Raw genomic sequence first — 57,671 nt, 5'->3', positions numbered from 1 at the left:
ATTCAATGGCACAAAGACGACCCAGTTGATGATTTTGAGCGTCGTCGTAACGATGCTATTTTCCAATATCAAGGCAACCGTAACCCATTTATCGATCACCCTGAATTAGCAGCGTGTATCTTCGAAAGTGATTGTTCTGGTACAGGCACCGGTGGTACTGGCGGTGGCGATACTGGTGGTGGAGATACAGGTAGTAGCGATACAACACCTTGGATAAACGAACTTCATTATGATAACAATGGTTCGGATGTGAACGAAGGGGTTGAAATTGCAGGTGCTGCTGGAACAGATCTAAGTGGCTGGCAACTTGTTGCTTATAATGGAAACGGCGGTGCTGCTTATAAAACCATTTCACTATCAGGCACGTTAGCAGATCAGCAATCTGGTTTTGGTACTAAATTCTTTGCCATAAGTGGCCTACAAAATGGTGGCCCTGACGGTATCGCATTAGTCGATAATTCTGGCAAGCTGGTTCAATTCTTAAGTTATGAAGGTACCTTTACTGCAACTGATGGCGCAGCGCAGGGCACAGCTTCAACAGCAATTCCTGTGTCTGAAACATCGTCTACTGCAATAGGTCATGCGCTACAACTTACAGGTTCAGGTTCAAAGTATAGTGACTTCACTTGGCAAGTAGCAGCTTCAACGTACAGCCAAGTAAATACAGGTCAAAGCTTTAATGGCGGCGCACCTGTTACTGAACCTGTAGTTGAAGAAACATTCTTTGAAATGAATAGCGTTTCAGCTATTCCTGATAACAGCGCAATGACCTCAACGCTTGATGTTGATAACTCAACAACTTCTGGCACTGCAACCGTAAACGTTAATATCAGCCACACTTACCGTGGTGATATTAGTCTCGTGTTGACGTCGCCGACGGGTACTCAATACCAGCTTAAAAACTATAACGGCAGTGACAGTGCTGACAATGTTATCGAGTCTTATACGGTGAATTTGTCGGGTAGTGTAAAAGGCACTTGGCAATTAAGAGTGCAAGATCACTATAACCAAGACGTGGGCACATTAAACGCTTGGTCTATTAAGATTAACTAAGGTAATTTTTAAGATGAGAAGCCCGCTTTGTTAAGCGGGCTTTTTTTGTTTCAACTTCATAGTTGAATTAAATAATACCAATTGCATTAGATTTATGAGCAATTATTGCGATAGATAAATAGTCAAATAACAAGGATAAAATTATGACATATAGTTGTTCTATATGAGTAATTTTAGACGACGTTAGTGGGCTATTTAGCTCGCTAGAATGATCATGTGACTAATAAAATTGGTATAAATATTAAGGTAACCTGATCTATGGATAATAAATCTATCTCCAGCGGCTACTTTCAACGCTAACTGCGTTGAATTTACTTGCAATAGGCAAGCTATTGACGCGTAAATTCGCCTTGCCTACATGGATGTAGGTACCTTGGCGATAGCAGGACGCGTGAGCGGTGTTATCGCTAAAAGTTTCCGGCTGCAGAATTGAAAAAAACTTTTAACAAATATATCAATGTTTTAGTAAATCTCTTAACCAAAGCTCAGGTTAAATAGAAAAATAATAGAAGATTAATAAGACGAATAAACCGCTGCGCTTTACAGTGAAAACCATGCAATGACAAAAAGCCTAGTTAAGCAGGTGAGGAGAATACAATGAAGCGCAGAGAATTTATTAAAAGTGCAGCCTTAGGCTCGATGGGCGGTTTACTTATAAGCCAAACGTTTAGTGCACAGGCTGGCGCTAACATGTTAACCCCAAGAGAAGTCGAAGGGCCGTTTTACCCTATAACCCCGCAAAAAGACAAGGATGCAGATTTAACCCAAGTCGAAGGTAAAGTAGGGCGAGCCAAAGGCACTATTATAGATATTTTTGGGCAAGTGTTTGATCAAGATGGTAATGCCATCGAAGATGTCACCATAGATCTATGGCAGGCTAATAGTTATGGTAAGTATCATCACCCTCACGATAACAGTGAAGCGCCAATTGACCCGCATTTTCAAGGTTGGGCGATTTTGCAAAGTGGTAAACAAGGGCGTTTTAAATTTAAAACTGTAATGCCGGGAGCATATCCGTTAAATGCACCGCAGCAGCGTACACCTCATATTCATATAAAAATCAGTAAGTACGGATATGAATCTTTACTGACGCAGCTGTATTTTCCCGATCAGCCTTTAAACGACAAAGATGGCTTGTTTAAACGTAAATCTAAGCAAGAACAGAAAATGATGACGGCTAAAAAAACCAGTAAATCGAACGAGTATCGATACGATATTTTTCTGCAAAAGACATTTTAGTCTGCCGTTGGCGTTTTTTTATAATTAACCCAAGACAGTTGAGCAGAAAAAGCGGATAATTAGCGGTATTTTTAGAAAAGCGCTTACAAAGCATAGTAAGCGCGCGACCGTGGAAACCGCTCTATGGAAATCAAAGTTAATTTTCTTGATAATCTTCGAATTGAAGCGAAATTCGATGATTTCTCAATTATTGCCGATCAACCAATTCGTTATAAAGGTGATGGCTCAGCACCAAGCCCATTCGATTACTTCTTAGCTTCATCAGCAATGTGTGCGGCTTACTTTATTAAGGTGTACTGTAACGCCCGTGATATTCCGACTGATGGCATTCGTGTAGCGCAAAACAACATTGTTGATCCTGAAAATCGCTATAACCAGATTTTTAAAATTCAGGTAGAGATCCCTGAGCATATCTCTGAGAGAGATCGCGAAGGCATGTTGCGTGCGGTTGACCGCTGTACAGTGAAAAAGGTGATCCAAACTGGGCCTGACTTCCAGCTTGAAACCGTTGAAAACCTAGACGCTGATGCGCAAGCGATGTTGATGACAACGCCAGAAGGCGGCACAGAGACATATATTTTAGGTAAAGACCTACCGCTTGAGCAGACCATTGCCAATATGACATCGGTAATGGAAGACTTAGGCATGAAGATCGAAATTTCTTCATGGCGTAATATCGTACCGAATGTTTGGTCTTTGCATATCCGTGATGCAGCTTCTGAAATGTGCTTTACCAATGGTAAAGGTGCAACCAAAGAGAGCGCTTTATGCTCGGCACTAGGTGAATTCATCGAGCGTTTAAGCTGTAACTTCTTCTATAACGATCAGTTCTTTGGTACTGAAATCGCCAATGCTGAGTTCGTGCATTATCCAAATGAAAAATGGTTCAAGCCAAATGAAGAAGATGAATTACCAACAGAGATCTTAGACGAATATACACGTGAAATTTACGACCCAGAGAGTGAGTTATGTGGTTCGCACCTAATCGATACTAACTCAGGCAATGTTGAACGTGGTATTTGTTCTATTCCTTATACGCGTCACTCAGACGGCGAAACGGTTTACTTCCCAACCAACTTAATCGAAAACTTATTCTTAAGTAACGGTATGAGTGCCGGTAATAACCTAGCTGAAGCGAAAGTTCAGTGTTTGTCTGAAATATTTGAGCGTGCGGTTAAACGTCAGATCATCGAGCAAGAAATTGTATTACCAGATGTACCACAAGCAGTATTAGATACGTTCCCAGGTATTGTTGAAGGTATTCAAGGTCTTGAAGAGCAGGGCTTCCCGGTTGTTGTAAAAGACGCATCACTTGGCGGTCAATTCCCTGTTATGTGTGTGACGCTAATGAACCCAAAAACGGGTGGTGTATTTGCGTCATTCGGTGCACACCCAAGCTTTGAAGTGGCCCTTGAGAGAAGCTTAACTGAACTACTGCAAGGTCGTAGCTTCGAAGGCTTAAACGACGTACCTAAGCCAACTTTTAACAGCATGGCAGTGCAAGAGCCGGAGAACTTTGTTGAACACTTTATTGATTCAACAGGTAAAATTTCTTGGCGTTTCTTCAGTGCGAAGCATGACTATGAGTTTGTTGAGTGGGACTTCTCAGGCACAACAGAAGAAGAGTCAGACAAGTTATTTGGTATTTTAGAGTCGATAGGTAAAGAAGCTTATATTGCTGAATTTACACACATTGGCAACGCATGTCGTATTCTTGTACCAGACTACTCAGAAGTGTATCCGGTTGAAGACTTAATTTGGGATAACACCAATAAAGCCCTGCAATATCGTGAAGACATCTTAAATCTACATCGTTTGAGTGAAGATGAACTGGCTGATTTAGTTGAGCGTTTAGAAGAGTCTGAACTAGACAACTACATCGACATTATCACCCTTATTGGTATTGAGTTTGACGAAAACACAGTGTGGGGTCAGCTGACAATTCTTGAGCTTAAGCTATTAATTTATTTAGCATTAGGCGATTTAGAAGCAACTAAAGAGCTGGTTGAAGCCTTCTTACAATACAACGACAACACCATTGTTGAACGCGGCTTATTCTATCAAGCGATGGATGCAACCTTAGAAGTAGCACTTGATGAAGAGCTTGAAATTGAAGATTACATTCACAGCTTCACACGTATGTTCGGTCAAGAAGTGATGGATGCCGTTGTCGGTTCAATCAATGGCGATGTGACTTTCTATGGCTTAACTGAAACCAGCATGAACCTTGAAGGCTTAGATAAGCATTTACGCTTAATCGAAAGCTATAAGAAACTACACGCTGCACGAGCACGTTTAACACAAAGCTAATTTTGGCTTCATGAATAAAACGTATTGAAAGGCGCTTATTGATATAAGCGCCTTTTTTGTATTCGATTTATTCTAGAGTATGTCATGAGACATAACCGCTTACATTTAAGAGCAAAATTGACATCAATTAGTGCAAATAAAGTAATACACTGTGAACTCATTCAGGTTAGTTAAGTTAAACGCTTTTCTCCCATCCAAGCTTGAGCTACTTTCGCCCCAATATTGATTGGGGCTTTTTTCTTTTTAAACGTTGTTGAAGTGTTTGAAAGTATTTATTATTCACAGCCATTCTGATGACGAGAGCAATTCAATGTTGCAAAGAACGAAAACTCTAATTTTCATCGTTTTAATTACCGCTTTGGCAGCAATATTGAGTATTGGAGTCAATGTCTATAGCTTGATCGCTTTTGATGTTTTTGAACCGTTATCTGCTGTGTTATGTTTTGGCGCTGTGATAGCGAGTGTTTTGTTGTTTAGAGAAAAACGAATGGGAAAGCAATTGGTTACGGTGTTTTGGTTATGCCAAACTTTCGTTGTTGGTTGGAGTGGCACTAAGCTCGGCTTTTCTTTTGCTTTGGCAATTAGTTTACATTTTAATATTACGCCTGAGAGTTACGTGGTAATTAATCTTATCGGCGTGGTAATGGTTGTTTTGTGTTTCTTAAAGTTGAACAAGTCTGAAGTGAAAACTCAAGCTGTTAGGGCTTGAATCACAAACTTGAGCGTGGCATAAAGCCACGCCTACATTCAGTAAAAGAGGAACAGGTGAGTAATTAAGGTTGATCATTAACTGTCTAACTAACTGCTCCCACTATTAAAAACTAATATCCAAATAACTCAGCGTATCCAACACCTTTAAAGCCGCCGCTGGCTCTGACTCTGCCTTCCCAATATCGGATTGAGAGCTTATTAACAGAATCTTTGGTGATGGTTTCAATCACAATAGGCTCGACATTCGGCAAAGTAACACGCCATTTGCTCGGGTAGCGTTTGTTATCAATACTAATGTGTTCGAGCTTCTCTAGCTGAATATCCTGTTTGTGAATTTGCTGTGTTTGGCCTTGTTCGTTAATACGCGTGCCGCTGCAGTAATCATAGTTTTGCTGAGCATCACGAATGCAGAATAACATCAGGCCTGTTTTATGATTTTTATCAGTGTCACTCACTAGGCTAAACCAATCCCAGCCCGTTTGACTTTTGTCGATTAAACTTGCCGACCACTCTCGGTCGTACCATGCGTTACCTGTGACTTTATACTCTTTTCCTTCGAAGGTGAGGGTGCCAGCGGTTTCAAGAAATGGGTAACTAAAATAATAAGAGGCATGGCCACTTTGTGTCTTTTGGCTGTAGCCATTTTTACCATGCAGCGTAAGCGGGCTATTAGCTAGCGAAACATCAATGGCATACTCGTCTTGTTTGGCTTTCATTTGCAAAGGTAGAAAGTTGTGCGCTGTACTTTTAAGTGACCAATCATCTAAAGAAGCAGCAAAGGGTTGTGCTGTTATTTGCGCTTGGCCTGCGCGGGCATATCGCTCAAAAGCAGCATGCTTTTGTTCATGTTGTAGGGCGAAGTGCGCAAAGTAGAGCTGGTCGTCCCACCAGGTTGATTCAAAGGGTAGCGGTACTAGGGTTCTAAATAGCGTCCACTGTGCACCAAATGTTTCACCTGTCTCAGCCGTGAGGGTTGCAGTGATGTACCACCATTCAATGCCTTGTGATAAATGTGCGCCATGATCTTCTGGAAACTTTACACCACGTTTGGCATCGACAGGCTCACCGCGCATGGTATGTAAAAGCTGTTTTTCTTGCGGTTGTTGCGCTTTTTCACAACCCAGCAGTGTCAATAGAGTGAATAATAAGACATAAACAGATTTCACAATTAACCTTCCTTACGATGTAAGCTGGCAGTGAGTCTTTTCACTGGTAGATAAGCGCACATCACAGCAGATAAAAGCAAGAATAAACAGGTGCTGATCAATGCTGGTATATCGAGATAGAAATGTATGGTCCAGCCAAATGCAATGGGCATAACGTATTTCAGCAATGCTAAACCTAAAGCCAACCCTAGCGGAATGGCAAATAGACATGTAAAACCAACTAAAGCAATGGTTTGTATGAGTTTTAGCTTTTGTAATTGAGTTGGGTCGACCCCTAGGCTATTCAGTACAGCCAGTTGTTTTGCGTGTTGGGCACTGAGGCTTAATAAGCTAATACATAAACTGATCAGTGCAATAGCAAGAATAAATCCATTAAGTACTTTCGTGACTTTAAAGGTGTCATTAAACAGTTTATTTGCGATTTCTTTAAAGCGTTTATTTTCTGAAATAGCGGCGCTATCTATGCCATAGTCATTAATAAGCTTTTCAGTAATTTGAGATGTTGATACTTGTTCTTTTAAGGTCAGTGAAAGGCCATACACCTGCCAATGTAATGGGCTTTGCTTGATATTGTCTTCAAGGGTAATGAGGCCCAATGCGGTGTTGCCATAATCATAAGCAAAGGCAGAAATACGACATAAGAAGCTGTGCTGGTTTTGTTTGAACATCACAGTATCGCCAAGTTGAATACCATGTTTTATAAGTGCTTGCTCATTGGCTATGCAGCCATTATTAGTGAAGTGTGTAGCACTGACAGACTTGCCTGTAGTTAAGTTGATATGTGAGAAAGCATCAGCGCTATTACCAAAGCTGGCAAGTTTTGCAGGCATAGCGTCGATGTAACCGTTAGATGCCATGTAAATGCCAACACGTTGAATATCAACATCATTACTTAGGTTCGCTCTCAGTTTTGGTTGGTATTTATCAACATGAATATACATGTCGGCACTAAGTTGCTTTTCAAGGTGTGCATTGAGGGTGTTACTGAAACTTTTCACCATAATTTGCATACCGATTGCGCTACCAAGCGCAACTAAGATAGCCACAATGGCAATACGTAATTCAGTTAATTGAGATTTACTGTCGGCATATAACCATTGCCAAAGAGGTTGCTTAAATGGGTTGTTGAAACTCAGTAAACCTTGTAGGCAGGTTGGTGTGAGCAGCACAAACAAAGCTAAGATGAAAAAACACAATAACAGTGCTTCAAATTCAGTGCTGGCATTTAAATACAAGTAACTCAGTGCGGCAAGAATACCAAGTAACGATAGACCGAAAAGCATATTGCCTTGGTTTTTCAACGTATTTTTTTGAGTTACAACCATTAGTGCCAATGTCGCTAAGTTGACAATAAATCCCAGTGCCAAAGTCTGCCATTGCCAGCCTATGGTAAGCGCTTTATCTAACTGATATAGCCCCATTAAGGTACGGTTTATATCGAGCACCAGTGCATTGGCAATCAAAAAGCCTGCTACGCTACCAAGTAGTGCGGTGATAAAACTCATGAGGGTAAACTCTATGACAATGGCCGTCGTAATCGCCTGTTTTGAGCACCCCAACAGGTTAAATTGAGTGAGCAGTTTTTTGCGCCCAGCAATAGAAAGTTTAATGGCGTTGAAGCTTAAAAACGCAGCGACAATATAGCCTAGTAGCGCCAGCGCTGCGAGGTTAAAAAAGAAAGCCTCAGAAAGCGCATCAAAGTCTTGTTCTTGTGAGGCAATTAATCTTGCTTCATGGCCCAAAATGTCTTCAAGCTGCGAAACTTGCTCAGATGATAAGCCTGTAAATTCGATAAAACTGAGTTTACCTTGTGCGTTGAGTAGCATGTCTGCATAAGCAATATCGGTGAGCGACCAAACACCTATGTCATCAACTAAAACAAATTTTGGCGTATTCGGATTGTTTTGGAGCTTAAGCTTTTTGTCATCTTTATTTAGTTGATATCTTTGTGCTCGATTTCGGTCAATCATAATGGCGTCAAATGCAAAGCCAGTGTTCTCGTTCTCTCCAGTTTGTGTAGAAAATGCGGGAATAGGCTGAGTCATCCAGAGCAAAGTGTTTATGCCCTGAACGTACAGGGTTTTACCTGATTTGAGTGTTAGCTTACCCCGCAAAACAGGTTGCGCGTTGGTGAAACCATTTTCGCGTAGCTGCAACCATAACTTGCCATCGAGATAGTCTTGCCCTATGGGGGGCTTTACAATATGGCTCACCGCAGAGTCTATAAGAGCTGATGATTTACTGTGGCGATTTTTTGCTTCTTGGTTAAGTCCGGCAATGGCGGTGAGTAGGGCACTGCCTAAACTTAGCCCCACGATGAAGAGCAATAATAGCCAAGGGTGACGCCTAAAATAAACAATGTGCGTCGTTAATATCAGTTTAATTTCAGCCATGATCTACTCGTTGAATTGCCCATTAGCAAGCACTTTCACCGTATCAAAATACTGTGTGAGCTGCTGCGAGTGAGTGACCATAACTAAATTAATTTGTCTTTCTTTACATAGGCTTGTGAGCATTTCAACCACTTGGTGGGAGCGAGCTTGATCTAAGTTGCCGGTGGGTTCATCGGCAAGTATAAGCTTAGGCTGGTTTAATAAGGCTCTTGCAATGCCCACTCGTTGTTGCTCACCACCAGACAGTTGGCTTGGTAATTTATTTAGTTTGTCTTTTAAACCAAGTTGCTCAATCAAAAGGTCAAACTCTTGGGCATCTTGATTAGGATAGTTAAGCTGGTGCTGAAACAAGATATTTTGTTTAACAGTTAAGCAATCAAGTAATTGGTAATGCTGGAAAATAAGGCCTATTTTTCGACGGAAATGGGCAAGTTGCTTGTCGTTATACGCAGATATAACCTCGCCATTGATATCGATTTGGCCGCTATCGGGTGTGAGTAAACCAGCGAGTAGGTGTAAAAGGGTGGTTTTTCCTGAGCCACTGTCGCCAAGCAAAGCTACTTGCTCTTGTGCTCCGACTGCAAAACTAAAGCCATCAAATAGAGTTTGAACTTGGTCGCCATCAGCGCGAGAGAAGCATAGATCAGTTACGCTTATCACTGTAATTCCTTGTTGCTCAGTGGTTTTGCTTAGTTTACATAATAGATTTAAATAAGTGAAAGCATAAACTTGCAACAAAGTATTTTCATCAGCGAATATTCTCGAAGTAGCTACAATGAATTACTCCGAGAATGCCTTTAATCTAGTTTTACACAATGTCACCAAAGCGGCCCATTTGATAATCGCGAACTGCTTGATGAAGTTCTTCTTGAGTGTTCATTACAAAAGGCCCCATGTGGGCGATTTTCTCTCTAATAGGCTCACCGACTAACACTAAAACACCTAACCCTTTTTCACCTGCTTTTAAAGTCAGTGGTGCTTTGGGATCTACTTCAAACTGGTATGTTTCGACATATTCAGTACCAGCAATAGATCCAGAGTGAATATAAACAAGGGCTTTACTGTGAGCCGAAATGTCCAAGGTTGTTTCAGTGTTCGCTGGCAATATTACATCGGCAATCGCGCCATTACCGGCTAATTCATCAATTGATGATGTCGCGGTTTGTAGCTCTAGTTGCCAAGTACCAGCCAGTGCTCTGAGCTCTACACCAGTGTCATTTTGTAATACTGGGACTTTTTGCTCCGTGGTATCTTGATAACGAGGTGGGCGCATCTTGTCTTTCGCTGGCATATTTAACCAAATCTGAAAGCCGTGCATGCCATGTTCGGCATCAGCGAGTGGCATTTCAGAGTGTATTACGCCGCGGCCAGTGCTCATCCACTGTACGTCGCCTGCACGTATGGCCTTTTTATTCCCCATTTGATCTTGGTGCTCAAAACCGCCTTTACGAATATAAGTAAAGGTTTCAATTCCACGGTGAGGGTGAGCGGGGAAGCCTGCCATAAAATCACTTTTGTTGTCTGATTTTAGTTCATCGATCATCAAAAATGGGTCTAGGCTTCTACCGTCAAAACCCGCAATACGGCTAATGTTGACGCCAGCACCATCTTGGGTGGCGTGTGCTTTGTTGGTACGAATAATTTTCATGCTATTTAATCTCTAATGTTTTGATGAGGTAAATTTAGCAAGTTTTGTTGAGGTAAATAAGTGGAGGAAATTGATGGGTATGTTCAAATATTTTGAATAGTTTGTTTCAGAGTAGGTTACCTAGCTTGATAGGGTGTAATCAAGCTAGGAGATAAGCAATATTGTTAGTGAAATCAAAATATAGAAAATGACTAATCTAATTTACCTGAATGTTCAAATTGTAACTCACAAAGTCTTTGATATAGCTTTGATTCTTTGAGCAGTGTTTGATGGTTGCCTTGCGCAACAATATGCCCTTTATCCATCACTACTATAGTGTCAGCGTGCATCACTGTTGCTAGGCGGTGGGCAATAATTAACGTCGTTCTATCTTGCATAAGTTCGTTTAAAGCAGCTTGAACATGAAATTCACTTTCAGCGTCTAAGGCGCTAGTGGCTTCATCAAGCAATAAAATCGATGGGTCTTTTAAAATAGCTCGAGCAATCGCGATACGCTGCTTTTGTCCTCCTGATAAGCGAACGCCTTGCTCGCCTAAAAAGCTGGCATAGCCTTCGGGTAAACTGGTAATAAAGTCATGTGCATGGGCACGTTTTGCGGCTTCTATTACTTGCTCGTCAGTTGCGTCCGGGTTGCCATAGCGAATGTTGTGCCAGACATCGGAGCTAAATAGCACAGGGTTTTGCGGCACCATGCCCATTGTGTGTCTAAGAGAATCTAAAGTCAGAGAGTCAATTGATTGCTCGCCTATAAAAATGTTTCCGGTTTGCGGGTCGTAAAAGCGCTGTAATAACTCAAATAGGGTTGTTTTGCCTGCGCCTGAAGGGCCAACAATGGCAACAATTTTACCTTTTTCGATTGTCAAGCTCACTTTATCTAGCGCTGCAACTTCAGGTCTAGAAGGGTAATTAAAGGTGACATTGTCAAATTTTAAATGGGCATCCTGATGCCAAGTAAGCAAAGAGGCATTATCTTTGTTAGTAATATCACTTTTTACATTCAATAAATCTAATAATCGGGTTGCAGCACCAGCTGCACGTTGAAGCTCACCATATACTTCAGAGACAGTTGCGACACTTGAAGCGACAATCACGGCATAAAAAACGAAGGCAGCCAATTCACCGCCTGACATACGTCCAGCGATCACGTCCATGCCACCAACCCAGAGCATTACGGTAATGGCGCTAAAGGTTAAACCAATGACTGCTGCAATCAAGATTGCGCGCTGTGTAATACGGTGTTTTGCGACTGTGAAAGCTTTTTCTACTTCTTCGCCAAATGCGGCTTTTTCTTTTGTTTCATGGGTATAACTTTGTACTACCTTGATATTTTGAATGATTTCACCTGCATAGGTGCTTATATCCGCAATAGCACTTTGGCTGCTTTCTGAAAGCTTACGTACTTTTTTTCCAAAGAAGAAAAGAGGGAGCAGGGTCAAAGGCACGCAAAGCATTACCAGCAAAGTTAGTTTAAAGTTCAGAATGAATAGCATGATTAAACCGCCAATCATCATCAATACACTGCGCAGCGCCATTGAAAATGAAGAACCTACGATGGATTGTAATAGTGTTGTGTCCGTGGTTAAGCGTGACATCAGCTCGCCACTGCGATTTTCTTCAAAGTAACTCGGATGAAGGTGAATAATTTTATTAAACACCGCTTTACGGATGTCATTACAAACTCGTTCACCAATCCAGCTCATTAAATAAAATCGGGTAAATGTGCCGCCTGCAAATAAAACAATCAGTGCAATCATAACAAAGACGGCATTGGTGAGCTGTTCTACTGAGCCTGCTATAAACCCATGATCGATGACATATTTCACGCCTTGACCTAATAAAAGATTCAAACCAGAAGTAAATAACAGTACTAGTAAGGCCGAAAGCGCAACTAGCTTATAAGGTTTTACAAAACCAAAAATAGGTAGCAGACTTTTAAAAGCAGACTGCTGTTTTTTGTCGTTAGCGCTCAAAAGAGCCTCCTAGTTTTTAAATTGACTGAACATTTGTCGGAAGTACACAAAGTGTGCCTTTAATTTACTGAACTATAAAGATAATTAATTTTAGAGAATTGAGAATTTTGTAACAAATAGTCATTTGAGGTTAAGGCAATTTCGATTAGAATGCCGCCTCATTTGATTATGTTTTCAATGGAAATTAAAGGAATACCATGAAAAAACTTCTTACTGTTGCAGTAATCGCAGCTCTTTCTTCATTTTCTTCTGCAGCTGATGAGTCTAAACAATTATTCAACAATCTAAGCTATATGCATTTGGATGGTGGAGATTTTGGCAGGACAACTAATGCTTACCAATTGTCGAGCCATTATTTTTTCGAAAAGCAAGAGCATTCAGGCGTATGGGATGACTTTGGGTATCTAAATACAGATAGTAATATTGGCGTCGCCTACTTCAATTACGATAACACAAGAGATTTATCAATCGCAGGTGAGTGGTTTGCAACACCAAAGTGGTTTGTGTCTGCTGGAAGCGCTGATGTGGGACACATCAGTGATGATGCATTTGTTGGCTTCGGTTATTTATTTGAAGACAAATTAAAAGTAAGCGCGCGCTATGAAAAGCATAACGGCACAAATAATCGTACTATGCTAACTGCTGAATATAACCATCAAATTAATGAAACTGATTATTTAGGTGTAACATTCGAAACTAAATCTGACTTTGATACTTGGTCTTTATCGAGTCGTTACTTCATGCATATTGAAGGTGATAGTTTTTTAAGTGTTGATCTTCAGCATTCTGATTACGACGGTTTTGATGGAACGAACTTGATAGCAAATTATTATCTTAGCCGTAACTTGTCTTTTGGTGCAGGCTCTTATGATTCAGACTTAGGCATCCAAGCGAAATACTTCTTCAATGATAAGTTTCACTTAGGCGGCAGTATCATCGACTTTGATGGTGGTGAAGTTTACCAATTATCGTTTACAGCTCAGTATTAATAAATTGTTAAACAAACACTTAATTAGATGATTGCGTGTTGAAAATGAGACTAAAAGCCGCAGGTTTTAATCCGCGGCTTTTTTGTCAAAAAATCAAAAGTTTAGTATCTAATTTCAAATATCTGCTTATTTAACAAGGCGTCATACTGCCATTGATATCTAAGTGGCTCAGGGTTGCTATCATAAAGCCAGATTTCCGCGACAAGGGCGATGTCTTGGCGACTTAAAGTTACTTGCTGCGACAGCTCACCATTCTTAATCGGTTTTCTTAAAATACAGTTTTGATAATCAGCTTTGTTAGAGTCAACTTTACTTTGACAGACATTTAAATATGCCCTTACATTGCCTGTAGATATTTTGGCATCTATCAATAAATCAAAATCTGTTTTCAAGTCAAACGATTGATCAATTGTTAGGTTTGTCATAATGACTTCAGAGTTTGAGCTAGCATTGTCTTCATTATTTGTATCATCACTCGAACTATCAGAGTTATCAGTTTGTGATGAGTTATCTGAGTTCGAAGTGTTATTGGTTTGCTCTGAAGCAGACGAACTCGCCGATGTGTTTGATACGCTGCTATCACTTTCGCTGCCACCACCGCCACAGGCACTCAGGGCAAGTAAACTAGTTAATAAAATAAGATATTTGTTCATTGCTCTGCTCCAAATTTAATGGTGATGTTTGTGTTCACTGTGTTGTACCAAAGCGGTGCTGATTCACCGTTGCTGGTGGCAAAGTCTGCAAACTTGTCGTAAGCACGATTTATATCAATACGTTCATGAGGATGGCGCCAAGGCGCGCCAATAGCTAAAGCGAATGGAATGCCGTTCTCGGTTTGAAAATATAATGATTCACTTTGGCTACTCGCATCATCTGCTGCAACAGAAAAGAGAGCGGTGTTAAATGCTTCTGTGGGTACTTGGTTCTTTAAATGAACCTCTAAGCCTCTGTAATTACCGTCTGAGATTGCATCACCATGGTAGTGGCCGCTACTTGCAAAAATAAACGGGTCGAGCATACTACCCGGTGCATTTTCAGGCGAAAGCGCCGTTTTAAGTGGTAAGGTCATTGAGAAAGTGACTTTAGCGTTCACATCGCAATTGACCTCAGTTCTAAAATATTCGCAACCATTTTGCACATAAATATGATCCCAAATATCAGATGCGACAATGGCAATGGCTTCAGTTCTGTTAGGTTCAATAATCGTTTGTGAAACTGCTTGACCATTAATAAATAAATTTGAGTTTGAGCTGTCGATTTGCTCCGCAGAAAGTACTTTAACCAAGCCAGAATCAACATCTTTTTCGTAGAGTCTGACAGCAAAGCCATTATGGAAACTGGCCCCTACACCAAGAATTTCACCTTCAATGCGGTAGCTTGTTACCCCTTCAGATGAGAAATATTTATTGGTGCGATAATGAAGGACTAAATCATTAAAATCAGAATCACCAAGGTATGGCCAGCGATCCTCATAGGCCAGAGTTACCCAATCGTTTTGGCCTGGGTAACTTTCAGATCCATATGTTTCGAACTCGTAGTCTTCAACTTCTCCACCTTGTACCGCGCCATAGGCAGTTAAAGTTGCCTCTTGTCCGTCAGTGACTCTGAATCTAGCCCATGAGTTGCCATTAGCTGCGTCCTCAGGTACATCAATCAAAATACTGTTAGCGCCTTGAGCAAGATTAACTTTATCAATGGCTTTTTCGTCTTCTGAGAAAGTGCCATCTTGGTTCCAGTCAAACCAGGCATATAGGGTACTTGCTTGTGATGCCGTAGCGATGACTTGCGCGGTTAAACCTGCAGCGAAGTCTGTGGCTAAGATAACACCGTCATCAGAGCTGTCTGAATAATCAATGTTCATATCGCTACTGGTGTTGATGTTTTCTCCGTCTACAGAGTCACCTAAGAAAATAAGGTTTTGGCTATCTTGATTGGGGTCGAATACATGGCGTGCGCCATTGTTATCAAGTGCACTGCGATAGGGGAGTGGTGCGTCACCGAAATCCATAGATTCATCTGTTACTTCGACTTTTGCGATAGCGCAACGCGCGCCGTCGTTTTGCCCTGATTTAGGGCCAAGCGTGAAGATCTCTGTGGTTGGGTTATAGCCTGATTTATCGTCAGGTACATTGGTTAAGTCGACTTTAAAAATATTGCCAGAGTTATTATTGCTAACATAAAAGATAATGTTTTCAGTTGTTTCGCCAGTGGCTTCATCATAAACATCTTGCACGCCAAAATAAGCCGCACCAAAAGCACCGGTATCTGAACCAATATCTAGGCGCGTAACCAGCTCGGGGGTGCTGTTTGGTTCAAGAGAAATCTCAAACAGATCACCATCAGATTCCATCGCATAAAGTTTGTTAGTGATAGGGTGAAATGCGAAATCATAAATTGTTGTAGACCAACTCTCACTGCCCGGTTGTTTAGTCGCTGTGAGTGGCGCATTTAAGTCATCAGAAAGCGGGATTTCGAATAGACCTCTCCCTTTATTGTAAATAAAGTAGCTCGATGTACGGTTATCGGTTTCACCTTCAGCAGGGGCATTGCCACTGACTTTTACATCGCCAACAAAGAAATGAATACCCTCAGGTAAACCGCTAACATTCAGCGCTGTTGAATCGTAATGAATTGTCTCGCCTTCAACGGTTTGTTCAATTCGAACAACTTGTTTGCTCTCTTTTCTAAAACCATATAAATATTGGTCTTTAAAGTTAAAACCTATGGCATTAACACTAGCTGTATCTTCAGAACCATTTAATCTTAGGGTGCCAGCAATGAGATTTGCTCTCCCTGACGCTAAGTCAATGCCATACATTTTGGCATTATTGTCTTGCATTAAAAAAGCTTGGCTTGGGCAGTTTTCAAAAGGTGCGGCATTGGCCAGAAATGGCGTTAATGCAGCCGCGATTAAGCATCTTTTAATCATGTTAGCACCTAGGGTTTTAGAGTTTTACCAGTAGATGCATGATCAAGTCCAATGCTTAATCGCTTGTTTTAAATTGATATTAATAAATGCATGTGCGTTTATTTTTGTTCTGCGTGGCATTTTGCAAATTTATCTGGCAAGCACTATAGAGCGGGGGACTACTCTACTAAGTCTCAAAAAACGAGACTATTTTCCCTTCTAGCTCGCCTTGCCAAGGACGACCAAGCACGTCTTCGACCGATGACTGGCAATATGATAAAAACTTTAACGCTGTTTTTGGCATATAGCGGTCATTTCTTGCAATAAAATACCAATGATTAACTAAGGGCAGCCCCTCAACGGGTAATACGGTTAAATTTGCGTTGTGGAGATCTAAAACATGTTGAGAAAGCATACCAATCCCCATACCCGATGAAATCCCCACTTTGATTGCTTCATTACTTGAAAGTTGCTGCATATGGGCAGGCGCAAGACTGTTACTTTGTAAAAAGCCGTCAAACATCATTCGAGTGGCTGAGCCTTGTTCACGCATTAAAAAGCGATGCTCAACCAGCTCATTTGCCTTGATGCTGCTGCGTGAACTTAAAGGATGGCTTTTATCAGCAACTAAAACCAGAGGATTTGCTAAGAAAGGTTCAGCTATCGCATGTTCAAGAGAGGGCGGGTGACTAAATACATACAGGTCGTCTAGCCCGCGTTCGAAACGTTGTAACACTTGTTCACGGTTACCGATTTCAAGGGTAATGTCTATTTCAGGATATAGCGTCTGAAAAGGCCCAATTAACCTAGGCAAGATGTATTGCGCCGTATTCACCATAGCAATTTTTAAGTGCCCAGAATGCCCAGCCTTAATATCAGTAAGCTGTGCATTAAATTCATCTAAACAAGCAAAAATACGCTGACACGATAAATACAATGCGTTACCAGCTTCAGTTAAAACAAACTTTTGTTGTTTAAAAACATAAAGTGTTTGTCCCACTGATTCTTGCAGTTTTTTTAATTGTATCGAGACGGTTGGCTGAGTGAGGTGAAGGCGTCTTGCAGTTTCACTAATTGAACCTGTTTGTACTAAAGTCACATAGACTCTCAATAGCCGAAAAGTGAGATATCGCTCAATCATATTGATATTTATCTATAGGTGTATTCTTTAAGTTTAATTTTTATCAATATTAAGAGTCTTTTACAATGCCGCTCGTCGAAATTAAGGAGTGCTTATGCCAGATATCATCGTAATGTTTTTTATTCTTGGGCTCGTTGCGGGTTTATTAAGATCTGATCTTGCTATACCCAAAGCTACCTATGACACGTTAAGTCTGCTTCTCATGTTGACGATAGGTCTAAAAGGGGGGATAGCATTACATGGTAATGTGAGCTGGTCTTTATTACCGCAAATGTTGGCGGTTGTGTCGTTAGGGGCACTTATTCCACTGAGTTTATTCCCGATTTTAAGAAAGCTGATTGGCTTATCAATTGCCAATAGTGCAAGTATTGCAGCCCACTATGGCTCAGTAAGCGCCGGTACTTTTGCTGTAGCGCTGGCTTATGCCGAAACAAATCAATTAACAGTCGGTGCAGAAGTTACTCTGTACCTGGTATTGCTAGAGCTACCAGCAATTATTGTTGGTTTGTTGTTATTTAGAAGACTTTCTCAAGATACTAGCTCGCAAGTATCAATGAAGGCTTTGTGGCATGAAGCGTTAACGAACAAAAGTGTTATCTTGCTTGTTGGTGGTGTGTTTATCGGTTTAATGTATGGCGAACAGCAAGGGGCACAAGTAACAGGCTTATTGACCTCAAGCTTTAAAGTCGTGCTAGCGCTATTTTTATTAGAAATGGGTATTACAGCGGCGCAAACGTTAAGACCAATGCCATTTAAGTATTGGAAGTTGGCAATATTTGCCTTAACCGTACCATTTATCTTGGGCACTTTAGGTGTGTTTGTTGGGGCCGCACTAGGTTTAACTTTAGGCTCTATCGTTGTGCTTTCGAGTATTATGGCCAGTGCCTCGTATATTGCAGCACCAGCCGCAATAAAAGCATCCATTAAAGAGGCTGATATTGGTTTGGCAATGCTAAGTTCGTTGGGTTTGACCTTCCCGTTAAATGTGGTGATTGGTATTGGCGTGTACCATCAAATAGCATTGTGGCATCTTGCATAATCAATAAAGCTGGCATTGCCAGCTTTATTTCTAAAAAGTTAATTTTAATCAATATTATCCCGCAAAATTTAATATATCATCTATAGTTATAAAACTAGTCTTTTCATGGATATAAAATGCACAGGATGTGTTAATCACTGAGAGTCATTTTAATGTTTCAACGTCTAAAACTAAACGCCCAACTAAACCTAGCTTTTGGTTTAATGATTGCCCTGCTGAGTGTTGTGAGCATAGTGTCCTACTTTGCGTTAAGCTCTGGTCATGACAACTTTGTCGAATACCGAATGAACGCCAGAGATAGTAATTTATCTGGTCGAATACAAGCGAATTTATTGTCTGTTCGCCTTAATGCACTGAAGTTTTTAAAAGAACAAGACCAACAGAGTGTTAATCAACTTAACGAGCGATTTGTTTTGCTAAACGATCTTATTGCTCAGGGGAAATCTCAGTTTAAAGATCCAAATAAAATCCGTGTAATTAATGACATTCAATCTAAGGCAGAGCAATACAAAGATGCTTTTAATCAAGTGGTTCAATTGTTCGAACAAAGAAACCTTCTTGTGCAAAATGATTTAGATGGCAATGGCGCTGAGATGCGTAAAAGTATTACCAAGATAATTGATAGAAGTGCATCAATCAGAGATACTGACTTACTGCATAAGTCCTCAAAATTACAAGAAGCACTGCTACTTGGTCGGTTGTATGTCAGTAAATTCCTTATCAATAACTCTGTGGAAGAATATCAGCGCGCTTTAGATGAGTTCGATGAAGTGGCGCGAGAAGCAGATAAATTAAAAGCGGTATTAAGTAATAGCAGTGATATTGCTGCATTTAATGATTTTAAGCGTCGCTCAGAGGTATATGTTGAAGGCATTAAAAAAGTCCAAGATATCATTATTTCTCGCAACAACATCATAGAGAATTCATTGAATAAGATAGGGCCTGAAATTGCTGAGCAAATTGAGAGAATTAAGTTAGCTAGTAAAAGTCGACAAGATGAGATTGGTCCTGAATTACAAGCTGAGAGTGAATCTGCAATGGTGACAATTATTGTATTTTCACTGATTGTTATCGTGGTCGGTATCTTCTTGAGTTACTTCATTTCAAACCTCATTCGCACCCCCATTGGTGGTGAGCCAACAGAAATGGAGAAAATTGTCCAAGCTGTATCACAAGGTGACTTGACTTATCGTTTCCAAAATACCGGGAACGAGACGGGCATTTATTTAGCTATGCGCGAAATGGTCGACAGGTTAAATGCCATGATTGCGCAAGTGATGCAGTCAACGACTGAAGTGACCAACACATCAAAAGAATTGAATCAGATCACCACACAATCAAAAATAGGCGCAGAGCAACAGACTGATCAGTTAACACAAACAGCCACAGCGATGAATCAAATGGCTGCCACCGTAAATGAAATCACACAAAGTGCGCAAATGGCGGCTGACTCTGCAATGAATGCAGATAACGATGCGGTTTCGGGTAAAGAGGTTGTGCAAGAAACGCAACAAGCCATGGCTGAATTAGTAGAGACTATGCTCAATGTTAGCCAAACCATAGAAAACTTAGAAGCTGAAACGGAGTCAGTGGGGTCTATTCTTGATGTAATTAGAGGGATTGCAGATCAAACTAACTTACTTGCTTTGAATGCCGCGATTGAGGCTGCGCGTGCTGGTGAACAGGGCAGAGGGTTTGCAGTTGTAGCTGATGAAGTAAGGTCATTAGCAAGTCGGACTCAACAAAGTACTGAAGAAATACAGGTGATGATTTCTAAGCTACAAAATGAAGCAAAACGCTCAGTCGATTCTATGCGTGCAAATATGCAAGGTGTAGAGCAAACTGCTGAAAAAACGGCTAAAACAGAGCAAGTTTTAGAAACGATCTCTCACTCAGTTGGTACCATTAAAGATATGAATGTACAAATCGCCAGTGCATCAGAAGAGCAAAATGTGGTGAGCCAGCAAATCAGTGACAGTGTGCAAAACGTTAATGAGAAAGCGCATGATACGATGGAAGGGGCCGATCAAGCTTCTCAAATTGCAGATAACTTATCCAAACTTGCCAGTGAACTAGATGGGATTGTTAAACAATTTAGAGTGCGCTAGTTTAATAAAAAATTAACCATTTAAATGGTTTTTACTCAGCCTTAACGCAGTATCTCAACTATGCTTTTTTATATGCATACTTTGAGGTGCTGCTTATGATGTATGGTGTCGATAAAATTAATGCTTTTGCGCTAGCCATGTTGAACCAAGCTGAGTTAGATGATTTGCTTTGGTCAATTGCACAAGGTGTTGGCGAAATCATGGAGTTTGATGATTGCGTCATTTATTTGCGTAATGACGATAAACTTGTGCAAATGGCAGCTTTCGGTATCAAAAACCCCAAAGACAGAGAAATTTTTGAGCGAATAGAAATACCAGTGGGTGAGGGTATTGTTGGCACTGTTGCTTTAACGGGGGAATCTGAAATCGTCTGTGACACTCGTACTGATCCTCGCTACATAAATGATCAATATGATGGTTTGTCTGAACTTGCGGTACCTGTAGTCTATGAAGGAGAAACCATAGCTGTAATAGACTCTGAATCAAATAAGCCAAAAGACTATTCTGAATTTGAACAAGCCTTATTACAGGTGATAGCTAACATTGCCTCACCGCGTATTGCATCAGCGCAATACCAATTGAAATTGAAGCAAACACAAGTTCGTTTAGAAAGAAGTAACGATGAGTTAAAACATAGTTTAAATGAGTTGGCGAAGAATCAAGCTGCATTGATCCAATCTGAAAAAATGGCCTCTGTGGGTGTGTTATCAGCAGGGATTGCCCACGAGATTAATACTCCTTTGGGTTTTTCAATAAGCAATCTAAACACAGTCTTAGAAGACTTTTTGCCTGAACTAACCCAAGTAATTCAACGAGTAAAATCTGATCCAGACCTGCCTGCTTCGAGTAGGACCTTGCTTTATGACGAAGAGTTTAACTATGTGTTAAATGACTTATCAGCACTGACGCAAGAAACGTTAAATGGACTTAAATCAGCCAAACAGATAATGCTAGATTTAAAACGTTTTTCACGGGAAGACTCTGATGTTTTTATTCTCTCAGATATTAATAAAGGGATTGAGTCTACTTTAAATATTTTACGGAATGAGCTTAAAACAGATTGTGAAGTCACCCTTGATTTACAGCCTTTACCTGAGGTGCCGGTCAATATTGGTAAGCTCAACCAAGTGTTTATGAATCTCATCATGAATGCAAAGCAGGCGATTTCTGAGCGAGGAAAAATCGTAATTAGCACACTATTTATTGATGACTGGATAGAAATAAAAGTCAGTGATACAGGCTGTGGTATTCCAAGGTCACACCTAAAAGATATTTTCACACCTTTTTACACGACCAAGCCAGTAGGAGAGGGCACCGGACTGGGTTTAGCGATTTGCTATCGAATTATATGCCAAGAGCATAATGGTAAATTGAGCGTTGATTCTGACAATCAAGGTACTGTATTTACAATCCAGTTGCCAGTAAAAAATAAGGTTGAAAGAACGGCTTAAATTGCCCGTATTTAGAAGTAACACGTATGATAAATTTATGTTTTGCGCGGCATAAACCGCGCGATTGGCAATATGGCTTTATAAACCTTTAAACCAAAGTATATTCAATTAATTGAACAACTTGCTCAGTAGTGGTCGCCCATGCATGCGCAGAGCCATCGACTTCTTTGAGAGGATGAATTATAGATTCGTCGTGTAGAGTAATATACGGCTTTGATAGTGCAGCACAGAAACCGGCATCAAATGCGGCATTCCATTGTTTATATTTATCGCCAAAGCGGATCACCGCAAGGTCACAGCTTTTAATTGCATTTTGAATTCTGATGGCATTAACCTTTGCCGATTTGTGATCACGCCAAAACTGTTTTTCTTCTTCTCCCAAGCAATCGCCTGCGGCATCACTACTCTCATGGTCGGTATTTGCAGAAATAAATGTGACTGGTAAGTTTTTTGCTTTACACCCAGCAATAATTTGTTCGCGCCAATCAGTGTGAATTTCGCCAGATAAGTAAATTTTCATAATTGCTCCTCATGTGGTGTCGGCTGAATAATAACTAAGCTTACCAGTTTGTTGACGATGGGGGCGACAAGATTAATGGTTGGAAACGCCACAATAAACGCAAAAGCCCATGCTTTTAACCAAATAAACAGGACATTTTCAATAAAACCAACATTAAAAAGTGTAATGACAAAAGACATAATGCATGACATTAATAATGCCATAAAAAATGAAAAAACGAGTTTTTGGTACTTAGCAGAAATCATAAAAACGCTACCTTTGGCCAAAGAGACAGAAAGCCAAATTTGATTGGCTTTTTTTAATTTAGAATGGATTATTTAAACACCAGTCACCCATGAAGGTAAATAATTAAGTGCGATTGTTTCAAGCGTTTTATCAAACCCGGTTATGACCATGATAGCCAAAATAAGTAACAGTATTCCCAGCAACTTTTTTAGTTTCTCAACATTACTGAACACGTTTGGTCGGAATTTCTGTAAAACACTGGTCGAGATAATGCTGGTAATGATTAAAGCACTCGCAGTGCCTAAACCAAATAGAAATAGCACAGAACTCGCCATCAGTAAGTCTTGACCTAGTGATGCTAGAGCAATGGCTGCGCCGAGTGTTGGTCCAACGCAAGGCAACCACACTAGACCAAGCATCATGCCAATCATAAATTGATTGAAAGCACCGTCATGCTCACTGTGTTGTGTTTGTTGTTCTGGTGTCAACTTGGTTAATACTAAAGATAACCAATTCGCGACTTTAGGGATCAGTAAACTGATACCCATTAGTACGAGCATGACAGCACCAAACCAACGTAATACTTCTGGCGACAACCCAAGACTGAATAAAATAAAGGTTAACACACCACCTGCTAGTGCAAATGCGACACTCAAACCTAGTGCTAATGCAAATTGACCTTTTTTACCGCTATTTGATGATGAAGCCATCACGATTGGAACAAGGGGCCACACGCACGGTGAGAGTATGCTTAGCACACCAGCCATTAATGCTAATGGCAAAGAGACAAATTCAATACCCATGATTAAAACTTAAATGCGCTATTTAGTTTTTCTTCGATCACATCAAAACGTGTTTCGGCAACCGAATACCAAAACTGCTTGTCACCCTTGTATAAAAGCAACGTTGATTGTCTTGGAGCTCTAAATTTCTTTACCCACTGCTTATCGTTGTCATAATCAACAACAAGTACATGAAACGGTTTATCTGGGTTTTGCTCATGGTATTGTTGAAAAAGCTTTTGTTGTTTTTTACAAGTTGGGCACCAAGGGGCGTATACATCAATCATGATGACTGCATTTTGTGTTTGTAGTTCTGAAAACAGTGCTTCACTAAAAGGTTGTTTTTCAAACGCAGAGGCAGAAAATGCCATAAATAAGCTAATAAGACTGGTGAAAATATACTTCATGTTGCTCTCTCTAAAAGACTGATTAATTGCTCTAGTAGAGAGAGGAAGTGCGTTTTTTATTTCAAAAAAACATAAAAATATTTTTTAAACTAGGTTTGGTTATAAAAATCACTAAACAATTTATGAGAGATTAAAAGACAAACTTATTGTGACAACTCTGAAATATCATTAATTAAATCATCAATTTCACTTAAGAGGTGCTGTTTTTGTTTGTCAGTTAAACTTAGAAAAACCCCATATAAAAAATCGTGGTAGCTTTGACGGTTTTGGTTGTTCAATTTGTTTAGCTCGTCGCTTCGAAATGATTCAGGGTTTAGTAACAGTGATTTAAGTTTGCCTTGTTCTTTACTCTCAGACACAATATTTAATAACACTGTTTTGAGAGATGTTTGATAACGCGCTCGATAATCTGACCACAAATGAGATGTTGGCGATTGAGCAAGGTATAGTGATTTGACCATTTTGTGTTGAGACGAGGTGATGTTACCCAACCAATTTTCTAGTGAATTCTCTGTGCGAGTAAACCAACGTTTTTGGCGTTTTTCATCACTGAGTTTTGCTCGTTTCTCTTGTTTTTCCTTTTCTTGCTCTGCGAGTTCTTCGAACAGGTTGTTTACTTGTTTTTCAGTCAAATTAGGTACTAAAGAGACTAGGTCGGGTACAATTTCTGCACGAACAGAGTGCCAGTGCGCAATGATCTTATCGTTATGGTAGGCAATACGCGCTGGGGTGATATTACCTTGTTCGATGTCTTTTCTGATTTGTTTTAAATGGGCAATATAAGCAGGCAATTCGTTGCTTTTATGCCAATCAAGCCAAGTTTTAAGGTGCTCATCAAGTAGGTCTTCTTGGGCATCGTTTAATGATACATAATCGTCAACATACCAATAAGCTAACCAATCTGCGTTCTTATAAGCGAACTTAGTCGAGCAGCCTGTTAACAGTATGAGTAATAAGATTAAACAATGCTTTTTCATAAGTTTTCCTTTCGTGTCTACGTAGCTTTACGGTGTTAATTCCGTTTTAGATTACTTAAAGCTGTTGTTGCTTCTTTCCTAACTCGGATAACTCAATATTGATTTCATCAGTTAAAAATCGATTTTTAGTTTTTGATTTAATGTCTAGCAATGCTTTTTTATAGGCTATATCAAAGGCGCTGTCTGCAACTGTGTTTAAATCAGGTTGAACGCCTACACTTTCCCAATTTGTTTGCGTGATTGGGTTAATTGCCATTGAGGTTGGAACCGCTACCCGATGTGATGCACCTACCTCAAACCATTGCCAAGGGTTTGCACCGCCTTTGGTTTTTTCACCGATTAAGGTTGCACGCTTCAAGTGTTTAAAGTTATAGGCAAACTCTTCTGCAGCAGAAAATGTCTTTTTACTGGTTAGAATATAAACGGGAACGTCTTGTTTAAAAATGGCAGGTATATCTGTAAATGTCCAAAACTCAGTTCTAGAATCAGAAGGGCGCGAATAGAAGCTATTTAAATGTACTTTACCTTCAAGAAAGTAGCTACTTATTAGCTGCACCATTTCTGCGCTACCACCACCGTTATTTCTTAAATCTATGATGATTGCTTGGCTATCAGATACCAGTTGCATAACCGCAAAGACTCTTTTTCGTGATTTATCATTGACTGAATCGAACCCCCAAAAATCGATATAACCAACACCGCCTTTTAGATTTTTAACAGAGTTAAAACCAGAGTTACTCCTCGATAAACGGCTAAACCAGCTTTCTTTAGTAGGTTGTTTGTTCGTTTGGTCAGGCTTCTCTTGAAAAGAAAAATGCGCATCATGCTTCTCTAATGTCTCTGTTATTAGTGAGATAAATTTTTCATCTGAAAGAGGCGCGTACACCTCAGGGGAAAGCTTGGTTAAGCTGTTGTTGATACGCTCGACTTTATTTACATCGACATAGTTTTTAGCTATTTGTGCTTGTAGTGCAGCGATGAGCTCCGCTCTACTTGAGCCAATATTGCTGGCCGTTACCGACAAGCTTGTAAGTAATAGCGTTGATATTAACCAGTTTTTCATGTGTCTGCCTTTTTATTATTTAATGCTCAGACTTTGTGCAGAGATATTTGTTCATTTTTTTGCGCATAAATTGATAAAGTTCAACAATAGCACGGTTAGATTGGTTATAATGCCGCCAGTTCTTTCGGTTTTATTTCGTACTATGGCAATTACTTCTAAGCGTGGACATGGGCGTTTTTCAACAACGCTATTAGAAAATAATATTATCAGTGCAAAGTTATGTGGCAGCTTCAATGAAAGAGGGTGCTTTAACTATACAGAATCGGTCAAAAACATCGTTAAAGCACTAAATGGCGAGCCTTTTGCCATGCTGATTGATGATTTAGATCTTGAAGGTGGCACGCCTGAGGCGTATCAAACTTTGCAAGCCTACAATGTTTGGCTTAATACACAGCCGATTATTGCTAAAGCATTTATCGTCAATGACAGAATGACGAAACACATCATACTGCAGCGCTCCCCAGCTTTGCTTGAGCAAAACATTGCGTTTTTCGAAACCCATGAGCAAGCACAAACATGGCTAACACAGCAGTTATTACAGAAGTGTGGGTAATCGCATTAATTAAGTAGTTCGTTTATTGTACTTACCCAATTCTCTTGTTCTGCTAAAACAAATTCATACTGTTTGCCTGTGTTTAAAGTGACTCGCATCGCCTGCTCTGAAATCGGCAAAAATCCCGCCCCTTTGGCTAAACACTGCTCAACTTGACTTACTTCAGATAAGGCAATCTTTAGAGCCCCTAAAGATAAAGATTTGCTTGCAGGTTTGAAGCTCAAACCTTGATCATTTAAAGACAGTTGACCGTCAGAACGCATCGCGCCGATTTGAATAGTTGCAGGGCTTGTAAGTGGAGCAGTCATCTTATTCCTTTTCTAAAAATCATTTTTAAAATTTGGTAACTAGCTTAGCTGATCGTTTGAATACAAACCAGTACACTAAAACCAATTCTCGAAATAGAGTGTTGAATTAATAGTATTGGTATGAAATAACTAATTTAAGATATGGCTTACTTAATACCAATCCACAATAATACTTAATCAGTTTTAGTCCCTCAAAATAGATCACTTAATTAAGAGGATTTGTATAAAAAGTGAAAGCAGGTTTCTACATTATTCGAACACACGATTATTAATAAAGTGAGATGTTTAGATGGACTTCTTAATAGGGAAGGGGAATGACTTCTTTCAGGCACAAAAAAAGCAGACAATGTCTGCTTTCTTTCAGAGTATTTTAATTAAAAATTAAAGTACTACGATGTTCTCAGCTTGAGGACCTTTTTGACCTTGAGTTACAGTGAACTCAACTTTTTGGCCTTCAACTAGAGTTTTGAAACCGTCGCCAGAAATTGCACTGAAGTGTGCAAATACGTCTGCGCCAGACTCTTGAGCGATGAAACCAAAACCTTTAGATTCGTTGAACCACTTAACTGTACCAGTTACTTTAGACATAATCATATCCTAAAAAATATTGTAAAAATGTGCCCGAAGGCGGTATTGCTTGGAAAATAAAACTTGAACTTAAAGCTTCAGGACGAGTATTACGAGTAGTACAACGAAATGTAGATTTTAAATTTAGACTTTCTTTCTAGCTGATGAGTACTTTATAGGCAATGATTGAGTAAGTCCAGTTATTTCTTAAATTTTTTCTTGAGTGAACGTTAACTAGACAGTAACTGGACAGCTCAAAACATCTGAAATATGATAACTGTATTGATATACAGTTGTTGTTTGTTATGAAAGCCCTACCTGAAAAGTATTACTTGTCACATTTCAATGAATTAATGAATTTCTTGCGCTCGACAAGCATGCATCTATTCACTGATAATCAACGGCAGCAATTAGAAAAATTGTCTTTATTAAATGAATCAGCGCTGTGTTTGTTATTACGCATCGTAAATAGAAAAAGTGAGTTTGTTTTTAAAGAGCACTTAAACTATGACGAAATAACAGATGTTGAGCTTGCTCTCAGTGAGTTACTTGACGCTGAGCTAGTTAAGTTTGCAACTCATAAACCACCTCATGAGTTAGTTAAAGAACTTAAAAAACAAGACCTTCAGCAAGTATGTATTAATTCAAATCTCGAGAACACGCCGGTTAAATCAGCTAAGAAACAAGCTTGGGTAGAAGCGGTCTTGCAGCAAGTACAGCATATTAATGTGCAGCACTGCTCGGTGTTTAATCGTTATGTGTATTCTGATTTTAAGCCCATTTTTGAGCTTTGCTTATTTGTTTATTTTGGCAAATTGGGCGGCACACTTTCGCAGTTTTCCATGCGCGATCTAGGTGTTTTGAATGTACATGAAAAAGCAAATACACAAATAAACGCCCATTTTGACGAGCAAGAAGAAGCGCAAACCGCTTTTCATTTCTCTAAATTATTACAATCTTTAAAAACATTAAGTGACGATGAAAAACTGACATTGGCACACACCCTTGCAAGCTATGACTCTCCTAAACCAACGGGCTTTCAGGCCGAATCTAAATATAACACGCTGACCTATAAACTCGCCGTTTTTTGTCTGCCTGAGTATGCACAGCTTGCCACACAATTAATGATGCTTAGCGGTCATGTCAGTGCGCAAGAAAAGTTAGTGAGAACTTTATATGCTCAGGGCGATATAGAGGCATGTAAACAAAAGCTTGACGATATTATTGAACACTCAGCGGATGAAGGCTTATTAATTTTTGCCGAGGACTTTTCAAGAAGAAAGTTTGCTTCTGAACGTACTTCAATTTTAACAAATATGCTTAGAAGCGCTGGGGATGCCGTTGCATTAGATGAAGCATTTGTTGGCTCGCCGGAGCAGGGGCTGATAGATAACTTTGCTCGCCAAGGGATCACAGCGATCCACTGCGAGAATACTATCTGGCGTGCACTATTTTGTTTAACATTTTGGCCTGAACTTTATGAACATGAATTCAGTGGATTGAGTAATGAATTTTCTCGATTACCTAAACCTATAAAAGAAAATATCTTTTACGACATATTTGCAGCAAATATTGAAAAGCGTTTAGCTAGTTTTTCGAGCAATCATGATTTATACACTTGGTTGCTAAAACAAACCACGGCGCATTATGGCAAGCCTAATGGCTTTATTGCTTGGTATGAGAGCCTCTTTGATGAGCTCTCATTATTGGTAAAGCATGCACCCATTGAGGCGCTTTGTGCGCATCTTCGAGCCATGGCAAAAAACTACAAAGGGCTAAAAGACGGCTACCCAGATCTTATTTGTGTTAAAGACACAGAGTTGTTTTGTGTCGAAGTCAAAGCGCCGGGTGACAGTTTAAGGCGCAATCAACTGGTGACCATGAACCAGTTATTAAAAGCTGGTTTTGATGTCTCGATTAAAAAAGTCGAATGGCAAATTGACCCCGCCCAGCCTTATGTGATCATCGACGTAGAAACCACGGGGGGTAAAAAAGAATATGAACGAATTACCGAAGTGGCGATGGTTAAAGTTATTGGTGAAGAGATTGTTGAGCATTGGAGCTCATTAGTTAATCCGAACAAGCACATACCTAAATACATTACTGAATTAACAGGCATTGATAATCAGATGGTTCGCGATGCGCCAGAGTTTGTTGAGATTGCTGAGTACATAGCATCATTCACAAAGGGGTGTATTTTTGTTGCCCATAACGTGAATTTTGATATGGGTTTTATTCGCGCTGAGTTTGCGCGTTGCGGTATGTATTACAAGCGCGCTAAGTTATGTACCGTGTCACTCGGCCGTAAATTCATTCCGGGGCATAAATCATACTCTTTAGGCAATATCTGCAAAGATCTGGACATTAGCCTTGTCGGTCACCACCGCGCATTAAATGATGCGATGGCAACCGCTGAGTTGTTTATTATGATTAATCAAATACGCCAGAAAGAGTTTGATTTAAGTTAATAACGTTCAAAAAATGCAACTTGATCGGGCTTACTCAGCGCCTTAGGGCGCATTGCCTGTACTTTTTCTTTTGCTTCAGCTTTGCTGTAGCCCAACTCAACGAGCAATATGGCAATCATTAAGCCTGTGCGACCAGAGCCTCCCTTACAATGTACAGCGACAGTTGCCGGTGTATTCAGTAAAGTCAGCAGCGCTGATTTTTGCTTTTGCCAAGCATCAAAAAATCGTTCATCAGGCCCTTTATCATCAGAAATAGGTAATTGAAACCAAGTGATGTCTTGGTTAGCACAGACTTCACCAAGCGTAGAGGCATTATTTTCTTTAAGCTCTTCATTTGACATTAGCGTCACAATGGCACTGGCACCAGCCGCTTTCAATTGCGATACAGAGTCGGCTAAGTTCGCGTCTTTTATTCCTGGGCAAGGCGTAAACAAAAAACTAATGTCGTTTTTTACGGTTAATTTATCAAAAGGATGTAAAGACATAATTTTTCCTATCTAGAGTTATGGGCAACAAGCTGAAACACGGGTTGGTCTGTCACCCATTTCATTTAAGCGCGCCAAATCATTTGCTAAAAAGTCAGGGTTATTCTCTGTGGTACTGCTCAGCACTGTTTTAGCCCACTCAGGAAGTTCGCTATTAATGCTGTAAAAGACCCATTGACCCTGACGCTTGTCGGTAAGTAATCCGCACTTTCTGAGTTGCGCCAAGTGACGCGATATTTTGGGCTGGCTTTCTTCAAGCGCTGCCATTAATTCACAGACACACAGCTCTTGCTCTTTCTCTATGAGCAGCAAGCTTTTCAAGCGAGTTTCATCTGCAAGACATTTATAAAATTGTACAGGTTCCATAATTTTCCTAAGCCTTTGATAGCAAGCTTCAACTCGTTCGCTTAATTAAGAGGATTGGTATAAAAAGCTTTTAAAACAAAGTGCGCTTATATTTGAGCGAAAATTGAATATATGGAAAATCATATATTCAAATGTGTTTTCCAGCAAGATTTTGCAGTTAAATACAGTGAGTTTATGTCTGCATGGAATGAAATGGGCTTAACAAACTCAAAAGCAAACAGTTCCAATAGCGGTTAATTGATAAATAAGCAGATGAAAATAAATGACATCTCAACTATTGTATATTGAATTCGTTTTTTGAGGCGATATATGGAACCAGACTATACGCATTACTCTTACAGGGAGTTACTTGACGCTTTAGAATGCATTGATAAAGAAGCGTACCCAGAGCGAGTCAAAGCATTGGAGTTAAGACTTGACACTTGGCCTGAAGAAACGGTTCTTTCAGCAAAGCGGCCAAATAACAATTTGATAGGGAGCGTTGCTATATTCATTTCTATGGCATATTGCACATGGATACTGTTCACGGAAGGATTAGTTAAAGCTAAACTTTTTTTTGCGCCCTTTACCTTGGTAGCAACACCTTTTATTTATTTGCTGCAAAAGCGAAAGTATCAGCGACACAAAGACGATTATTTACGGCTTGATAAACAAGGTATCAGACTAACGCTTGCTGAAACTGACCAATTTTTACTTTGGTCAAATGTTCGCAGTGTAATTTGTTCTGTGAATAAGTCTCATCAGGCTTATTTCTTTGAAGCAGATAACAGTCAACATTCATGCTCTTTTGAAGCTCGCGAATTCGAGATAGATGAAGACGCAGTCTTTGACTTTATTTCTCAGCAAGCAAAAAAGCATAACTTTGTCATGAAATCCGATTAATGCAGGTGTCTCATGGCTTATTAAGACGCGAATAAAACATTGGTGCCAATATGGCACTAATGTTTTTAAGAATTGCGTGTTTTTCTGCACAGATATTCTCCGTACGATCACATTAATCACTTTTATCGGAGAATGTCATGAACAAACTTAGCTATACACTTAGTGCAGTCGCTTTAGCCTTAGTGCTGAGTGGCTGTGGTCAATCGAATGCACAACAAGGCCAACAACCGCCGCCAATAACCATTGATGTGGCTAACGTTCAATTAGAAGAAGTACAGTCTTGGCATACGTTCACGACTCGTTTGGAAGCCCCTGAACGTGTTGTTTTAAAACCACGCGTATCTGGTCAGCTCAAAAGCATGACATTCAAAGAAGGTGAGCGAGTAGAAAAAGGTCAATTACTTTTTAGCATTGACCCTCGTCCATTTGCAACTCAGGTTGAAAGCTTGAAAGCACAACTTGTAAGTGCTGAAGCTGCGTTAAGCCAAGCGCAAGGCGAAGCAGAGCGCGCACAGCGTTTGGTTGCTAAAAATGCCATGTCGACAGAGCAAGCAGATCAACGTGATGTGACTTTACGCCGCGCCATTGCTAATAAAAACGCTATTGCTGCACAGCTTGAAAAAGCGCAATTAGACCTAGAGTTTAGCCAAGTAACTGCGCCTATCAGCGGCGTTATTTCTCGTGCAGATGTTACTCAAGGTAACTATGTGAGTGCGGGTGATACAGCCCTCACAACCATTGTTTCTGATGACCTGGTTTATGCGTATTTTGACGTAGACGAACGCACTTGGAGCAAACAGTTCGCTGGCATGAATGCAGATACTGGCGTGATGGTGCAGTTACAACGTATCAATAGCCAACAGCCAATTGCAGGTAAAGTCGACTTTATTGATAACGAAATCAACCCAACAACTGGTACGTTGCGTGTTCGCGCAGTGTTTGACGCGCAAGCGCATAACTTAAAGCCGGGTGCCTTTGCTCGAATTTCAATGGCTGCACAAACGCCAAAAACCTTGGCAATTGTACCGGAGCGCGCAATTGGCACCGATCTTAAAAATCGCTTTGTTTTGACCGTCGATGAAAATAACACCTTGCAATATCGCTTGGTCGAACTCGGTGAGCGCTACGGTGCGTATCGTGCCATCAAAAGCGGTTTAGTCCGTGGCGACCGCATTGCAGTAAATGGCCCAGCGCGCGTTGGTCCGGGTATGCCAATTACACCGAATAAGGTGGCATTTAATTTTGAGAATACTCAGTTTGTTCTTAAGTCTACAAATACCTCAAGTGATTTATTAGTTAGCGCAGCGAAGTAGAGAGTATTATGAACTTTTCACACTTTTTTATCTCAAGGCCCATATTCGCGGCCATGCTCTCTTTGATCTTCGTGATCACCGGAGCAATTTCATTGTTTCAGCTACCAGTAAGTGAGTATCCAGAAGTGGTACCACCCACGGTTGTGGTAAACGCAACGTATCCGGGTGCTAACCCGAAAGTTATTTCACAAACGGTTGCAACGCCACTTGAGCAAGAGCTAAACGGCTTAGAGAACATGCTTTATCACTCGTCTCAAGCTACCAGTGATGGCCGTTTAACCTTAACGGTGACATTTGCACTGGGGACGGATCTTGACCAAGCGCAAGTACAAGTGCAAAACCGAGTTAATAACGCCTTGCCGCGTTTACCACAAGAAGTACAGCGCTTAGGTGTAACGGCACAAAAGTCGTCACCAAACTTGGCGATGGTGGTGCACTTGGTTTCACCTGATGGCGCACAAGATACCGCTTATATGGCGAACTATGCTGACATTTATATCAAAGATGAGCTTAAGCGTTTACCAGGTGTGGGTGACTTACAGCTATTCGGCGGTTCAAAATATTCAATGCGTGTGTGGTTAAACCCAGATGCATTAGCAGCACGTAACCTCACAGCGACAGATGTAATGGGCGCTTTGCGTACGCAAAACCAACAAGTGGCAGCAGGCTCTTTAGGTGCACAACCTTCGCCTGAAGAAAACCAATTTCAAATTCTGTTAAACGTAAAAGGGCGTTTAGAAAGCATCGAAGAATTTGAGCAAGTGATCATCAAAGTGGGTGAAAACGGTCAGCTTACGCGTCTTAAAGACATCGCAAAAATTGAACTGGGTCAAGAGAACTACGCACTGCGTGCCATGCTAGATAATCAACCAGCACTTGCTATGCCTGTGTTCCAGCGTCCTGGCTCAAATGCAATTCAGCTATCGGATGATGTGCGTGAAACTATGGCGCGTTTGCAGCAAGATTTCCCTGCAGGTATGACGTATGAAATTGCTTATGACCCAACGGTTTTCGTACGTGGCTCAATTGATGCCGTGATTGCAACCCTAGCAGAAGCGATCCTGCTGGTTGTTGTGGTCGTGGTGTTGTTCTTACAAACTTGGCGCGCCTCTATTATTCCTTTAATTGCTGTGCCAGTTTCACTGATTGGTACTTTTGCCATCATGCAATTACTAGGTGTGTCTATTAATACCTTGTCGCTGTTTGGTCTCGTGTTGGCAATCGGTATTGTTGTGGATGATGCCATTGTTGTGGTTGAAAATGTTGAGCGTAATATTGCCGATGGTCATAGCCCATTTGAAGCAACTAAAATCGCTATGAGCGAAGTAACTGGCCCAATTATTGCGATTGCGTTTGTACTGTGTGCGGTATTCATCCCTACGGCGTTTATTACCGGTCTTTCAGGACAATTTTATAAGCAGTTTGCATTAACCATTACTATCTCAACACTTATTTCTGCGTTTAACTCATTAACTTTATCACCTGCATTATCGGCAATTTTATTAAAGCCACATGATGCACCACAAGATAAGCTGACAAAACTACTAAACGCGTTATTCGGTACTTGGTTATTCAAACCATTCAATCGCTTATTTGATAAAGGCGCACAAGGCTACGAAAAAGTCGTGAAAAAGCTGATCCGTATGAGTGTGGTTGTCGGTGTGGTTTATCTTGCCTTAGTTGGCTCAACAATTGGCTTATTCAACTCTGTTCCGGGTGGCTTTATTCCTCAGCAAGACAAGCAATATTTAGTTGCAGTGGCACAACTACCAGATGCGGCAAGCCTTGATAGAACTGAAGAAGTAATTAAGCAAATGCAAGAGATTGCGCTTGAAGTACCGGGCGTTGCGCATACTGTTGCTTTCCCTGGTTTATCGGTAAATGGCTTCACCAATAGTACCAATAGCGGCATTGTGTTCACGCCACTGGATGATTTTAGCGAACGTAATGACCCTAGCTTGTCTGCCTTTGCCATAGCAATGCAATTAAACCAACGTTTTGCTGCAATTGATGAAGCGTTTGTGGCTGTATTCCCACCACCGCCAATTCTGGGTTTAGGCACAACGGGTGGCTTTAAGCTTCAAATTGAAGACAGAAGTAACCAAGGGTTTGAAGCACTGTTTGCTGCACTGCAAGCAACCATTGGCGCTGCACAAAAAGATCCAGCACTCATGGGCTTATATTCAAGCTTTAGAATTCAAGTACCGCAAATGGACATTAACATTGACCGTGAGCAATCGCTAATTCAAGGCATTCCGTTAGACGAAGTATTCAACGCACTGCAAGTCTATTTAGGTTCTGCATACGTGAATGACTTCAATATGTTTGGCCGTACTTATCAAGTAAAAGCGCAAGCTGAAGCGAAGTTTAGGTCGAAGAAAGAGCAGATCAACAACTTAAAAGTGCGCAATGCTGCTGGTCTCATGGTTCCTCTAGGTTCAGTAGTGACTGTAGAAGAAACCACAGGTCCAGATCGTGTGATGCACTATAACGGTTATGTTACCGCTGAATTGAACGGCAGCCCTGCACCGGGTTATAGCTCAGACCAAGCGCAACAAGCCATTGAAGCGGTACTGGCTAAAACATTGCCAGAAGGGATCACCTATGAGTGGACTGAGGTGACGTATCAACAGATCTTAGCGGGTAATACCATGGTGTATGTATTCCCACTGGTGGTTGTATTGGTCTTCATGGTATTGGCAGCGCAATATGAAAGCTTACGTTTACCACTGTCGATTATTTTAATTGTGCCAATGACGATTTTCTCAGCGCTGGCAGGTGTTTACATGCTCGGTGGCGATAATAATATCTTTACGCAAATTGCTTTGATTGTACTGGTTGCGCTGGCTTCTAAGAATGCAATCTTAATGGTCGAATTTGCCAGAGATAAGCACTTACAAGGTGCAACGCATCTAGAGGCGATTATTGAAGCGTGTCGTTTACGTCTTCGTCCAATACTGATGACATCAATTGCCTTCACCGCAGGCGTAGTCCCTCTGGTACTGGCGTCAGGCGCAGGGGCTGAGATGCGTCAAGCAATGGGTAATGCCGTATTCTTCGGCATGATTGGAGTAACGGTATTTGGCTTGTTATTCACGCCTGTATTCTATCGTCTAGTAACGGCTAAGGAGCAATAAAATGCGCGTATTTAAAATGACGTTATCGGGCATTGCTCTGGCTGTGTTGGCAGGATGTGCAAGTGCCCCAAATATTGACCAAGCACAGCAAACGTCGCAATCTTTCAGCAATGCGTTAAGCACACATGTGTTGTTATCTGAAGTGGCGAAACAAAGCGAACAAAACTGGTGGCAGCAACTGAACATCGCTGAGTTAGACCAACTTGTGGTTGATGTATTGGACAAAAACCAAAATTTAAAAGCTTCAATGGCGCGTTTGCGCGCCGCCCTTGCTGGATTATCAGTGCAGCAACGCGCAAACCTGCCGCAAGGTGGCTTAGCGGTATCTGGTAACCGCTCTAATTCGCCTAGTAGCACAAATCCAAATGCAGATGTTGTGAGTTCAGCAACCGCGGGTGGTAACGTAAATTGGCAACTGGACTTATCGGGTCGCATTGCAGCACTTACTTCAGCGGCAGAAGCGGTTGCAGTTGATAGCCAAGCGCAATATCAGCAGTTACTGACTGAGCTAGTTAGCACGTCTGTTCGTAGCTTTTTACAATGGCAGAATTTACAACAGCAACAGGCATTAACCCTTAACCAATTAAAAGCACTCGAAGACTCGATGGAGATCATTCAAGTGCGTATTGAAGAGGGCATAGCGACTGAGCTTGAGTTAAACAGAACACGTGTGCAGTACTTTGAGCTTAAGCAACGATTACCTCAAATTGGTGTTGAGCTTGCCCAAGTTGAGCAAATTCTAAGTGCACTAACCGATAAACGTGCCGATGAACTTAGTTTCACTGTGTTGAGTCAAACAGACTACGATGCGCTTAATTTAACAGTGAATGTGCAATCGGCAGATGACGCACTCATGCAGCGCGGTGATATTCGTTCAGCGATGGCCAAGGTACATCAACGAGGTTATTTGGCACAAAGTGCAGAGCGTGCGCTTTATCCTGATATTAGCCTATCGGCCTTTGCTGGCGTATTAAATATGCCGGGTATGAACTTCAATAATACCCAATCGAATTGGCAGGTTTCGCCAAGCATCAATTGGTCTTTATTCAGTTACCCGCAGTTATTAGCTCAACTTGACGCTCAAACTGCATTATCAGAAGCAAGCTATCACAGTTATAAGCAAACTTTGACCGATGTATTGTCGCAAACCGAATTGTCTTTGCGTGCGCTGCAACATGCTCAGCAGCAGTTTGCACTCTCTTCACAAACTGTAAAAGCCGCGCGTGCAGCCTATCAACAAGCTGAAGCGGGATATCAAGAAGGGCAATTAGCCTACCTTGATTTACTTGCAGCAAGACAAGATGTACTCAGTGCTGAGCGCAGCCAAGTGTTGATCCGCAACAAGTGGTTAAGTGCTTCTGTTGCAGCGTATAGCCAATTGAGCGGTGGCTGGTCATCACAATTAGTATCTAACCTTTAAAAGAGGAGGCCTCATGTACAAGGATAACAACAAAATGAATGCATTGGAGTTACGCCAACATGGGGCTGACTTCGATTTAAAAATGACCCAGCTCGATTTACCTATTCCTAGAGGCAATGAGCTATTGATAAAAGTAGAGTATGTCGCGTTAAACCACTTGGATGCCAGTTTTGCTGTAAAAGGTTTTAGCCAGTGGCAATATCCGCATATTTTGGGCTCAGATGCTGTGGGTACGGTTGTTGAAGCCCCAAAAGGGGTATTTCCGGCCAAAGGCGCACGGGTTTTATTTCATGCGAACCTTGCAGAGCAAGGCATGCTAAAGCAATTTACTGTTATGCCAAATCATGCGGTTTCTGAGTTACCAGAGCAAATCGAAAGCGAATTAGCTGTTGCATTGCCAAACTCGGGTATGGCGGCATTGCTTGCACTTGAAAAAATTAAGTTGCAAGAAGGGGACACACTCGCAATAAACAGCGCACAAGGTGCAGTGGCTCATTTTGCGATTCAGTATGCAAAAAAACAAGGAGCACAAGTATTTGCGTTTGCTCAAAAGCCACACCATAGACGTTTGAAAAAACTGGGTGCTGACTTTGTATTTGATTGTAGTAAAAAAGACGATGCAATCTGTGCACAAATAAAACATGAAATTGGGCCTGATGGCTTTGATTGTGTGATTAACACAATTGGCAAAGAAAGTGTTGTTCAAGATATTCAAAAACTGAGATTCTGTGGACGTATAGCTTGTTTAAATGGGTTTTCTGCGATCCCCGAAGAGTTACTATTCGAAAAAGCGCCTAATATTGGCGTGGTGTCGATTGCAGGAGCTTGGTTGGCAAATAGTTTATGCGCGCAGCAGCATTTATGTTTTATGGGCGAGACGCTTTTAAAAGACATTGAGAGTGGTGCGATACAAGCACCAGAAATAGAGTTGATTGAGTTTAACGTCGAAAGCGTTAAAGACACGTTACAATGCCTTTTGAATCAAACCTGCATCAAGCGACCGGTTGTTAAGCTTACTTAAAAAGCTTATTGAAAATAAGCTTTCACAAAATCGATAAATACTCTCAGTTTGTAAGGCGGGTAAATGAGCTGAGGGTAGAGCATATAAAGCCCGCCACTGTTTTTTATTTTCTCTTGTTGTAACACTTCAACGAGCTGACCTGAATCTAGTTCATCTTTAACGAAATAATTCGCGATCCTGAAAAGCCCACCGCCTTGTTGAGCTGAGCGCTTTAACATGTGATTGTCGTTACTAGATAGCCAACCATTGATGTTTACTTGCTGGGAAGCAAAAGGCCAGATGGTTTGCTCAGTCACTGTCAGGCAATGGTGGTTTTCTAAATCAACAAGCGAGTCTATTGGGCCACTTGATTTCAGATATCTCGGTGAGGCAACAATGACATGCTCATAGTCGAACAGTTTATTGGCAACCATGTTATCTGGCGGTGATGAGGTGGCACGAAAAGCCAAATCAAAATCTTGTTGGTTTAAATTAAACGTTCGGTAACTTGAGTTAATCATAAACTCAATATTCGGGTGCTGTTGTTTAAACTTATGGCAAATGTCGAAAAGAAAGGTGCTCGCAAACATTTTTGGCGCAGTGAGTCTTATAACCCCAGCAACTTGTTGCGAGTCAGTGGTTTTTTCTATATCAAACAACTGGGTTCTTATTCGCAATGCTTGTTCATAAACATGAACGCCTTGGGCGGTGAGTTTGACACTACGCGTTGTTCTTATAACTAAAGGCGTTTTTAAATGGGTTTCAAGCTGTTTTATTTTTTCAGAAAGATAACCTTTAGAGATCCCTAACTGCTCAGCGGCTTTTGTAAAGCTAAGTTGTTCTGCTAGTGTTAAAAATAGCATCAGCAACTCAACACGTTTATGTTCGTTCATAGATATTATTGTTTGCTATATAAAACAATGTTTTCTTAATTATACCCTTTTATTCATGGCACAGAACAATAAACTAAAGAGACTAAAAACAAATTAAGGTAACTTGATGACGAAACAGACTTTACCACTTCAAAAATATTACCCTCAATCTAGTCGCATTGCATACGGGTGCATGGGGTTAGGCGGTGAGTGGGATAATTCTTCGATTATGAATAAAGATATCTCACAAGCGCATTCTGTGATAGAAGCGGCTATGGCTTATGGTATTAATTTCTTCGACCATGCTGATATCTATCGAAATGGTAAAGCTGAGCAAGTTTTTGGTGAAGTGTTAAAGAAAAAGCCTGAACTGAGAGAAAACATGATACTGCAATCTAAATGCGGGATCCGTTTTAAAGAAGGGGTTTTACCTGGCCGGTATGACTTTTCTGAGAAGTGGATCAAACACTCAGTTGAAGGCAGTTTAAGACGTTTAAATACAGAGTACTTAGACATTTTAATGCTGCACAGACCAGACCCTTTAATGCAAGTTGAAGAGTTGGCTGAGACATTATTAGAATTAAAATCAGCAGGCAAGGTCAACCATTTTGCGGTTTCTAATATGAGTCATCATCAGATTTCATATATACAGAAACATCTAGAACTGCCGATAATCGCAAACCAAATCGAAATGAGTTTAGGGAAGCTGGATTGGCTCAATGACGGTGTCATGGTGGGCAGTGCGGGTAACCATCAGGTGGACTTTGTAAGTGGTACTTTAGAGTATTGCCAAAATGAGCGGATACAACTCCAAGCTTGGGGATGTTTAGCTAAAGGTCGGTTCTCAGAGCAAGGTTTGCAGTCAGAGTGTCATGTGACGAGACAAACTACTAAACTTATCTTTGAATTGGCAGAATCACACCATGCAACACCAGAAGCGATTTTACTGGCATTCCTATTAAAGCACCCGAGTAATATACAACCTGTTATTGGCACAACTAATTTAGATAGAATAAAAGGTGCGACCATGGCACTCGATTTTGAGCTGACCAGAGATGAATGGTATAGCCTCTTCGTTAGCGCGAGAGGACAAGCACTGCCTTAAAATGAAAGAAGAGAGATTAATAAGTGCTTTCGGGTGTTAAAAAGGGTGACATAATGTCACCCTTTTAGTTTGAAACTCTCTTATAAAGAGAATGTTCTTGCTACTGACAGCACGATACGTTCATCAGCTGTATCCCAATCTAGGTTGGTGTTTTCAGCTGCCACCTCAATATTAAAACCTTCGTAGCTTGTTTGATACGCTAAACGATAGTGATGGTAAGACTTATCAGTTGCTTGCCAACTATATTTATCACCATCTAAAGAGTTTGAGATATCAAAGCTGGCTCTTAAGTTGTGGTTTGGCGCAAGCTCAACGGTGTGTGCCACCATCGCAATCGTATGGCCCGCATCTGTTCCAAAATAATCCCAGCTATACCAGAAGTTAAACTCGGTATTACCTAGCTCATTGTTAAAACCGAACTTGGCGTATACTTCAGGGTAGTTACCGTCGCTAGAAGCGCTTTCACCATGATACGTGTAATACGCGATACCATAATCAATGCTCCATTGGCTGTTTAATTCAGCGTAGCGGCCTACATAGAAGTCCCACTCTAAGTTAGTGTCGGTACCAAAATCGACATTCGATGCCCAAGAGCCAGCATATACGCCATTATCGAATGCTTTATCAAGACTCGCTTGAATAGCAGGTCCGTTATCAGTTTGGCTAACACCATTGAAAGTATAATCAGATGCGCCAGTAACGGTTGTACTCCAATCTGCCATTGCCAAATTTGAGCATAGCGCGAGAGAAATAAGAGATGTTTTAATCATTGTTGTCATAATTAGCTTACTGTTTCTATTTTTGTATAGTCGATTTCATTTTCTTTTGGTGAACCTTCAATATTGGCTACGGCTTTGTATTTTTGCACCAAGATGTAACCAAAACAGGCGAAGAAAATGCCGATCACAATGGCGCCAACCCATTGGATCTGTAAAAAGTTTAGTTTGAATAGCAGGGTCAGCAGAGACAGCGCGGCGATGTTAAGCGCGATGTATTTTGCTTTACCAAGTTTTTGAACTGTGATCCCCAAATTATCTGTATATAAACGGACAAGCGAATCGAGAGAGTTGATCACAAATACAATACCAACAAACACCATGGCAAAATTCACTAGGCCATCTGTTGCAATGCCAGCTTCATGGTAGTGATAAAGCACTGCAAACCAAGCCGCAATTGGAATTGATGGGAATATCAACATCGCAGCGAGTACTTGATAGGTCTTTAGTCCACCCACGAAACGTGAAGTAAATTGACCGATCATGATGCTCCAAGCAAACCACCAGAATAAGTAAAACTCATGGTAATCATTAATTGGTAATACAAACTGATGCATGTTGGCAAAATAGTCGCCGATCAAAGCAAAGTTATTGAAGTAACCCGAAATCGCACTGTCACCAAATACGAAAGCATTGGCCCACATTAACCCAATTAAACCAATGAATACCCAAGTAGTAGTAATACTTAAAAAGCGCACATATTTAATGTCTGTGCTTGAGTAAACGGCAAATGCGATGGCTGCAAATACAATGAGATAGAAAGTCGGAATGATCGACTCACCATCACCCATGCTCGGTAAGTACCATGGCAGGTTTGAAAGTAATAGGTATGCGGTAAACGCACAGGTGCCTATGATCACAACATTATTAAGTAGTTTAACGATTGGGATCTCGAAGAACTTTACTTTAGGTTCAATTACACAGAAATAAAAGCAGGTAAGGAAGTAGAATCCCCAGATCAAAAAGCCCCAAAAACCAAACTCGATAGCAAGTGGGTTTGTGAAGCCATATTCTGGGCTTGCGTTTATGTCTGCATAACCTGCAAACTCAGTGAGAGGAAACATCACTAAGCCAACATCTAGGCCTGAAGTAAACAAGATAGCAATAAAGGTAAAGGTTTTGACCGGTGTAACACCGACCACTTCGACGTTGCCCCATTTGTAAATAATGAAAGCAATTGAAAGTAGGGTAAATAAAATGCCCGCACTAAGCCATAAGGTCATTGTCACCCTCCCAAAATAAGTAGAAATAACTCATATTTTCTCCCGTTATGATTGTTATATGTCGTTGCTCTCATTCAACCTAAACGGCACACCATGACAGCAAGGTGCAGCAATTAAGTGCACCTGTGTGATTCTTTTTATCTTTGCTTGTTACGCCAATCTTCATGTAAATGCACCTTGGCATTCATAGGTGCTAATGGCGCGTTACCTAAAATCATATCTGCGGCTTTTTCAGCGACCATGACAGTCGGTGCATTCAAATTGCCATTTGGAATAGTTGGAAAAATGGAAGAGTCCACCACTCGCAGGCCCTGAATACCGTGAACTTGAGTTTGTGAGTTCACAACGGCCATCTCATCTTCGCCCATCTTGCATGAACAAGAAGGGTGGTAGGCACTCTCAACGGCTTGTCGAACAAACTCATCAATCTGTTCATCAGTTTGAATATGTTCACCAGGTTGAATTTCGCCATCACGATACTCATCAAAGGCAGGTTGAGAGATGATCTCTCGCGTAAGGCGAACGCACGCTCTAAAGCCTTCAATGTCATCTTGGTGTTGCAAGTAATTAAATTGAATTTTTGGTGGTACCAGCGGGTCACTTGACTGAATTGTCACACTACCACGACTCTTAGGTTTGTTATGCCCAACGTGCACTTGGAAACCATGACCATCAAATGCAGACTTACCATCGTAACGGATCGCCGCTGGCAAAAAGTGATATTGAATATCAGGCCACTCAATACCGGCTTTTGAGCGTATAAAAGCACAAGATTCAAAGTGGTTTGTAATGCCAAGCCCTGACTTATTCAATACCCATTCAGTGCCGATCAAGCCCTTTGAAATCAAGCCAAGTTTACCGTTTAAAGTAATTGGCTTTTTACACTTGTATTGAAAGTAAAACTCAAGGTGATCTTGTAAGTTTTTACCGACTCCCGGCAACTCATGCTTAACTTCGATACCCGCATTTTCTAAGGCTTTGCGTTCACCGATACCAGATAATTGCAGAATATGAGGAGAGCCTATTGGGCCCGCGCTTAATATGACTTCTTTACTCGCATCCGCTTGGAATACTTTGTCATTAATACGATATTCAACGCCTGTGGCTTTTTTATTGAGCAAACACACCTTGCTGACAAGGGCACCTGTGACCACAGTTAAATTGCTGCGATGTTTAATTGGGTCTAAATACTCGCGAGAGGTTGAACTACGCACGCCGTCTTTTACCGTCATGTGCATAGGGCCAAAGCCTTCTTGCTGCTCACCGTTGTAGTCATTTGTCACTGGGTATCCGGCTTGAGCGCCCGCCTCTATAAAGGTGCTATAAAGCGGGTTTTTCATTTCATTACCGTTGTTGACGCCCAGTTCACCGGTGCCACCACGATAGGTATTCTCACCTTGATACCAGCTCTCAGCTTTTTTGAAATAGGGCAAGCAGGCTTGGTAATCCCAGCCTTGTGCGCCGTGCGCTTGCCACTCATCAAAGTCTTTGGCGTGACCTCTCACGTACACCATGCCATTAATTGAGGACGACCCACCTAACACTTTACCGCGTGGGCAGTGCATTTTTCGGTTGTCTAAATAAGGTTCTGCCTCAGTATGAAATTGCCATGCATACTTATCAGTATTCATCGGAATAGACAGCGCCGTCGGCATTTTGATAAAAATACTCTTATCAGAGCCACCGGTTTCTAGTAATAGCACCTTGTTTTTTGCATCCGCTGAAAGGCGATTTGCCAGCACACAGCCCGCAGAGCCTGCACCGACGATGATGTAATCGTACTGCATGTTAGTCTCCTAAAATGTGCTTTCGATTTGACTCATACCCACATAAACCGACTTGGTTTGTGTGTAGCTATTTAAAGTCTCGATGCCATTTTCGCGACCAATACCTGATTGTTTGTAACCGCCAACTGGCATTTCGGCAGGGGAGTTGCCATAGCTATTTATCCAACAAATACCGGCCTTAAGCTGGTGGATAACACGGTGTGCACGTTGAATATTTTGACTAAATACACCGGCGCCTAACCCTAGCTCTGTGTTGTTAGCGCGGTTGATCACATCAGCTTCATCTTCGAAAACTAACACGCTCATAACTGGACCAAAGATTTCTTCTTTGACAATGGTCATGTCGTCAGTACAGTCTGTGAAAATAGTCGGTGCAACGAAGTAACCGTTCGGGGCTGACTCAGGCGATAAGGCATGACCACCTGTTAATAAAGTGGCACCTTCGGCTTTGCCTTTTTCGATGTAATTCAGCACCAAATCTTGGTGCTTTTTAGAAATAAGCGCGCCCAGATTTACATTAGGATCAAGGGGATCTCCTGCGATAATATTTGCTTCAGTGCGCGCTTTAAGCTGGTCAACAAATTGCGTATAAACCGATTTGTGTACATACACACGAGTACAGTTAGTACAGATCTCGCCCTGGGTGTAAAAATTACCCAACATGGCCGCACTTACAGCTTCTGTGATATCGGCGTCATCAAATACGATTAAAGGTGATTTGCCGCCAAGTTCCATGGTCACATCTTTTAAGTTCGATGCTGCGCTCTGCATGACTTTTTTACCTGTGCCAACTTCGCCAGTGAACGATACTTTTTCGATCTCTGGATGTGTTGTCAGCCATTGTCCGACTTCTGCAGCACCTTGCACGACGTTGAATACACCTGCAGGCATACCCGCTTCAATGAAGATTTCAGCCAATTTAATTGCACCAAGAGGTGTTTCTTCTGATGGCTTAAAGATCAAAACGTTACCAGCAGCAAGAGCGGGGCCTGATTTCCAACAAGCAATTTGTAGTGGGTAGTTCCATGCGCCGATACCTGCACAAATACCTAAAGGCTCTTTGCGAGTATAGAAAAAGTCGTTACCAACGGGTTGTTGTGTACCGACTTGTGTTGGTGCAAGACCTGCGAAGTATTCAATTACATCAGCGCCAGTTTGAATGTCGACACAATCCGCTTCTTGAATTGGTTTACCTGTGTCTAATACTTCAATTTTAGCTAGCTCGTCGTTACGCTCACGTAATAAATAAACGGCTTTGTTTAGAATTCTAGTTCTTTCGATAGGGGCCATTGCTGACCAAACTGCAAAACCTTCGCGAGCACTGGCAATGGCTTTTTCTTGAATTGACTCATCTGCAATTTCGACATGATACATAACTTCGTCAGTTGCAGGGTTTTTCACAGCAAACGTTTCTTTGCTTTGGTTCGGCACAAATTGGCCATGGATAAAATTTTGATAAACAGGTGTGGTCATTTTTAAGCTCCACAAGATGAAATGAGGGAAGACACATAATGTTTTGCAAGCTGCTCAGCTTGCTTAAATTCTTGCTCTGAGGCCTTACTTAAAACAGCCCTCAGCCATAAGCCATCGATCATACCCGCCGCTAATTTAGCTGCGCGTTTAGCATCGTGTTCTGGCATTAATGCTTTGAAAGAAAAAGCTAGGTTACTGTATAAGCGTTTTGCATTTACGGTTTGTAAACGGTGCAATTGCTCATCATGCATTGATTGCGCCCAAAAGCTTAACCAAGTTTTTGTGCTACTGGTTTGTTGTTGAATAACTGAAAAGTTAGCCTCAACAATAAACATTAACCGTTCTTCAGCAGAGCAAGGTTGCTGAGTTTTACTGATCAAACTGGTTTTCAAACTATTTAATAAAAAGCGAACTGTCGCCTCGATAAGACCTTGTTTGCCTCCAAAGTAATGGCTAATGATCCCTGAGGATAAGCCCGCTCTCTTACTAATGCTGTTTATGGTAGTGGCATGTAAGCCCACTTCTGCGACCGACTCTAACGTTGCTTCAATGAGTTGTTGGCGACGTATCGGTTCCATTCCTACTTTTGGCATAACTTTTTATTAATTGACCGTTCAATTAAAATAAATCCTATAGAGTTCTAAGTAATTTTTCAAGCTTGTATTGGTTTTTGCTCTTTGTGCTTATCAATTGATGTGTTTTAAATTGTTGTTTTTTATTGGTTTCTATTTTTTATGTTTGGTTTTAATTATTTTTGTTTGAGTAGTTAAATTTATAGTTAAAATGATTTGTTCCTGTGGCTTTTCACTGGTTTTCACATCGATTAAGTTGTTTTAAATCGAGGATAGGGGCATTTTTTATGGTGCTATTTTCAAATTTACTGGGTTTTTGTTGAAGATATAGGCTGTAACAGTGCTTATGTGGCTTGTGTTCTTGGTGATTTGTAATTTGATTCGAGTTCTAATAATTGTTAATATGCTTTGAATACAAAGTATTTGAAAGCCACTTTGTAGCGACACACCCTCCTAAGTTGAATTTATAAAGTATTGAATATTAACAAATAACCTTAATTGGATGTGCGGGTGTGTGTGCGTTTTAAAGTTTTAAATCAAATTATTTTCGACAATGGTTTGTATTTAGTAAGTGTTTTCTCGCATTAACCTATTTATGGAGAGATCATGTCAGCCGTAGCAAGTAGTTATTACGACTGTGATGAAATTGTTGAATTTAATCAAATCCGCCATGGTCAGTTAAATAGCAGAATTTATGTGACTGACTCGACGATAAAAACCCCAAATACTTTCCATGACGCATTAGTTCAAGTCGCTTTGGCTCAAGGTTATGGCAAGATAATCGCAAAAGTAAAAGACTCACAATTGGTATCGTTTTTGAAAAAAGGCTATAAGATTGAAGCGACTGTGCCAGGTTATTTCGGAAGCGAAGATGCGGTATTTATTTCTTACTTTTTAGATAAAAATCGTGAGCAAAGTGAATTCAGTCAACAATACGATGAAATCGTTGCCGAGGCCTTAAAAGCTAACCCTTGGCATCCGGGAAAGTTTAACGAGCCGGTTCAATTCAGAAGTTGTAATCTCACCGATATTCGTGCTTTGAGTAAATTATATGGGCATGTTTATACCAATTACTCATCTCCTGTGAGTAACGAAGAGTTCATTAAGACGAGTATGAATAATGGTGTGCAATACTACTGCGCTGATTATATGGGCGTTATTGTTGGTTGCTTGCGCGTAGAGTTAGATACAGACACCAGCAATGCGCGTATTTACGATCTTGGCGTGATGACGCAATTTCAGAATCAAGGCATAGCATCTGCGCTTTTAAACAAAGTTAAGCAGTTTTTACAACAGCAAGATATAAAATACGTTTATACCTTATGTTTGGCGACCTCTTTACCAGTCAACAAGATATTTTCGCAGCAAAAATATGAGTTTGGTGGACGGCTAACTAATAACAATCGAATTGAAGATGAATTTAAGTCTTTGAATCTCTGGTTTAAAAAGTTAGCTGAGTAATAATACCAATCCTCAAAGTAGATCACTTAATTAAGAGGATTGGTATAATCAGAAGGGTGGTAATACAAAATTACTGCCTTTGATTAAAAGGCTTATTCTGCTTCAGTTTGTTTTTGGCTGCTGAGGTGCATCGGATCAATTTCAAGCACAGGTGCAGCATCGATTTCTGTTGCATCCATCATAGAAGCAATACGTTGCATAGAGGAAAGTAATAAGGATTGTTCCCATTCTTCTAGCTGACAAAACTTTTGGATAAAGTGCTCTTGTAGAGGTTGTGGTGCATCAATTAATGCTGTCTTACCATCTTCAGATAAAAACAACCCAACGCGTCGTTTGTCTTCAGAGCTTCTAACTCGTTGGATCAAGCCGCGGTTTTCAAGTCTATCTAAAATGTTCGTTACCGTTGCTGCACTGAGGTTAATTTGTTTGGCAACCTGACTCGCCGTCACACCTTTAACTCGCGCAATTTCTTGCATAATAAGTAACTGTGGACCTGTTAGACCCGATGATTTGTTTAATTGCTTAGAATGCAAGTCAATCGCACGGATGACTTTTCTGATTGAGACGAGTAGCTCTTCGTATTTTTCCATGATTACAGCACTGATAGACTATTTTCGCCGATAATAGCATCTATCTCAAAAGGATTAAAACACTGATGAAGAATCAGTGATTTTAGTATTTAGTGTGTGTTGGAATGGTACTATCCAGGGCAAGTTTTGCGTTTATCAAAATCTTTTTTAGTGCCTTAAATCGTTCTTTTTGTAAATTTTTTGTTCTTTTAAGTCTAGTTAAGTTCATCCTTTTGCATTAAATTTGTTGCTATAAATACTCTCGCTCATATAATGTTCAGAAAAAGTGCATAGTAGTGCACTTTACTTTGTGGTGCGGTGTGTATGCGGTTTTGTGTTCTAACTTTTTTTCTTTTACTTCCTAGCTGGTGTTTTTCACAAACGCCCTTGGTGGTCGATATTATGCAAAGTGAAAACTTTACGCAGCGTTATCAAAGTTTTTTAAATGGTCGCTCCCCTTATGACGTCAAAGACTTTCATGCCACAACAAAAGGATCACATATAGAAATCATCGAAATGATCCTTTTGCAACAAGCGTTGAAACTTGGAGGCATTGATAGACCTATTGTGTTTAATCCCAAGCCTTCTATTAATATCTTAGAATATTCGGACTTAATTGCTGGAGACAGTCTGGTTCTGGCTCGCTCTGTATGGCATGAAGATATTCTCAATTATCGAGGGTCACTGTATGTGAGCACGCCCTTAGTCAAATTTGGAGAATACGAAGCGGGTTTATATGTTGCCAAGCGAAACGTGCATCTCCACAATTTAGCTAAAGCTCAGCTAGAAAACTTAACCGTGGTTGCAAACCCCAGATGGAAGGTAGATTGGCGTGCACTTCATAATACCGACTTAAACATTGTTAGTTTTATTGGCCCTTGGGAAACCATGTTGGAAATGGTAGAGACCAGTGTGGTTGATGCTATGCTGATCAATTTTAGTGTCAGTAGTAGTTTAGAACTAAATTTTGAAAATCGGCTATATGTACCGATCAATAATATTAAGGTATTTTTGCCAGATTCTAGACATTTTGTCGTAAGTAAACGTCACCCAGAAGGTCGCGCCGTATTTCAGGCGTTGAATAAAGGCCTCGGCATATTGAGAACAAATGGCACAATAGAAAAAGCGTTGAAACAGTCAGGTTTCATTAATGAGAAAGTCACGGATTGGCAAACGATTAACATCCAAATGCTCAATCCGGGATTGCAATGATTAAATATACTTCTCAGCTTATTGCGTTATTTCTTTTCTTCTTCTGTTTTGAATCTTCCAGTAAAACATCTGTGTCTAAATTTCAAACCAAAAGCTTTGCTGAGCTACCCGCAAAACTTGAGGTATATAAAAAAGCCGTATTGGCTACATACGATTTAAAGTTATTGCCAAATCTGAAGACGCTAGAGCAAGAAGCGGCTTCTGCAAACAACACTATAGTTCAAGCTGAAGCATTATTATTGGTGGCATTACTTAAACACCGTTACGGTGACTACAAAGAGAGCTTAGCGCTTAATCAACAGGCGCTAGATATCGCCATGGAGCTGGCCGATCCAGCTTTATTGATCAGTGTTTACCTTTCAATTGTTCATCTAGAGGTATCGTTAGAGCGCTATAAACAAGCATTAGAAAAAATGGATAAGATAGCTCTTCTGGAGAATCAGTTGCCAAAGGTCAGTATCTTGAGGGCTAAAATCTGTCTTTGGAAGGCGAGGATCTATTTTAGTCAAGGAAGTTATTTGCAAACATTGTATGTGCTAGATGATGCGCTAGACAAACCTAATATGAGCAAGTCGATTTACATTGAGTTGCTGATTGAAAAAGCCAAAGTAAAGTTAGAAATGGGTGAGCACATTGCCGCACAGGATTTGATTGATCAAATCAGTCTGTACAACTCCGACAGTCAATTTCATCATACCAAGTTAATGGTTAAAGTACTTCAAGCGAAGACATACCTACAAGCTGGTTTATTTGCTAAAGCGATTTTAACCGCACAAGATGGTCTACAAAGCACATTTCACACACGTTTTTTAGAAGAGCAAGCACAATTACAACATACTCTGGCTGCCAGTTTCGCTCAAATCCAAGATTACCAATGGGCGCATTTATATCTGAAGCGCTATGCATTCACGCAAAAGGCATTAGACCTGCAAAAAAGAAATAATAAGTTACTGCAGTTTGAGGCAAGGTTTGACTTTGATCAGCAAAGGCAGCAGTTGTCTTTACTCGAAAAAGATAATGCCCTAAAAGAGCAGCAGATAACGCAACAGATGCAAGCAATAGAAAACACCGCTTTATTACAACAGCGAGTGATATTACTTGTGGTGTTGTTTTTTACATTGCTATTTTTTATGTATTGGCGCTGGCAAAACAAACGTACGTTGAAAATGCTTGAGCAGCAAGTTGCTCAGCGTACCCAAGAGCTTGCAATTAGAAATAAACAGCTTCAAGTATTGAGTTATACAGACAGTCTGACTGGGGCCTATAATCGTCACTTCTTATTCACTCACATTGACGAATATTTACCCACTGAGATGATGACTGAGTCAACCATTATGTGTTTAATTGATATCGACTTCTTTAAGCGAGTCAATGATACCTATGGGCACAGCGCAGGTGATACAGTTCTAAAGTCTTTTGTAACAGTGCTAAAACAAACGATTAGGCAAAATGATGTCATTATTCGTTGGGGTGGTGAAGAGTTTTTACTATTAATGCCTAATATCTCGCGTGATGCAGCTGCAGAAATCCTAGAGCGGATAAGAGCCAATATAGAATCTTTTGAATTTAAAGATAATAACATTCGAATTCCGGTTACCGCTTCATTTGGCTTTACGCCATTTCCATTGCAAAGAAACTCGGCTTCACTTGACTGGGAGCAAACTATCGAGCTTGCTGATTTATGCTTATATTTGGCGAAAAACGGTGGCAGGAATGCATGGGTTGGGATCACAGAAGCAAAGCTTGATAAAGCTTTCGAGGCTGAAGATATTGTTAATAATGCTAAGCAACTAATAGAGCAAGGCAACCTAAAGGCAATCTCAAACCGTGAGGTGATCGTCAATACCATGATAAACTAAACAAAAAGTTTATCTTATTGAGCGAAACTGTGCTGCCGATTGAATCTGTTTTTTCACAACTGACCGACTCCTTATCTTCTCACCCGAGTGTATTACTACAAGCCCCTCCAGGTGCCGGTAAATCAACTTGGTTGCCTTTACAACTCTTGTTATCAGGGCAATTTAAGAAAATAGTGATGTTAGAGCCACGCAGATTAGCGGCTCGTAATATTGCTAATTTCTTAGCTCAAAAATTAGGTGAACAAGTCGGCGAGCAAATCGGATTAAGAATAAAGCAAGAAGCGAAAGTCAGTCACCGAACACGTTTGGAAATTGTCACTGAAGGTGTTTTGACACGGATGATCCAGCAAGACCCAGAATTAGATGGCATAGATCTACTTATCTTTGATGAGTTTCATGAGCGCTCATTACAAGCGGATACTGCGTTGGCTTTATCGTTAGAAAGCCAAAGCGCATTGAGAGATGACCTTAAAATTTTAGTCATGTCTGCGACATTAGACTCTGAGCGTTACCAGCAGTTTTTACAATGTCCTTTGATTCGCTCGGAGGGCCGAAGCTATCCTGTCGAAGAAATGTATGTGCCACTTCGCAACGAGCGAGAGTGGTTAGCAGCCATTCCAAATGTAATACATAAAGCGATTGAAGAGCAATCTGGCAGTATTTTGGTCTTTCTTCCAGGCCAAAAAGAGATTAATTTTGTGGCACAAAATTTAGGTGAATTGGGCGACAATATTGACGTTGTCAGCTTATTTGGCGAGCAAAATAAACAACAACAGCAAGCCGCTATTGCTCCAGCATCGCAAGGAAGAAGAAAAGTGGTATTGACCACCAATGTGGCCGAAACGTCTTTGACCATCGAAGGCGTTCGTGTAGTGATAGACAGTGGTAAAAAGCGCGCTGCGGTTTATAACTTGAACACCGGTGTGAGTGAGCTTCAAACACAGTCAATATCAAAAGCGTCGGCGGTGCAAAGGGCGGGGCGTGCAGGGCGTATTGAGCCGGGAGTTGTTTATAGACTTGGTGAAAAAGCCCAGTTCGACCGACGCATAGCCCACGATTTACCCCAGATAAAAACATCAGATATCAGTGCCTTAATGCTCGAAGCCAAAGTATGGGGAGCAGAAGTGTCAGCATTGCCATTACTTGATCAGCCTTCGTTAGCTCAACAAGAGCAAGCGACTCAATTACTGCAGATGTTAGAAGTCTTGGATGCCAACGGAAAGTTAACCCCATTAGGCGCTCAGATACATAGTTTTGGCACTGAACCAAGACACGCCCATATGTTATTAAAAGCCCAACAACTTGAAGTTGATATCCCTGATATTACTGCTTTAGCTTGTGCATTGGTTAGTTTATGGGAGCAAGGAAAACAACATAACCCTGATGTAGTGCTTGCACTGTCTACTATGCTAATTAAACCAACATCAAGCTTCAAGCAAGCGTATCAGCACTGGTGTAAAAGGCTTAAAATTACAAAACCTGCAGAGCTCCCTATATCTGCCGTGCCACTCCTTATTGCATTGGCTTACCCCGATCGTATTGCAAAACGCAGAGGGCAAGGCTTCTTAATGGCAAACGGTGCAGGTGTCAAAGTCAATGAGCAAGTTTGGCCGGTTGCTGAGTACTTAGCCATTGTATCCTTGGGAGGGGAAAAGGGCATGCAGGTGTTTAGTGCGACTCCCTTACATATTGAAGAGCTAAATGCCCATCTTCCATACTTGATAAGCCAACAAACAGTTTGCGAGTTTAATGAAAAACAGCAGAAGTTTATTCATGAAGACCGAGATCTACTTGGGCAGATAATCCTTTCGAGCAAACCAAGCAGAGCCGAAATTGACACACAGGCAAGAACGCAAGCATGGTTAAGTTTGATAGCTAAACAAGGTCTATCATTATTCAAATCATACGGTGAGTGTGAGCAGTTACTTACTCGCTTTGAGCTAGCATGCAAGTTTTACCCTGACACATTCAGTGATTTATCGGAGAATGCATTAATAGCAGACTTAACATGGTTATATCCATATTTAGAGCAAGTTAAGCAGTTCGACGCGTTAACTAAACTCGCGCTTAAAGATGCACTAATGAGTTGTTTAGAATGGCCTCAACAGCAAGTGTTAGAACAATTCCTGCCAATTAGATTACAAGTGCCTTCAGGGTCTAATATAAAGCTCACTTATCAACAAGAAGGACCTGCAAAACTCAGCGTTCGAATGCAAGAGGTGTTTGGCATGCTTGAAACGCCAAGACTGTGTGAAGGGCGACTTCCTTTGTTAATGGAGTTATTATCCCCGGCGCAACGTCCTTTGCAGCTCACGCAAGACTTAGCAAATTTCTGGGGTACAAGTTACAAAGACGTGCAAAAAGAAATGAAAGGGCGTTATCCAAAACATTTTTGGCCGGATGATCCAGCCAATAGTCCAGCAACAAATAGAGTAAAAAGTCGCATGTAGCGACTTTTTATCACTTAAAGTGCAGGTTAAAGAATCTCGCTTCGAATTGTAAGAAACAGTAAGTTATTGTCAGTTCTCTGTGCCTAATATATTGACTTGATGCTGCTAAGGCTAAGAGAAATAAATACAATCTAGATCATATTTACAATGAGTATGTCTACAATTTTTTAAAAGGGGTTTTGCAATTTTCTGAGGCTTTGCTAATCGTTTTATTAAAGCCAATCACGGAGTTTGTAGCATGAAACCTTACCTGCTCGCTGTTTTATCTGCTTTAGTATGTCTATCCGGCTGCGGTTCAAGTAGCTCTGAAGATAGTCAGAATATGACACCTGCCCCAGAGCCGACACAATCAACAAATGACGAAACTGAAGCGCCTAAAGTTGCTTTACGTTTCCCAACTAGTTTAATGGTGTCTTCACCTTTTGCTGACAGTGCACAGCAAAAACAGGCAAAAAACAGCCCAAAGTACGCGCCAAGTACACCTCTCTTTGGCCCAACTGTCCCCAGTTATTTTTCCGCAACGGAGCAAATAGGGCAGGTGTTAGCCGGGGAGCTTGCAATTTCAGATGCGTTTGATGTTGCCTCCTTCTATCAAGTTAGCATTAACTCAGATTGTTTCGGCCCCCAGTTAATGTATGAGGGGCATCCTGAAGCGAGTGGCTCAGGCAGTAGTTCTGGTACATTGCCCAGTGGTGATTTGGGTTTGTGGCTTGCAGAAGACAGCAGTGGGAACGCTTGTGCCGTATCGCAAGTAAATGCACTGCTTTCTGGTGTTGAATCACAAACACAAATGGCGTTAATGGTTATTGCGAGTTTTATCAGCGTTGCAGACAGCGAAGGTGAATCTTTGCCGGAAGAGGGCGCAACACTTGATCTCACTACTTATATGAATGCCCAAGGGATAACCAGCGTTAGCTTCGATTCAGCAAACATCTCTCTGGTTTCAGATACCTGGACATACAGTGCAGAAATGGACTATCAAGTGTCTGGCAATGACTATCGAATTACTATTTCAATGTCGCACACGCCTAGTTCAGAAGAAACCGAATATACCGGGTTATTACAATACACGGTTGAAGGGAAGCAAGGGGTGTCGGGTATAGAATGGCCAGGGTTTAATTGCAGTCAAAATGAACGTACGTTCGCAGCGTCTCTCGCGTATGAAAGAGAAGCTGATGAGATGAACTTGCAATTAAGAAATGCCACCTTATGCGGTCATAGTGCCACTGGAGTATTTAACAGTAATGGTTTAGTTGATGTTGATAATACGTATAGCGCTTCAAACAGCGATGGTTGGAGCGAAAATTTTGCAATTTTAGGTGCTGACTTCGATTTAACCTCTCTGGCTGGTAGTTACAGCTATGTTTGGCAAGCGGGTGTTAACGACTCTCACAGTCGGATATTTAATATAGGATTTAATGATACAACTTTAGACAATGGTGAAGCGCATTTTGGTTATGGTGAGCAAGTCACAGACACTGACGGTTGGATCCAAGGGTTTATATGTAATTGGGCGGGACCAGGTGCAAGCCATGCACTCGTTGCTAAAACACAAAGACAATTCTTCGAGTACGATGCAAGTTTAAGTGTGTATTTAGGCACTGATCATAGAGCCAATATTGAATATGCGCCGACAACAAGTTGTGACTATGATGGCTCAGGTAGTTTCATATTTGATATAGATTTAAGTGGTGCTTTAGGTGACATCACTGATGAAGATAGCAGTTCAATATTTACGAACGATTTGTGGAGCGCTTCAGATACTAGCCTGACAGTACCAGAAGCCTTGGCCGCAAGAGGGCTTACTGTTCCCAGTATTCCATTTAACTGGCCTAAAGATGAGTGATGCATATTGTATAAGAGAATGACGCGATTAACGCGTCATTCTCTTTACGAAGACCACGACGAATAATGCCAAGGAGAAACTACCTGTAAATGCTTCAACCGTAGCAATAAAACGAGAAAATCCGATGGGGGTTATGTCTCCGTAACCCAGAGTTGTAAATGTCACCACACTGAAATAAAAACTGTTCAGCAGTGCACTTATATTGTCAGAAAAGCTTTGTGAAAAGTTTATAGAAAGTACTTCACCCTGATAACTGATGCCAAACAAAAAGTACATTAGTGCGCAAAATACAATCATGGAAAGGCTGAAACGGATCACATTAGCGGGTTTTTCACCATAACCACAGAGCAGGTCAACAGCTGCACTCATAAAGCGTTTTTTTGAATGAGTTGGGTATTGATAATGACGCATACGCAGCTCTTTGTAGGTATAATTACCAGCCATTTCAAAAAGACCTTGTTGCTCAGCGCCTTTTCTAAGTGTGCGGTATGTCTCTTCAGATTGTAAGAAGAAATCAGCGGCATCTTCTGTTCTTTTCTCTTTGGCCGCTAAGCTTGCCTCATTTTCTTGCTGTAACTTACCACTTAAATCTATGTTATCGATCCGAGTATTGTTTAGCTTTATGCCCAATAGGTTGGAATTTGAAAGCTTACAGCAATGTAAATTGGCATCATGCAGATCTGCTTTCATTAAAGAGGCATTTTCAATTTTGTTGTTAAATAAGTGCGCACCTTTTAAATTTGCACGATAAAAATTGCTATATGATAAGTCGTAACCAGTATGGTCATTATGTTTGACAAGGTTTAAGCCCTCTAGGTTTGCTCTTTTCAACTCCAAACCTTGAAGAAGTCCACCACGCTTGGCATAACGCTCTAGTTTTTGCGATAATTCAAGCCCACTTTTATCGAACTTTGCGTCATGCCAAAAGCAAAGACCAGAACCCATATCAATTTCTTGGCAGCGATGACCATCAGGAGATTGATATTGGCAAGTAGGTTTATCTTTCATAAATTAACCCCTTTATAGTCTTATTACACTAAAGGTAGCAGTAATTTTATGGCTTTGAATGTGAAGTAAAAAAAATTCTTAAAAATGTTTGATTATCAATTAAAGCTTAGTAAACGAAGAAAGACGGTTGCAATTAAAGTCACACCAGAGCAAGTGGTCGTGACAGCCCCCCATAATGTGAGTGAGGTCGCTTTAGAAAATTGGCTAAAGAGTAAAAAAGACTGGGTGCACGCACAAAGACATAAACTAGAGCTTGCGCCTAATAAACAAAAACCGTTGCACACAAGTTCACTATTGGTTTTTGGTTCAGTTTACAAGATTGAATTTTCAGATATAAACAAGCCTGTAATAGATCATGAGAGCCGCTTTGTATATTTACCAGAAGTGCTGCGCCAAGAGAGGCTTGAGTTCAGGCGAGCGATAATTGAATTACTGACAGACTTACTCGCTAGTTATTTAGAGTTGTGCTTAGAGCGATTTTCTAAGCAAATGAATTGTCATGTTTCAGCTGTGAAAATCAGGGAATATAAAAGCCGCTGGGGGAGTTGTAGCAGTAAACAGGCGCTTACTTTTAACAGCCTTCTTGCAGGGGCACCAAAGCATATGATTGATTATGTCATTGTTCATGAGCTAGCACATTGTCATGTACTGGCACATAACAAATTATTTTGGGAACTTGTTGAAAACCACTATGAAGATTATAAGTCAGCAAGATTATGGTTTAACAAGAATGGTAAAGCTTTAATGATAGAATGAAAAAAGATGATTTAATAAGAAAGAGATGGTGGAGGGGGCTGGATTCGAACCAGCGAAGGCAGAGCCGTCAGATTTACAGTCTGATCCCTTTGGCCGCTCGGGA

At 40.8% G+C, this 57,671-nt stretch carries 48 protein-coding genes (1 of these 48 running past the window's edge); 22 read left to right on the top strand and 26 right to left on the bottom strand.

Going from position 1 to position 57,671, the window contains the following annotated elements:
- From AC1HJP_RS10305 to AC1HJP_RS10290, 4 genes are all read left to right on the top strand, one after another.
- Positions 1–1,053, top strand: the 3' portion of a protein-coding gene (locus AC1HJP_RS10305; protein WP_480361733.1) for an endonuclease. Its footprint begins 702 nt before the window's first position; only the last 1,053 of its 1,755 coding nucleotides appear in the window; its start codon lies off the left edge, out of view; its stop codon occupies positions 1,051–1,053.
- A 597-nt stretch (positions 1,054–1,650) separates the two neighbouring features.
- Positions 1,651–2,292 (top strand): dioxygenase family protein, encoded by a 642-nt coding sequence (locus AC1HJP_RS10300; RefSeq protein WP_480361732.1) that lies wholly within the window; start codon positions 1,651–1,653, stop codon positions 2,290–2,292.
- 123 nt (positions 2,293–2,415) lie between these two features.
- Complete coding sequence (locus AC1HJP_RS10295) at positions 2,416–4,602, top strand: OsmC domain/YcaO domain-containing protein (protein ID WP_480361731.1); 2,187 nt, start codon at positions 2,416–2,418, stop codon at positions 4,600–4,602.
- A 262-nt stretch (positions 4,603–4,864) separates the two neighbouring features.
- Positions 4,865–5,311: a hypothetical protein gene (locus AC1HJP_RS10290; RefSeq protein WP_480361730.1), complete on the top strand. Its 447-nt coding sequence runs from the start codon at positions 4,865–4,867 to the stop codon at positions 5,309–5,311.
- Between the two features lie 112 nt (positions 5,312–5,423).
- Here the strand turns inward: AC1HJP_RS10290 and AC1HJP_RS10285 are convergent, their stop codons facing one another.
- The 5 genes from AC1HJP_RS10285 to AC1HJP_RS10265 all read right to left on the bottom strand — a co-directional run bounded on the left by AC1HJP_RS10285 (position 5,424) and on the right by AC1HJP_RS10265 (position 12,490).
- The gene (locus tag AC1HJP_RS10285) at positions 5,424–6,482 is read right to left on the bottom strand and encodes a lipocalin-like domain-containing protein (RefSeq protein WP_480361850.1); all 1,059 of its coding nucleotides are present in this window, start codon (positions 6,480–6,482) and stop codon (positions 5,424–5,426) included.
- On the bottom strand, positions 6,482–8,872 hold the full coding sequence (locus AC1HJP_RS10280) for an FtsX-like permease family protein (protein ID WP_480361729.1): 2,391 nt from the start codon (positions 8,870–8,872) through the stop codon (positions 6,482–6,484). The genes AC1HJP_RS10285 and AC1HJP_RS10280 overlap by 1 nt, the downstream gene beginning before the upstream one ends.
- 3 nt (positions 8,873–8,875) lie before the next feature.
- Positions 8,876–9,532 carry an ABC transporter ATP-binding protein gene (locus tag AC1HJP_RS10275; protein WP_480361728.1) on the bottom strand — a complete coding sequence of 219 codons (657 nt, stop codon included), beginning with the start codon at positions 9,530–9,532 and terminating at the stop codon, positions 8,876–8,878.
- Between the two features lie 148 nt (positions 9,533–9,680).
- Entirely contained in the window at positions 9,681–10,520 is an 840-nt protein-coding gene (locus tag AC1HJP_RS10270; protein ID WP_480361727.1) for a pirin family protein, read from the bottom strand.
- Between the two features lie 191 nt (positions 10,521–10,711).
- On the bottom strand, positions 10,712–12,490 hold the full coding sequence (locus AC1HJP_RS10265) for an ABC transporter transmembrane domain-containing protein (protein ID WP_480361726.1): 1,779 nt from the start codon (positions 12,488–12,490) through the stop codon (positions 10,712–10,714).
- Between the two features lie 197 nt (positions 12,491–12,687).
- Here AC1HJP_RS10265 and AC1HJP_RS10260 point away from each other — a divergent pair, with 197 nt between their 5' ends.
- A complete protein-coding gene (locus tag AC1HJP_RS10260) occupies positions 12,688–13,479 on the top strand; it encodes a putative porin (RefSeq protein ID WP_480361725.1) in 792 nt (263 codons plus the stop codon).
- A 101-nt stretch (positions 13,480–13,580) separates the two neighbouring features.
- On the opposite strand, the gene AC1HJP_RS10255 is transcribed toward AC1HJP_RS10260, so the two are convergent.
- The 3 genes from AC1HJP_RS10255 to AC1HJP_RS10245 form a co-directional block, all read right to left on the bottom strand.
- Positions 13,581–14,132 (bottom strand): hypothetical protein, encoded by a 552-nt coding sequence (locus tag AC1HJP_RS10255; protein WP_480361724.1) that lies wholly within the window; start codon positions 14,130–14,132, stop codon positions 13,581–13,583.
- A complete protein-coding gene (locus AC1HJP_RS10250; RefSeq protein ID WP_480361723.1) occupies positions 14,129–16,408 on the bottom strand; it encodes an LruC domain-containing protein in 2,280 nt (759 codons plus the stop codon). Before AC1HJP_RS10250 ends, AC1HJP_RS10255 begins: the two co-directional genes overlap by 4 nt.
- Positions 16,409–16,574: 166 nt before the next feature.
- Positions 16,575–17,528, bottom strand: a complete 954-nt coding sequence (locus AC1HJP_RS10245; RefSeq protein WP_480361722.1) for a LysR family transcriptional regulator — start codon at positions 17,526–17,528, stop codon at positions 16,575–16,577.
- Between the two features lie 94 nt (positions 17,529–17,622).
- Here AC1HJP_RS10245 and AC1HJP_RS10240 point away from each other — a divergent pair, with 94 nt between their 5' ends.
- From AC1HJP_RS10240 to AC1HJP_RS10230, 3 genes are all read left to right on the top strand, one after another.
- Positions 17,623–18,567 carry a sodium-dependent bicarbonate transport family permease gene (locus AC1HJP_RS10240; protein WP_480361721.1) on the top strand — a complete coding sequence of 315 codons (945 nt, stop codon included), beginning with the start codon at positions 17,623–17,625 and terminating at the stop codon, positions 18,565–18,567.
- A 152-nt stretch (positions 18,568–18,719) separates the two neighbouring features.
- Positions 18,720–20,675, top strand: a complete 1,956-nt coding sequence (locus AC1HJP_RS10235) for a HAMP domain-containing methyl-accepting chemotaxis protein (protein ID WP_480361720.1) — start codon at positions 18,720–18,722, stop codon at positions 20,673–20,675.
- Between the two features lie 95 nt (positions 20,676–20,770).
- Complete coding sequence (locus tag AC1HJP_RS10230) at positions 20,771–22,126, top strand: sensor histidine kinase (protein ID WP_480361719.1); 1,356 nt, start codon at positions 20,771–20,773, stop codon at positions 22,124–22,126.
- A gap of 88 nt (positions 22,127–22,214) precedes the next feature.
- Here the strand turns inward: AC1HJP_RS10230 and AC1HJP_RS10225 are convergent, their stop codons facing one another.
- The 6 genes from AC1HJP_RS10225 to AC1HJP_RS10200 form a co-directional block, all read right to left on the bottom strand.
- Positions 22,215–22,646, bottom strand: coding sequence for a YtoQ family protein (locus AC1HJP_RS10225; RefSeq protein WP_404390337.1), 432 nt, complete (start codon positions 22,644–22,646; stop codon positions 22,215–22,217).
- Positions 22,643–22,891, bottom strand: coding sequence for a DUF2798 domain-containing protein (locus AC1HJP_RS10220; RefSeq protein ID WP_480361718.1), 249 nt, complete (start codon positions 22,889–22,891; stop codon positions 22,643–22,645). The genes AC1HJP_RS10225 and AC1HJP_RS10220 overlap by 4 nt, the downstream gene beginning before the upstream one ends.
- A gap of 72 nt (positions 22,892–22,963) precedes the next feature.
- Positions 22,964–23,674: a cytochrome c biogenesis CcdA family protein gene (locus AC1HJP_RS10215; RefSeq protein ID WP_480361717.1), complete on the bottom strand. Its 711-nt coding sequence runs from the start codon at positions 23,672–23,674 to the stop codon at positions 22,964–22,966.
- A gap of 2 nt (positions 23,675–23,676) precedes the next feature.
- Positions 23,677–24,060 carry a thioredoxin family protein gene (locus AC1HJP_RS10210; protein WP_480361716.1) on the bottom strand — a complete coding sequence of 128 codons (384 nt, stop codon included), beginning with the start codon at positions 24,058–24,060 and terminating at the stop codon, positions 23,677–23,679.
- Between the two features lie 143 nt (positions 24,061–24,203).
- Complete coding sequence (locus tag AC1HJP_RS10205) at positions 24,204–25,037, bottom strand: DUF6279 family lipoprotein (RefSeq protein ID WP_480361715.1); 834 nt, start codon at positions 25,035–25,037, stop codon at positions 24,204–24,206.
- 55 nt (positions 25,038–25,092) lie between these two features.
- Entirely contained in the window at positions 25,093–26,100 is a 1,008-nt protein-coding gene (locus tag AC1HJP_RS10200; RefSeq protein ID WP_480361714.1) for a S41 family peptidase, read from the bottom strand.
- A gap of 109 nt (positions 26,101–26,209) precedes the next feature.
- Between AC1HJP_RS10200 and AC1HJP_RS10195 the strand changes: the two genes are divergently transcribed.
- Positions 26,210–26,653, top strand: coding sequence for a hypothetical protein (locus AC1HJP_RS10195; RefSeq protein WP_480361713.1), 444 nt, complete (start codon positions 26,210–26,212; stop codon positions 26,651–26,653).
- Positions 26,654–26,658: 5 nt separating this feature from the next.
- Here the strand turns inward: AC1HJP_RS10195 and AC1HJP_RS10190 are convergent, their stop codons facing one another.
- Together AC1HJP_RS10190 and cspE are read right to left on the bottom strand one after the other, a co-directional pair.
- Positions 26,659–26,961, bottom strand: a complete 303-nt coding sequence (locus AC1HJP_RS10190; RefSeq protein WP_480361712.1) for a hypothetical protein — start codon at positions 26,959–26,961, stop codon at positions 26,659–26,661.
- 381 nt (positions 26,962–27,342) lie between these two features.
- The gene (gene cspE, locus AC1HJP_RS10185; RefSeq protein WP_058029451.1) at positions 27,343–27,549 is read right to left on the bottom strand and encodes a transcription antiterminator/RNA stability regulator CspE; all 207 of its coding nucleotides are present in this window, start codon (positions 27,547–27,549) and stop codon (positions 27,343–27,345) included.
- A gap of 284 nt (positions 27,550–27,833) precedes the next feature.
- Here cspE and AC1HJP_RS10180 point away from each other — a divergent pair, with 284 nt between their 5' ends.
- Positions 27,834–29,996 (top strand): exonuclease domain-containing protein, encoded by a 2,163-nt coding sequence (locus AC1HJP_RS10180; protein ID WP_480361711.1) that lies wholly within the window; start codon positions 27,834–27,836, stop codon positions 29,994–29,996.
- Here AC1HJP_RS10180 and AC1HJP_RS10175 read toward each other — a convergent pair.
- The gene (locus tag AC1HJP_RS10175; RefSeq protein WP_480361710.1) at positions 29,993–30,481 is read right to left on the bottom strand and encodes a phosphatase domain-containing protein; all 489 of its coding nucleotides are present in this window, start codon (positions 30,479–30,481) and stop codon (positions 29,993–29,995) included. The genes AC1HJP_RS10180 and AC1HJP_RS10175 overlap by 4 nt on opposite strands.
- A gap of 18 nt (positions 30,482–30,499) precedes the next feature.
- The gene (locus AC1HJP_RS10170; protein WP_480361709.1) at positions 30,500–30,847 is read right to left on the bottom strand and encodes a metalloregulator ArsR/SmtB family transcription factor; all 348 of its coding nucleotides are present in this window, start codon (positions 30,845–30,847) and stop codon (positions 30,500–30,502) included.
- A 309-nt stretch (positions 30,848–31,156) separates the two neighbouring features.
- Between AC1HJP_RS10170 and AC1HJP_RS10165 the strand changes: the two genes are divergently transcribed.
- The 5 genes from AC1HJP_RS10165 to AC1HJP_RS10145 all read left to right on the top strand — a co-directional run bounded on the left by AC1HJP_RS10165 (position 31,157) and on the right by AC1HJP_RS10145 (position 38,620).
- Entirely contained in the window at positions 31,157–31,729 is a 573-nt protein-coding gene (locus AC1HJP_RS10165; protein WP_480361708.1) for a hypothetical protein, read from the top strand.
- A gap of 137 nt (positions 31,730–31,866) precedes the next feature.
- The gene (locus AC1HJP_RS10160; RefSeq protein ID WP_480361707.1) at positions 31,867–33,042 is read left to right on the top strand and encodes an efflux RND transporter periplasmic adaptor subunit; all 1,176 of its coding nucleotides are present in this window, start codon (positions 31,867–31,869) and stop codon (positions 33,040–33,042) included.
- An 8-nt stretch (positions 33,043–33,050) separates the two neighbouring features.
- Positions 33,051–36,179 carry an efflux RND transporter permease subunit gene (locus tag AC1HJP_RS10155; protein ID WP_480361706.1) on the top strand — a complete coding sequence of 1,043 codons (3,129 nt, stop codon included), beginning with the start codon at positions 33,051–33,053 and terminating at the stop codon, positions 36,177–36,179.
- Between the two features lies 1 nt (position 36,180).
- Positions 36,181–37,599: a TolC family protein gene (locus tag AC1HJP_RS10150; RefSeq protein ID WP_480361705.1), complete on the top strand. Its 1,419-nt coding sequence runs from the start codon at positions 36,181–36,183 to the stop codon at positions 37,597–37,599.
- Positions 37,600–37,612: 13 nt separating this feature from the next.
- Entirely contained in the window at positions 37,613–38,620 is a 1,008-nt protein-coding gene (locus AC1HJP_RS10145) for a zinc-binding dehydrogenase (RefSeq protein WP_480361704.1), read from the top strand.
- A gap of 5 nt (positions 38,621–38,625) precedes the next feature.
- Here the strand turns inward: AC1HJP_RS10145 and AC1HJP_RS10140 are convergent, their stop codons facing one another.
- Entirely contained in the window at positions 38,626–39,492 is an 867-nt protein-coding gene (locus AC1HJP_RS10140; RefSeq protein ID WP_480361703.1) for a LysR family transcriptional regulator, read from the bottom strand.
- Positions 39,493–39,598: 106 nt separating this feature from the next.
- Between AC1HJP_RS10140 and AC1HJP_RS10135 the strand changes: the two genes are divergently transcribed.
- Positions 39,599–40,576, top strand: a complete 978-nt coding sequence (locus AC1HJP_RS10135; RefSeq protein ID WP_480361702.1) for an aldo/keto reductase — start codon at positions 39,599–39,601, stop codon at positions 40,574–40,576.
- Positions 40,577–40,656: 80 nt separating this feature from the next.
- On the opposite strand, the gene AC1HJP_RS10130 is transcribed toward AC1HJP_RS10135, so the two are convergent.
- From AC1HJP_RS10130 to betI, 5 genes are all read right to left on the bottom strand, one after another.
- On the bottom strand, positions 40,657–41,355 hold the full coding sequence (locus tag AC1HJP_RS10130; RefSeq protein WP_480361701.1) for a TorF family putative porin: 699 nt from the start codon (positions 41,353–41,355) through the stop codon (positions 40,657–40,659).
- Positions 41,356–41,357: 2 nt separating this feature from the next.
- On the bottom strand, positions 41,358–42,575 hold the full coding sequence (locus tag AC1HJP_RS10125) for a BCCT family transporter (RefSeq protein ID WP_480361700.1): 1,218 nt from the start codon (positions 42,573–42,575) through the stop codon (positions 41,358–41,360).
- Between the two features lie 137 nt (positions 42,576–42,712).
- A complete protein-coding gene (betA, locus tag AC1HJP_RS10120) occupies positions 42,713–44,362 on the bottom strand; it encodes a choline dehydrogenase (protein ID WP_480361699.1) in 1,650 nt (549 codons plus the stop codon).
- 9 nt (positions 44,363–44,371) lie between these two features.
- The gene (gene betB / locus AC1HJP_RS10115; protein ID WP_480361698.1) at positions 44,372–45,835 is read right to left on the bottom strand and encodes a betaine-aldehyde dehydrogenase; all 1,464 of its coding nucleotides are present in this window, start codon (positions 45,833–45,835) and stop codon (positions 44,372–44,374) included.
- 2 nt (positions 45,836–45,837) lie between these two features.
- The gene (betI, locus tag AC1HJP_RS10110) at positions 45,838–46,428 is read right to left on the bottom strand and encodes a transcriptional regulator BetI (RefSeq protein ID WP_480361697.1); all 591 of its coding nucleotides are present in this window, start codon (positions 46,426–46,428) and stop codon (positions 45,838–45,840) included.
- A 585-nt stretch (positions 46,429–47,013) separates the two neighbouring features.
- On the opposite strand from betI, the gene ablB reads away from it, so the two are divergent.
- A complete protein-coding gene (gene ablB / locus AC1HJP_RS10105) occupies positions 47,014–47,868 on the top strand; it encodes a putative beta-lysine N-acetyltransferase (RefSeq protein ID WP_480361696.1) in 855 nt (284 codons plus the stop codon).
- 92 nt (positions 47,869–47,960) lie between these two features.
- Here the strand turns inward: ablB and AC1HJP_RS10100 are convergent, their stop codons facing one another.
- Positions 47,961–48,458, bottom strand: coding sequence for a MarR family winged helix-turn-helix transcriptional regulator (locus AC1HJP_RS10100; RefSeq protein ID WP_349285918.1), 498 nt, complete (start codon positions 48,456–48,458; stop codon positions 47,961–47,963).
- Positions 48,459–48,839: 381 nt separating this feature from the next.
- On the opposite strand from AC1HJP_RS10100, the gene AC1HJP_RS10095 reads away from it, so the two are divergent.
- The 4 genes from AC1HJP_RS10095 (at position 48,840) to AC1HJP_RS10080 (ending at position 55,804) form a co-directional block, all read left to right on the top strand.
- Complete coding sequence (locus AC1HJP_RS10095) at positions 48,840–49,649, top strand: hypothetical protein (protein ID WP_480361695.1); 810 nt, start codon at positions 48,840–48,842, stop codon at positions 49,647–49,649.
- Positions 49,646–51,508, top strand: a complete 1,863-nt coding sequence (locus AC1HJP_RS10090; protein ID WP_480361694.1) for a tetratricopeptide repeat-containing diguanylate cyclase — start codon at positions 49,646–49,648, stop codon at positions 51,506–51,508. The genes AC1HJP_RS10095 and AC1HJP_RS10090 overlap by 4 nt, the downstream gene beginning before the upstream one ends.
- A gap of 29 nt (positions 51,509–51,537) precedes the next feature.
- Complete coding sequence (gene hrpB, locus AC1HJP_RS10085) at positions 51,538–53,958, top strand: ATP-dependent helicase HrpB (protein ID WP_480361849.1); 2,421 nt, start codon at positions 51,538–51,540, stop codon at positions 53,956–53,958.
- Between the two features lie 238 nt (positions 53,959–54,196).
- The gene (locus AC1HJP_RS10080) at positions 54,197–55,804 is read left to right on the top strand and encodes a hypothetical protein (protein WP_480361693.1); all 1,608 of its coding nucleotides are present in this window, start codon (positions 54,197–54,199) and stop codon (positions 55,802–55,804) included.
- A 27-nt stretch (positions 55,805–55,831) separates the two neighbouring features.
- On the opposite strand, the gene AC1HJP_RS10075 is transcribed toward AC1HJP_RS10080, so the two are convergent.
- On the bottom strand, positions 55,832–56,812 hold the full coding sequence (locus tag AC1HJP_RS10075) for an ion channel (protein WP_480361692.1): 981 nt from the start codon (positions 56,810–56,812) through the stop codon (positions 55,832–55,834).
- An 84-nt stretch (positions 56,813–56,896) separates the two neighbouring features.
- Between AC1HJP_RS10075 and AC1HJP_RS10070 the strand changes: the two genes are divergently transcribed.
- Positions 56,897–57,568: a M48 family metallopeptidase gene (locus tag AC1HJP_RS10070; protein WP_480361691.1), complete on the top strand. Its 672-nt coding sequence runs from the start codon at positions 56,897–56,899 to the stop codon at positions 57,566–57,568.
- The last annotated feature ends 103 nt before the right edge of the window (positions 57,569–57,671 follow it).

The organism is Pseudoalteromonas sp. NFXS53, assembly GCF_056629255.1.
This window is presented reverse-complemented; position numbering and strand designations above follow the sequence as displayed.

Bases quoted from the DNA above. Each gene is read 5' to 3' on its own strand.
- AC1HJP_RS10300 (WP_480361732.1), top strand. From the start codon at position 1,651: ATGAAGCGCAGAGAATTTATTAAAAGTGCAGCCTTAGGCTCGATGGGC.
- AC1HJP_RS10295 (WP_480361731.1), top strand. From the start codon at position 2,416: ATGGAAATCAAAGTTAATTTTCTTGATAATCTTCGAATTGAAGCGAAA.
- AC1HJP_RS10280 (WP_480361729.1), bottom strand. From the start codon at position 8,872: ATGGCTGAAATTAAACTGATATTAACGACGCACATTGTTTATTTTAGG.
- AC1HJP_RS10270 (WP_480361727.1), bottom strand. From the start codon at position 10,520: ATGAAAATTATTCGTACCAACAAAGCACACGCCACCCAAGATGGTGCT.
- AC1HJP_RS10260 (WP_480361725.1), top strand. From the start codon at position 12,688: ATGAAAAAACTTCTTACTGTTGCAGTAATCGCAGCTCTTTCTTCATTT.
- AC1HJP_RS10255 (WP_480361724.1), bottom strand. From the start codon at position 14,132: ATGAACAAATATCTTATTTTATTAACTAGTTTACTTGCCCTGAGTGCC.
- AC1HJP_RS10250 (WP_480361723.1), bottom strand. From the start codon at position 16,408: ATGATTAAAAGATGCTTAATCGCGGCTGCATTAACGCCATTTCTGGCC.
- AC1HJP_RS10245 (WP_480361722.1), bottom strand. From the start codon at position 17,528: ATGATTGAGCGATATCTCACTTTTCGGCTATTGAGAGTCTATGTGACT.
- AC1HJP_RS10240 (WP_480361721.1), top strand. From the start codon at position 17,623: ATGCCAGATATCATCGTAATGTTTTTTATTCTTGGGCTCGTTGCGGGT.
- AC1HJP_RS10235 (WP_480361720.1), top strand. From the start codon at position 18,720: ATGTTTCAACGTCTAAAACTAAACGCCCAACTAAACCTAGCTTTTGGT.
- AC1HJP_RS10230 (WP_480361719.1), top strand. From the start codon at position 20,771: ATGATGTATGGTGTCGATAAAATTAATGCTTTTGCGCTAGCCATGTTG.
- AC1HJP_RS10225 (WP_404390337.1), bottom strand. From the start codon at position 22,646: ATGAAAATTTACTTATCTGGCGAAATTCACACTGATTGGCGCGAACAA.
- AC1HJP_RS10220 (WP_480361718.1), bottom strand. From the start codon at position 22,891: ATGATTTCTGCTAAGTACCAAAAACTCGTTTTTTCATTTTTTATGGCA.
- AC1HJP_RS10215 (WP_480361717.1), bottom strand. From the start codon at position 23,674: ATGGGTATTGAATTTGTCTCTTTGCCATTAGCATTAATGGCTGGTGTG.
- AC1HJP_RS10210 (WP_480361716.1), bottom strand. From the start codon at position 24,060: ATGAAGTATATTTTCACCAGTCTTATTAGCTTATTTATGGCATTTTCT.
- AC1HJP_RS10205 (WP_480361715.1), bottom strand. From the start codon at position 25,037: ATGAAAAAGCATTGTTTAATCTTATTACTCATACTGTTAACAGGCTGC.
- AC1HJP_RS10200 (WP_480361714.1), bottom strand. From the start codon at position 26,100: ATGAAAAACTGGTTAATATCAACGCTATTACTTACAAGCTTGTCGGTA.
- AC1HJP_RS10195 (WP_480361713.1), top strand. From the start codon at position 26,210: ATGCCGCCAGTTCTTTCGGTTTTATTTCGTACTATGGCAATTACTTCT.
- AC1HJP_RS10190 (WP_480361712.1), bottom strand. From the start codon at position 26,961: ATGACTGCTCCACTTACAAGCCCTGCAACTATTCAAATCGGCGCGATG.
- cspE (WP_058029451.1), bottom strand. From the start codon at position 27,549: ATGTCTAAAGTAACTGGTACAGTTAAGTGGTTCAACGAATCTAAAGGT.
- AC1HJP_RS10180 (WP_480361711.1), top strand. From the start codon at position 27,834: ATGAAAGCCCTACCTGAAAAGTATTACTTGTCACATTTCAATGAATTA.
- AC1HJP_RS10175 (WP_480361710.1), bottom strand. From the start codon at position 30,481: ATGTCTTTACATCCTTTTGATAAATTAACCGTAAAAAACGACATTAGT.
- AC1HJP_RS10170 (WP_480361709.1), bottom strand. From the start codon at position 30,847: ATGGAACCTGTACAATTTTATAAATGTCTTGCAGATGAAACTCGCTTG.
- AC1HJP_RS10165 (WP_480361708.1), top strand. From the start codon at position 31,157: ATGGAACCAGACTATACGCATTACTCTTACAGGGAGTTACTTGACGCT.
- AC1HJP_RS10160 (WP_480361707.1), top strand. From the start codon at position 31,867: ATGAACAAACTTAGCTATACACTTAGTGCAGTCGCTTTAGCCTTAGTG.
- AC1HJP_RS10155 (WP_480361706.1), top strand. From the start codon at position 33,051: ATGAACTTTTCACACTTTTTTATCTCAAGGCCCATATTCGCGGCCATG.
- AC1HJP_RS10150 (WP_480361705.1), top strand. From the start codon at position 36,181: ATGCGCGTATTTAAAATGACGTTATCGGGCATTGCTCTGGCTGTGTTG.
- AC1HJP_RS10145 (WP_480361704.1), top strand. From the start codon at position 37,613: ATGTACAAGGATAACAACAAAATGAATGCATTGGAGTTACGCCAACAT.
- AC1HJP_RS10140 (WP_480361703.1), bottom strand. From the start codon at position 39,492: ATGAACGAACATAAACGTGTTGAGTTGCTGATGCTATTTTTAACACTA.
- AC1HJP_RS10135 (WP_480361702.1), top strand. From the start codon at position 39,599: ATGACGAAACAGACTTTACCACTTCAAAAATATTACCCTCAATCTAGT.
- AC1HJP_RS10130 (WP_480361701.1), bottom strand. From the start codon at position 41,355: ATGACAACAATGATTAAAACATCTCTTATTTCTCTCGCGCTATGCTCA.
- AC1HJP_RS10125 (WP_480361700.1), bottom strand. From the start codon at position 42,575: ATGACCTTATGGCTTAGTGCGGGCATTTTATTTACCCTACTTTCAATT.
- betA (WP_480361699.1), bottom strand. From the start codon at position 44,362: ATGCAGTACGATTACATCATCGTCGGTGCAGGCTCTGCGGGCTGTGTG.
- betB (WP_480361698.1), bottom strand. From the start codon at position 45,835: ATGACCACACCTGTTTATCAAAATTTTATCCATGGCCAATTTGTGCCG.
- betI (WP_480361697.1), bottom strand. From the start codon at position 46,428: ATGCCAAAAGTAGGAATGGAACCGATACGTCGCCAACAACTCATTGAA.
- ablB (WP_480361696.1), top strand. From the start codon at position 47,014: ATGTCAGCCGTAGCAAGTAGTTATTACGACTGTGATGAAATTGTTGAA.
- AC1HJP_RS10100 (WP_349285918.1), bottom strand. From the start codon at position 48,458: ATGGAAAAATACGAAGAGCTACTCGTCTCAATCAGAAAAGTCATCCGT.
- AC1HJP_RS10095 (WP_480361695.1), top strand. From the start codon at position 48,840: ATGCAAAGTGAAAACTTTACGCAGCGTTATCAAAGTTTTTTAAATGGT.
- AC1HJP_RS10090 (WP_480361694.1), top strand. From the start codon at position 49,646: ATGATTAAATATACTTCTCAGCTTATTGCGTTATTTCTTTTCTTCTTC.
- AC1HJP_RS10080 (WP_480361693.1), top strand. From the start codon at position 54,197: ATGAAACCTTACCTGCTCGCTGTTTTATCTGCTTTAGTATGTCTATCC.
- AC1HJP_RS10075 (WP_480361692.1), bottom strand. From the start codon at position 56,812: ATGAAAGATAAACCTACTTGCCAATATCAATCTCCTGATGGTCATCGC.
- AC1HJP_RS10070 (WP_480361691.1), top strand. From the start codon at position 56,897: ATGTTTGATTATCAATTAAAGCTTAGTAAACGAAGAAAGACGGTTGCA.